General features: G+C 67.6%; 43 protein-coding genes, 1 other RNA gene and 1 pseudogene. 30 read left to right on the top strand and 15 right to left on the bottom strand.

Features of this window, described 5'->3' with window-relative positions:
- Positions 1-183 precede the first annotated feature (183 nt).
- On the bottom strand, positions 184-1,191 hold the full coding sequence (gene gap, locus FZ029_RS29750; RefSeq protein WP_149273468.1) for a type I glyceraldehyde-3-phosphate dehydrogenase: 1,008 nt from the start codon (positions 1,189-1,191) through the stop codon (positions 184-186).
- A 59-nt stretch (positions 1,192-1,250) separates the two neighbouring features.
- Positions 1,251-3,245, bottom strand: a complete 1,995-nt coding sequence (gene tkt / locus FZ029_RS29745; protein WP_149273466.1) for a transketolase — start codon at positions 3,243-3,245, stop codon at positions 1,251-1,253.
- A 397-nt stretch (positions 3,246-3,642) separates the two neighbouring features.
- On the opposite strand from tkt, the gene FZ029_RS29740 reads away from it, so the two are divergent.
- The 19 genes and pseudogenes from FZ029_RS29740 to ftsH all read left to right on the top strand — a co-directional run bounded on the left by FZ029_RS29740 (position 3,643) and on the right by ftsH (position 19,299).
- Positions 3,643-3,867, top strand: coding sequence for a hypothetical protein (locus FZ029_RS29740; RefSeq protein ID WP_149273464.1), 225 nt, complete (start codon positions 3,643-3,645; stop codon positions 3,865-3,867).
- Between the two features lie 4 nt (positions 3,868-3,871).
- Entirely contained in the window at positions 3,872-4,180 is a 309-nt protein-coding gene (locus FZ029_RS29735; protein WP_085088805.1) for a cell division protein ZapA, read from the top strand.
- A 14-nt stretch (positions 4,181-4,194) separates the two neighbouring features.
- Positions 4,195-4,358, top strand: a non-coding RNA gene (gene ssrS, locus FZ029_RS29730) — 6S RNA.
- A 31-nt stretch (positions 4,359-4,389) separates the two neighbouring features.
- Complete coding sequence (locus FZ029_RS29725) at positions 4,390-4,974, top strand: 5-formyltetrahydrofolate cyclo-ligase (protein ID WP_149273462.1); 585 nt, start codon at positions 4,390-4,392, stop codon at positions 4,972-4,974.
- An 80-nt stretch (positions 4,975-5,054) separates the two neighbouring features.
- Positions 5,055-5,879 (top strand): TIGR00282 family metallophosphoesterase, encoded by an 825-nt coding sequence (locus tag FZ029_RS29720; RefSeq protein ID WP_149273460.1) that lies wholly within the window; start codon positions 5,055-5,057, stop codon positions 5,877-5,879.
- Between the two features lie 171 nt (positions 5,880-6,050).
- Positions 6,051-6,803 (top strand): YebC/PmpR family DNA-binding transcriptional regulator, encoded by a 753-nt coding sequence (locus FZ029_RS29715; protein WP_149197323.1) that lies wholly within the window; start codon positions 6,051-6,053, stop codon positions 6,801-6,803.
- 69 nt (positions 6,804-6,872) lie between these two features.
- Positions 6,873-7,352, top strand: a pseudogene (gene ruvC / locus FZ029_RS33780) (crossover junction endodeoxyribonuclease RuvC); the annotation flags it as partial.
- A gap of 6 nt (positions 7,353-7,358) precedes the next feature.
- Positions 7,359-7,943, top strand: coding sequence for an endonuclease domain-containing protein (locus FZ029_RS33775; RefSeq protein ID WP_348771141.1), 585 nt, complete (start codon positions 7,359-7,361; stop codon positions 7,941-7,943).
- A complete protein-coding gene (gene ruvA, locus FZ029_RS29705; protein ID WP_149197322.1) occupies positions 7,940-8,566 on the top strand; it encodes a Holliday junction branch migration protein RuvA in 627 nt (208 codons plus the stop codon). Before FZ029_RS33775 ends, ruvA begins: the two co-directional genes overlap by 4 nt.
- Complete coding sequence (gene ruvB / locus FZ029_RS29700) at positions 8,563-9,636, top strand: Holliday junction branch migration DNA helicase RuvB (RefSeq protein ID WP_149273458.1); 1,074 nt, start codon at positions 8,563-8,565, stop codon at positions 9,634-9,636. The genes ruvA and ruvB overlap by 4 nt, the downstream gene beginning before the upstream one ends.
- On the top strand, positions 9,629-10,111 hold the full coding sequence (gene ybgC / locus FZ029_RS29695; RefSeq protein ID WP_149273456.1) for a tol-pal system-associated acyl-CoA thioesterase: 483 nt from the start codon (positions 9,629-9,631) through the stop codon (positions 10,109-10,111). The genes ruvB and ybgC overlap by 8 nt, the downstream gene beginning before the upstream one ends.
- 63 nt (positions 10,112-10,174) lie before the next feature.
- A complete protein-coding gene (gene tolQ, locus FZ029_RS29690; protein WP_149273454.1) occupies positions 10,175-10,906 on the top strand; it encodes a protein TolQ in 732 nt (243 codons plus the stop codon).
- A 3-nt stretch (positions 10,907-10,909) separates the two neighbouring features.
- On the top strand, positions 10,910-11,392 hold the full coding sequence (locus tag FZ029_RS29685; RefSeq protein WP_109074590.1) for a biopolymer transporter ExbD: 483 nt from the start codon (positions 10,910-10,912) through the stop codon (positions 11,390-11,392).
- A 16-nt stretch (positions 11,393-11,408) separates the two neighbouring features.
- On the top strand, positions 11,409-12,623 hold the full coding sequence (locus FZ029_RS29680) for a hypothetical protein (RefSeq protein ID WP_149273452.1): 1,215 nt from the start codon (positions 11,409-11,411) through the stop codon (positions 12,621-12,623).
- Between the two features lie 2 nt (positions 12,624-12,625).
- Positions 12,626-13,978: a Tol-Pal system beta propeller repeat protein TolB gene (tolB, locus tag FZ029_RS29675; RefSeq protein WP_149197317.1), complete on the top strand. Its 1,353-nt coding sequence runs from the start codon at positions 12,626-12,628 to the stop codon at positions 13,976-13,978.
- Between the two features lie 148 nt (positions 13,979-14,126).
- Positions 14,127-14,597, top strand: coding sequence for a peptidoglycan-associated lipoprotein Pal (gene pal / locus FZ029_RS29670; protein WP_109074611.1), 471 nt, complete (start codon positions 14,127-14,129; stop codon positions 14,595-14,597).
- 466 nt (positions 14,598-15,063) lie between these two features.
- On the top strand, positions 15,064-15,927 hold the full coding sequence (gene ybgF, locus FZ029_RS29665) for a tol-pal system protein YbgF (RefSeq protein WP_188052115.1): 864 nt from the start codon (positions 15,064-15,066) through the stop codon (positions 15,925-15,927).
- Positions 15,915-17,279 (top strand): tRNA lysidine(34) synthetase TilS, encoded by a 1,365-nt coding sequence (tilS, locus tag FZ029_RS29660; protein WP_247892559.1) that lies wholly within the window; start codon positions 15,915-15,917, stop codon positions 17,277-17,279. Before ybgF ends, tilS begins: the two co-directional genes overlap by 13 nt.
- An 82-nt stretch (positions 17,280-17,361) precedes the next feature.
- The gene (ftsH, locus tag FZ029_RS29655; protein ID WP_149197313.1) at positions 17,362-19,299 is read left to right on the top strand and encodes an ATP-dependent zinc metalloprotease FtsH; all 1,938 of its coding nucleotides are present in this window, start codon (positions 17,362-17,364) and stop codon (positions 19,297-19,299) included.
- 83 nt (positions 19,300-19,382) lie between these two features.
- Here ftsH and FZ029_RS29650 read toward each other — a convergent pair whose 3' ends face one another.
- The gene (locus FZ029_RS29650; protein ID WP_246798990.1) at positions 19,383-20,528 is read right to left on the bottom strand and encodes a hypothetical protein; all 1,146 of its coding nucleotides are present in this window, start codon (positions 20,526-20,528) and stop codon (positions 19,383-19,385) included.
- A 153-nt stretch (positions 20,529-20,681) separates the two neighbouring features.
- Positions 20,682-21,530, bottom strand: a complete 849-nt coding sequence (fabI, locus tag FZ029_RS29645; protein WP_149273449.1) for an enoyl-ACP reductase FabI — start codon at positions 21,528-21,530, stop codon at positions 20,682-20,684.
- Positions 21,531-21,648: 118 nt separating this feature from the next.
- Here fabI and FZ029_RS29640 point away from each other — a divergent pair, with 118 nt between their 5' ends.
- Positions 21,649-23,025, top strand: a complete 1,377-nt coding sequence (locus FZ029_RS29640) for a YihY family inner membrane protein (RefSeq protein ID WP_247892558.1) — start codon at positions 21,649-21,651, stop codon at positions 23,023-23,025.
- A 152-nt stretch (positions 23,026-23,177) separates the two neighbouring features.
- Here the strand turns inward: FZ029_RS29640 and FZ029_RS29635 are convergent, their stop codons facing one another.
- The gene (locus FZ029_RS29635; RefSeq protein WP_149273445.1) at positions 23,178-24,146 is read right to left on the bottom strand and encodes a J domain-containing protein; all 969 of its coding nucleotides are present in this window, start codon (positions 24,144-24,146) and stop codon (positions 23,178-23,180) included.
- 64 nt (positions 24,147-24,210) lie between these two features.
- Positions 24,211-24,684, bottom strand: coding sequence for an RT0821/Lpp0805 family surface protein (locus FZ029_RS29630; protein ID WP_109074578.1), 474 nt, complete (start codon positions 24,682-24,684; stop codon positions 24,211-24,213).
- Between the two features lie 198 nt (positions 24,685-24,882).
- On the opposite strand from FZ029_RS29630, the gene pdxH reads away from it, so the two are divergent.
- The 5 genes from pdxH to FZ029_RS29605 all read left to right on the top strand — a co-directional run bounded on the left by pdxH (position 24,883) and on the right by FZ029_RS29605 (position 30,505).
- Positions 24,883-25,506 (top strand): pyridoxamine 5'-phosphate oxidase, encoded by a 624-nt coding sequence (pdxH, locus tag FZ029_RS29625; RefSeq protein WP_149273443.1) that lies wholly within the window; start codon positions 24,883-24,885, stop codon positions 25,504-25,506.
- A 118-nt stretch (positions 25,507-25,624) separates the two neighbouring features.
- Positions 25,625-26,548 (top strand): cation diffusion facilitator family transporter, encoded by a 924-nt coding sequence (locus tag FZ029_RS29620; protein ID WP_149273441.1) that lies wholly within the window; start codon positions 25,625-25,627, stop codon positions 26,546-26,548.
- 299 nt (positions 26,549-26,847) lie between these two features.
- Complete coding sequence (locus FZ029_RS29615; protein ID WP_247892557.1) at positions 26,848-28,242, top strand: methyl-accepting chemotaxis protein; 1,395 nt, start codon at positions 26,848-26,850, stop codon at positions 28,240-28,242.
- 147 nt (positions 28,243-28,389) lie between these two features.
- Positions 28,390-29,502 (top strand): hydrogenase formation protein HypD, encoded by a 1,113-nt coding sequence (gene hypD / locus FZ029_RS29610; RefSeq protein WP_149273439.1) that lies wholly within the window; start codon positions 28,390-28,392, stop codon positions 29,500-29,502.
- A 181-nt stretch (positions 29,503-29,683) separates the two neighbouring features.
- Positions 29,684-30,505, top strand: coding sequence for a universal stress protein (locus tag FZ029_RS29605; RefSeq protein ID WP_149273437.1), 822 nt, complete (start codon positions 29,684-29,686; stop codon positions 30,503-30,505).
- A gap of 161 nt (positions 30,506-30,666) precedes the next feature.
- On the opposite strand, the gene FZ029_RS29600 is transcribed toward FZ029_RS29605, so the two are convergent.
- From FZ029_RS29600 to FZ029_RS29580, 5 genes are all read right to left on the bottom strand, one after another.
- A complete protein-coding gene (locus FZ029_RS29600) occupies positions 30,667-32,352 on the bottom strand; it encodes a CHASE3 domain-containing protein (protein ID WP_149273435.1) in 1,686 nt (561 codons plus the stop codon).
- Positions 32,353-32,678: 326 nt separating this feature from the next.
- Positions 32,679-33,155, bottom strand: a complete 477-nt coding sequence (locus tag FZ029_RS29595; RefSeq protein ID WP_149273433.1) for a GNAT family N-acetyltransferase — start codon at positions 33,153-33,155, stop codon at positions 32,679-32,681.
- Positions 33,156-33,168: 13 nt separating this feature from the next.
- The gene (locus tag FZ029_RS29590) at positions 33,169-33,579 is read right to left on the bottom strand and encodes a hypothetical protein (RefSeq protein WP_149273431.1); all 411 of its coding nucleotides are present in this window, start codon (positions 33,577-33,579) and stop codon (positions 33,169-33,171) included.
- A 39-nt stretch (positions 33,580-33,618) separates the two neighbouring features.
- Positions 33,619-34,038 carry a hypothetical protein gene (locus tag FZ029_RS29585; protein WP_149273429.1) on the bottom strand — a complete coding sequence of 140 codons (420 nt, stop codon included), beginning with the start codon at positions 34,036-34,038 and terminating at the stop codon, positions 33,619-33,621.
- A gap of 116 nt (positions 34,039-34,154) precedes the next feature.
- On the bottom strand, positions 34,155-34,667 hold the full coding sequence (locus tag FZ029_RS29580; RefSeq protein WP_149197298.1) for a ferritin-like domain-containing protein: 513 nt from the start codon (positions 34,665-34,667) through the stop codon (positions 34,155-34,157).
- A gap of 139 nt (positions 34,668-34,806) precedes the next feature.
- On the opposite strand from FZ029_RS29580, the gene FZ029_RS29575 reads away from it, so the two are divergent.
- Positions 34,807-35,091 (top strand): hypothetical protein, encoded by a 285-nt coding sequence (locus FZ029_RS29575; RefSeq protein ID WP_149273428.1) that lies wholly within the window; start codon positions 34,807-34,809, stop codon positions 35,089-35,091.
- Between the two features lie 415 nt (positions 35,092-35,506).
- Complete coding sequence (locus FZ029_RS29570; protein WP_247892556.1) at positions 35,507-35,965, top strand: hypothetical protein; 459 nt, start codon at positions 35,507-35,509, stop codon at positions 35,963-35,965.
- Positions 35,966-36,208: 243 nt separating this feature from the next.
- Here the strand turns inward: FZ029_RS29570 and FZ029_RS29565 are convergent, their stop codons facing one another.
- Positions 36,209-36,652 carry a MucR family transcriptional regulator gene (locus FZ029_RS29565; protein ID WP_042701716.1) on the bottom strand — a complete coding sequence of 148 codons (444 nt, stop codon included), beginning with the start codon at positions 36,650-36,652 and terminating at the stop codon, positions 36,209-36,211.
- A 559-nt stretch (positions 36,653-37,211) separates the two neighbouring features.
- Between FZ029_RS29565 and rpiB the strand changes: the two genes are divergently transcribed.
- The 3 genes from rpiB (at position 37,212) to nrdR (ending at position 39,602) form a co-directional block, all read left to right on the top strand.
- A complete protein-coding gene (gene rpiB, locus FZ029_RS29560) occupies positions 37,212-37,649 on the top strand; it encodes a ribose 5-phosphate isomerase B (protein WP_085088868.1) in 438 nt (145 codons plus the stop codon).
- A 148-nt stretch (positions 37,650-37,797) separates the two neighbouring features.
- Entirely contained in the window at positions 37,798-39,099 is a 1,302-nt protein-coding gene (gene glyA, locus FZ029_RS29555; protein ID WP_149197295.1) for a serine hydroxymethyltransferase, read from the top strand.
- A 35-nt stretch (positions 39,100-39,134) separates the two neighbouring features.
- Positions 39,135-39,602 carry a transcriptional regulator NrdR gene (gene nrdR, locus FZ029_RS29550; RefSeq protein ID WP_014247245.1) on the top strand — a complete coding sequence of 156 codons (468 nt, stop codon included), beginning with the start codon at positions 39,135-39,137 and terminating at the stop codon, positions 39,600-39,602.
- Positions 39,603-39,759: 157 nt separating this feature from the next.
- Here nrdR and FZ029_RS29545 read toward each other — a convergent pair whose 3' ends face one another.
- The 3 genes from FZ029_RS29545 to thiL form a co-directional block, all read right to left on the bottom strand.
- Positions 39,760-41,862, bottom strand: coding sequence for a sodium-translocating pyrophosphatase (locus FZ029_RS29545; protein WP_149273424.1), 2,103 nt, complete (start codon positions 41,860-41,862; stop codon positions 39,760-39,762).
- 244 nt (positions 41,863-42,106) lie between these two features.
- Complete coding sequence (locus FZ029_RS29540) at positions 42,107-42,562, bottom strand: hypothetical protein (RefSeq protein ID WP_149197293.1); 456 nt, start codon at positions 42,560-42,562, stop codon at positions 42,107-42,109.
- Between the two features lie 91 nt (positions 42,563-42,653).
- Complete coding sequence (thiL, locus tag FZ029_RS29535; RefSeq protein ID WP_149273422.1) at positions 42,654-43,685, bottom strand: thiamine-phosphate kinase; 1,032 nt, start codon at positions 43,683-43,685, stop codon at positions 42,654-42,656.
- Positions 43,686-43,822 lie beyond the last annotated feature (137 nt).

Raw genomic sequence — 43,822 nt, 5'->3', positions numbered from 1 at the left:
GAAAAACACAGCCCAGCGCAATTCGTCACGCCCGACCCGTCTATCGCTTCCCTCTCATGTTAGCGCCTATGGGAGGGAAGGGGCCCATGCGCAGCATGGGAGGGGAGGGGGCAGTCGAACCCTCCACAACAAAAAAAGGGCGCCTCCCTTGCGGAAGGCGCCCTTTTCTTGCCTAAGCGAGGCTTACTTGGCGTTCGCCATGGCGACGGCGGTGTCGCTCATGCGGTTGGAGAAGCCCCACTCGTTGTCGTACCAGGTCATGATGCGGACGAAGTTGCCGTCGATGACCTTGGTCTCGTTCAGCGCGAAGATCGAGCTGTTCGGGTCATGGTTGAAGTCGGTCGAAACCAGATCTTCGGTGTAGGCGGCCAGCACCCCCTTCAGCGGGCCGTTGGCGGCGTCGGAGATCGCCTTGGTGATCTCCTCGACCGAGGTGGCGCGCTTGGCGGTGAACTTGAAGTCGACGACCGACACGTTCGGGGTCGGAACGCGCATGGCGGTGCCGTCCAGCTTGCCCTTCAGTTCCGGCAGCACCTTGCCGACGGCCTTGGCGGCGCCGGTGGAGGTCGGGATCATGTTCAGGGCCGCGGCGCGGGCGCGGTGCAGGTCCTTGTGGTTGGTGTCGACGATCCGCTGGTCACCCGTGTAGGAGTGGATCGTGGTCATGAAGCCCTTCTCGATGCCCACCAGGTTGTGGAGGACATGCGCGACCGGGGCCAGGCAGTTGGTGGTGCAGGAGGCGTTCGAGACGATCTTGTGCTCGGCGGTCAGCTTGTCGTGGTTGACGCCGTAGACGACGGTGATGTCCTCGTCGGTGGCCGGGGCCGAGATCAGCACCTTCTGCGCACCGGCTTCCAGATGCTTGGCGGCGTCGGCACGCTTGGTGAAGATGCCCGAGCATTCCATGGCGATCTCGATGCCGAGATCCTTCCACGGCAGCTTGGCCGGGTCACGCTCCTGCACGACCTTGATGGAGTGGCCGTTGACGATGAGGACACCGTCGCCGGTCTCGATGGTGCCGGGGAAGCGGCCGTGGACGCTGTCGTACTTCAGCAGGTGCGCGTTGGCCTTCAGATCGGCGAGGTCGTTGATCGCCACGACCTCCACGTCCTTGCGGCCGCTCTCGTAGATGGCGCGCAGAACCAGACGGCCGATGCGGCCAAAACCGTTGATCGCTACCCGTACAGCCATGACTTCCTCCAGTTGGATATGGGGCGCCCGAATTCTGCTGGACGCCCCTTCGGCTTCTCTCAGAGACGCGCCTTAACGGCGTCCACGACCGCTTCGGCGGTGATGCCGAAGTGCTTGTACAGTTCCTGGTACGGGGCCGATTCGCCGAAGCCGGCCATGCCGACGAAGGCGCCGTTCGCGCCCAGCCAGCGGTCCCAGCCCAGACGGATCGCCGCCTCGACGCCGACGCGCACGCCGGTGCCGAGCACCGACGCCTTGTACGCATCGTCCTGGCGCTCGAACAGTTCCCAACTCGGCATAGACACAACGGCGGTGCCGATGCCCTGGGCCTGCAGGGCCTTGCGGGCCTCCATCGCCAGCGACACTTCCGAACCGGTGGCGAGGATGGTCGCCTTGCGCTCGCCCTCGGCCTCGGCCAGGACATAGGCGCCGCGGGCGGACAGGTTGTCGGCGGTGTGCTCGGTGCGCAGCGTCGGCACGTTCTGGCGGGTCAGCGCCAGGACCGACGGGCTGCCGGTGGCCTCAAGCGCGATCTGCCAGCACTCGGCCGTCTCGACCGCGTCGGCCGGGCGCAGGACCAGCAGGTTGGGGATGGCGCGCAGAGCGGCCAGATGCTCCACCGGCTGGTGGGTCGGGCCGTCTTCGCCGAGACCGATCGAGTCGTGGGTCATAACGAAGATCGTGCGCTGCTTCATCAGCGCGGCCAGACGGATCGACGGACGGCAATAGTCGGCGAACTGCATGAAGGTGCCGCCGTAGGGGATGATGCCGCCATGCAGCGTCATGCCGTTCATCAGCGTCGCCATGCCGTGCTCGCGCACGCCGTAGCGGACGTAACGGCCGGCGAACTCGCCCTTGCCCTTCACGTCGGCGGTGTTCTTGACCTTGGTGTTGTTCGACGGCGTCAGGTCAGCGGAGCCGCCGATCAGCTCGTGGATCGCCGGGACCAGGACCTCCAGCGTGTTGCCGGAAGCGACGCGGGTCGCCCAGCTCGGCTTCTCGGCGCTGACCTTCTGCTTGAAGGCGACGATGGTGTCGGCCAGGGCGGAGGGAACGCCGCGGCCGAAGGCCTCGTCGAACGCCTTGCCGGCACCATCGGTCAGGGTGGCGCGGCGGCCGGCCCAGGCGGCATAGGCGTCGGCGCTGCGGGAACCGGCGGCGCGCCAGGCGGACAGAACCTCGTCGGGAACGACGAAGGGCTCATGGGTCCAGCCGATGGCGGTGCGGGTCGCGGCGACCTCGTCGGCGCCCAGCGGCGAGCCGTGGCAGCCGTGGGTGTTGGCCTTGTTCGGCGCACCCTTGCCGATGATGGTGCGGCAGGCGATCAGCGTCGGCTTGTCGGTGGAGGTCCGGGCCTGGGCGATGGCCTTCGACACGGCGTCGGTGTCGTGGCCGTCGACGGCGATGGTGTTCCAGCCGTAGGAGCGGAAGCGCGCCTGGGTGTCGTCGGTGAAGCTGAGGTCGGTCGAACCGTCGATGGAGATGTGGTTGTCGTCCCACAGCACGATCAGGCGGTTCAGCCCGAGATGGCCGGCCAGCGAGCAAGCTTCGTGGCTGACGCCCTCCATCAGGTCGCCGTCCGAGGCGATGACGTAGGTGTAGTGGTCGATCAGCTCGTCGCCGAAGCGGGCGTTGGTGATCCGCTCCGCCAGCGCCATGCCGACCGCGGTGGAGACGCCCTGGCCGAGCGGGCCGGTGGTCATCTCGATGCCCAGGCTGGGGTCGACTTCCGGGTGGCCGGGCGTCAGGCTGCCCAGCTGGCGGAAGCGCTTGATCTCGTCGATGGTCATCCGCTCGTAGCCGGTCAGGTAGGCCAGCGAGTAGATCAGCATCGACCCGTGGCCGGCCGACAGCACGAAGCGGTCGCGGTCGGGCCAGGACGGGTTCTTCGGATCGAACTTCAGGAACTGGGTGAACAGGACCGTGGCGACGTCGGCCATGCCCATCGGCATGCCCGGGTGGCCGGACTTCGCGGCCTCGACCGCGTCCATGGAGAGCGCGCGGATCGCGCTGGCCATCGTGTGGAGGGAGGGCTGGGCGGAGGCAGCGGACATCTGGCGTTTCCTGCGGAGTCGGGCGCGGTTGCGGCGTCGGCAACGGACGTTGCGCGGTCGCCTTGGAAGGCGCCGCGAAACGGGCGCACCATGCAGAACCGCCGTCCGCAGGTCAACATGGGAATGGGGTAGGAAATGGTATGGCAGAGGCCCCTCTTCCGTGTGGGATGCGCTCCGTCCGGCATTGTTTCGTCACTGTCGCATCCGCTGCGGCCTTCCGTCACGCCCCGGTATTCCGTATGGGCATTCGGTGGAACAAGCCGTCGTGACGGTTGACGCGGTCGGTGTGCCGGCCCAACTCTAGGCGCTGCGATAAGGCAGCGGTTCGGCTTGGCGCAGCGCCGATCGAGCTTCTACGCCTAGAACATGACGTGCCCACAGGTCGAGGTTGACGTCCATGGATTCCCTGAAAGCCGCTCTCGACCGTCTCGGCCGCGCTGTGGACCGGCTGGAACATGCCGCGACGGCCCGTGATGAGCGGGTGGTCCGGCGCGAACAGGACTTGTCGCAGGCGCTGGAAACCGCGCGGGCGGACCGGGCGACCGCCCAGGCCACCGCCGAGGCGGTATCCCAGCGGCTGGAGGTCGCCATCACCCGACTGCAACAAGTGCTGGAGAGCTGACGCCATGGCCCAGGTCGACATCGAAGTGAACGGCCGCTTCTATCGCATGCTGTGCGAGGACGGCCAGGAAGCGCGGCTGCGGGAACTGGCGGCCTACGTCGACGAGCGTCTGCGCCGGCTGACCGGCGGCGGCCGCAGCGGGTCGGAGGCGCAGATGATGCTGATGACCTGTCTGGTGCTGGCCGACGAACTGCAGGACGTGATGTCCGGCAAGGGCATCGCCCCTGCCGTGGACGAGGGCGCGGTGGTCGGCGAACTCGATCGTGTGGCAAAACGCATCGAAGAGGTTGCCGCGCGGCTCGAGCGCGCCTAGATTGGTACACGGAAGGACCGCTGCCTGGTTCGACAGGCTGCAATAATCCCCAGGGCCGATAACCTTGATCTCTAGGGAGCTGTCCCTGTCCGGCCCATAGGGCCGGGTATATGGCGCCCACCTGCTCATGCAGGCCATGGAGGATAGGCATATGGCCACCGGCCGAGGCGGCACCTTCCACCCTTTTCTCCCTTGCCGTGCAGTCCGCGATGACCGACCCGCAAGCCAAGGACGCCGCCCGACGCGAGGCGCGCGTCCGGCGCGACGCCATCGCCGACTCCGACCGCCCCGCCGCATCCGCCACCGTGCGCGACCGCATCGCCGAATTGGCGTCGGACGGGCATCTGCCGCGCGGCGACGCCGGGGGATATTGGCCGCTCGGCTCCGAACTCGACGCGCGGCCGGCTTTGCTCCATCTTAAAGAACTCGGTCATACGGTCGGGCTGCCGGTCTCGGGGCCGCGCGGGACCGCGCTGGTCTTCCGCGACTGGGATCCCGAGGCGCCCATGGCGGCCGGCCGTTACGGCATCCAGGAACCGGCGGAGGGGCGTGCTGTGCTGCGGCCGTTGCTGCTGCTGGTGCCGCTGCTGGCCTTCGACCGCTCGGGGCATCGGCTGGGCTATGGTGCCGGCTATTACGACCGGACGCTGGATAGCTTGCGCGATGGCGGGGCGGTGGTCGCGGTCGGCGTTGCCTTCGCGGCGCAGGAAATACCGGCGGTGCCGGTGGACGGCCATGACGAGCGGCTGGATTGGATCGTGACGGAGCGCGAGACGCTCCGCATTCGTAAGTGAGCTTTATGTTTGACGATCGGATTCACGCTTCAAATCGATACCGATTTTACGCGATCCGATCTTATCGGGAAGGTTGGGCGATGCGGATTCTGTTCTTCGGCGATGTGGTGGGCCGGGCCGGGCGCGAGGCGGTGCTGGCGCACATGCCGATGCTGCGCGAACGGCTGGACCCCGACCTGACCGTGGTCAACGGCGAGAATTCGGCCGGCGGCTATGGCGTCACCGTCAAGATCGCCGAGGAGTTCTTCGAGGCCGGCATCGACGTGGTGACGCTCGGCAACCACACCTGGGACCAGAAGGAACTGGTCGGCACCATCGAGCAGCAGCCGCGCATCATCCGCCCGCTGAACTACCCGGAAGGCACGCCCGGCCGCGGATTCGTCCTGTTGCAGGCGCGCGGCGGGCGCAAGGTGCTGGTCGTCAACGTGCTGCTGCGGCTGTTCATGGAACCGATGGACGACCCGTTCGCCGCGGTGGACCGGGTGCTGAAGGCGCACCGGCTGGGACCGGGCGGCGTCGATGCCGTGCTGGTCGACATGCATGGCGAGGCCACCAGCGAGAAGATGATCATGGGCCATTTCTGCGACGGCCGCGCCTCGCTGGTGGTGGGCACCCACAGCCATGTGCCGACCGCCGACCACATGGTCCTGCCGAAGGGCACCGCCTATCAGTCGGACGCCGGCATGTGCGGCGATTACGACAGCGCCATCGGCATGAAGAAGGAGGTGGCGCTGGCCAAGATGGTGCGGAAGCTGCCGACCGAACGGCTGTCCCCGGCGGAAGGGGAGGGCACCGTCTGCGGCTGCTATGTGGAGACCGACGACCGCACCGGGCTGGCGGTCCGCATCGAGCCTCTGCGTATCGGCGGGCGGCTGAGCCAGACTTTGCCGGAACGGATGCAGTAGGGCGTTCACGGCTTCGGCCCGGTCGCGCCGCAATCTCGCCATATTGACTTTCTAATCCCGTGGGTGTCGTCTCCCGCGCCGAAAAGGTGCGGTGGGGCGGCAGACCTGTTACATGTGTCGTGCGCTCACCCCGCCCGATTGACCAATTCCGTTTCGAGGCTCGTTCGACCCATGGCCGGTCATTCCCAGTTCAAGAACATCATGCACCGCAAGGGCGCGCAGGACGCCAAGCGGTCCAAGATCTTCAACAAGCTCGCCCGCGAGATCACCGTGGCCGCCAAGAGCGGCCTGCCGGACCCGGCGGCCAACCCGCGCCTGCGCGCCGCCATTCTCGCTGCGCGCGTGCAGAACATGCCGCGCGACCGCATCGACCGCGCCATCAAGCAGGGCACGCCCGGCGGCGGCGACGACGCGAACTATGAAGAGGTGCGGTACGAGGGCTACGGCCCCGGCGGCGTCGCGCTGATCGTCGAGGCGCTGACCGACAACCGCAACCGCACGGCGGCGGAAGTGCGCTCCAGCTTCACCAAGTATGGCGGCAGCCTGGGCGAGACCAATTCGGTCAGCTTCATGTTCAACCGCATCGGCGCGATCTTCTACCCGGCCGCCGCCGCGGATGCCGACGCCGTGTTCGAGGTGGCGCTGGAGGCCGGTGCCGACAACGTCGAATCCGACGAGAACGGCCATGAGGTCACCACCACGGTCGAGAATTTCGGCGCCGTGCGCGATGCGCTGGAGGCCAAGTTCGGCGGTGCGGAGAGCGCCCGGCTGACCTGGCGTCCGCTGAACACCGTCGCACCAAGCGAGGATGCCGCGGCCAGCCTGCTGAAACTGCTGGACGTGCTGGAGGACAACGACGACGTCCAGGTGGTCGAAGGCAACTTCGACATCTCCGACGAGCTGATGCAGAAGCTGACCGCGTAAGCTGAACGCGGGTCTTGCAGGCGGAGTGCGGGTGCCGTGTTTGCGCGGGCAGGACGAACTGATGCGGCGATGCCTTCGCCGGTGCGGCTGCTGGGGATCGACCCCGGCCTGCGCCACACCGGCTGGGGCATCATCGACGTGGCGGGCAACCGCCTGAGCCACGTCGCCGACGGCGCCGTGCATTCCGACGACTCCTGCCCGCTGGCCGAACGGCTGGTGCAGCTCCACGACGCCCTGTCGGCGGTGGTGGAGCGCTACCGCCCCGACGAGGCGGCGGTGGAGGAGACCTTCGTCAACAGCAACGCGGTCTCGACGCTGAAGCTGGGTCAGGCCCGCGCCGTCGCGTTGCTGGTGCCGGCCCAGGCCGGGCTGGCGGTGGCGGAATACGCCAACAACATGGTCAAGAAGGCGGTCGTCGGGCAGGGCCGCGCCGAAAAGGCGCAGGTCCAGACGATGGTGCGCCTGCTGTTGCCCGGCTGCGAGATCGGCTCGCCGGACGCCGCCGACGCGCTGGCCGTGGCGATCTGCCACGCGCACCATCGCGCAAGTTGGACGATGTGGCGGCGGGGGGATGCACGAACCCAGACGAGCAATCCCCTCTCCCCCCCGGGGAGAGGGCAGGGTGAGGGGGACGCGCGGCGTGCCTCGCCCAAGACTCCACGCGGTGCTTCCCCCTCACCCCGACCCTCTCCCCGGGGGGGAGAGGGGGACGGTCCCCTTGGGCGAGTGGGAGATATGGCGAGCATCGCAAAGGCGAAGCCCACTGAATACATAACGGACCGGGCGCGCGATCTGCGGATGAACGCCACGGACGTGGAAAAGATCGTCTGGCAGAAGCTGCGCAATGCCCAGCTCGGCGCGAAATTCCGACGGCAGGAGCCGATCCTGGGCTTCGTCGCAGATTTCGTCGCCCATGACCATCGCCTGATCATCGAATTGGACGGCGGCCAGCATGCCGAGCAGCGCGCTGCCCACGACGAGAGGCGGTCGCGCATGCTGGAGCAGGCCGGCTTCCGCATCCTGCGCTTCTGGAACACCGACGTGATCGACAATCTGGACGGCGTGCTGGAGACCATCCGCGCGCGTCTCGAAGAGACCCCCATTCTTCGCAGCCAGCCCTCGGGCCGGGAGTTCCCATGATCGCCAAGCTGACCGGCATCGTCGATTCCACCGGCACCGACTGGGTCGTGCTCGACGTGAACGGCGTCGGTTACCTGCTGTCCTGCTCCAACCGCACGCTGTCGCGCATGGCGGTGGGCGAGCGGGCGTCGCTGGTGGTCGAGACCTTCATCCGCGAGGAACGCATCGTCCTGCACGGCTTCGGCGAGCAGGCCGAGCGCGAGTGGTTCAAGCTGCTGACCACCATCCAGGGCGTCGGCGCCCGGCTGGCGCTGTCGATCCTGGGCGTGCTCGATCCCGACCAGCTGACCCGCGCCATCGCCTCGCAGGACAAGACCGCGCTGGTGCGGGCCGACGGTGTCGGGCCAAAGGTGGCGGCGCGCATCCTCAACGAATTGAAGGACAAGGTCGGAAATCTGGCGCTCGGCCCCGCGGCCACCGCCGGCGCGCCGGCCGGCAAGGGCGCCCCCGCCGCCGTGCCGGGCGCCAGCCCGGCGCTGGCCGACGCGGTGTCGGCGCTGGTCAATCTCGGCTATGGCCGGTCGGAGGCCTTCGGCGCGGTCGTCGCCGCCGGGCGGGTGCTGGGCGATGACGCCGGCGTGTCCGATCTGATCCGCCAGGGCCTCAAGGAACTGAGCCAATGAGCGACCCCCAAAACGATCGTCTGGTCCAGCCGGGCCAGGGCCACGGCGATTCGGCCGAGGCATCGATCCGCCCGCTGTCGCTCGCCGAGTTCATCGGCCAGCGCCAGGCGCGCGAGAACCTGTCGATCTTCATCCAGGCCGCCCGCTCCCGCAACGAGGCGCTGGACCATGTGCTGCTGTTCGGGCCCCCCGGCCTGGGCAAGACCACGCTGGCGCAGATCGTGGCGCGCGAGCTGGGGGTGGGGTTCCGCGCCACTTCCGGCCCGGTCATCGCGCGGGCCGGCGATCTGGCGGCGCTGCTGACCAATTTGCAGCCGCACGACGTCCTCTTCATCGACGAGATTCATCGCCTTAATCCCGCCGTGGAAGAGGTGCTCTATCCCGCCATGGAGGATTTCCAGCTCGACCTCATCATCGGCGAAGGCCCGTCGGCGCGGTCCATCCGGATCGACCTGCCGCCCTTCACGCTTGTCGGCGCCACGACGCGCAGCGGCCTGATCACGCGCCCCTTGCGCGAACGCTTCGGCATTCCCGTGCGCCTGCAGTTCTACGAGCCGGATGAGCTGGAACTGATCGTGCGCCGCGCCGCCGGCGTGCTGGGCATGGGCATCACGCCGGAGGGCGCCCGCGAGATCGCCAACCGGTCGCGGGGCACGCCACGTGTGTCGGGCCGGCTGCTGCGCCGGGTGCGCGATTTCGCCGCGGTCGCCGGGGTGGAGGAGGTCGACAAGCGAGTCGCCGATGCCGCCCTGACCCGGCTGGAGGTCGACCGGCTGGGGCTGGACAGCATGGACCGCCGCTATCTCGGGCTGGTCGCCAACAACTATGGCGGCGGGCCGGTGGGCGTCGAGACGCTGGGCGCCGCTCTGGGTGAACAGCGCGACGTGTTGGAGGAGGTGGTCGAACCCTACCTGATCCAGCAGGGCTTCCTGCAGCGCACGCCGCGCGGGCGCATGCTGACCGACCAGGGCTTCCGATATCTCGGCCTCAACCCGCCGAACGCGCCGATCCGTCAGCTCGACCTGCTGGACCGGGTTCCCAACCCGACAGACGAGGGTGACGATGAGTGAGGCGACGACCTCCCTCTCGGGCTGGTTCGCGGATGACGGCACGCACCGCTATCCGCTGCGGGTCTATTACGAGGATACCGACGCCGGCGGCATCGTCTATCACGCCAATTACCTGCGATTCGCGGAGCGGGCGCGGACGGAGATGCTGTACCTGATGGGCTTCCGTCAGAAGGAAATGGCGGAGGGTTTGGGCGATGTCACAGGTGTGTCATTTGCGGTACGGCGCCTGACCATCGATTTTGACGCCCCTGCCAAGCTGGAGGACACGCTTGAAGTGGAAACCCGAATCGTCGATATCCGCGGAGCCTCCTTCGCAGTTGCACAAGTCATCCGCCGCGACGGTCGCGTGCTGGCGCGCGCCGACCTGCAGCTGGTGACGATAAACCGGGCCGGGCGGGCCGTGCGCCTTCCCGAACCGGTGAAAGCGGCGATGGAGTCGCTGCATGCAAAGCAAAGCTCTTCGATGCCTGCCTGACCTCGAACGACCGTTTCCCTTCCACACCCCCGTGCCAACAGCGCAACCGCGAGACTGACTGCGATGGACGCCCTGCAAACCGCCCAACTGGCCGGCAACGCCGCCACGACGGCACATGAAATCACGATCCTCGGCCTGTTCTGGCAGGCCGACGCGGTCGTCAAGATCGTGATGATGATGCTCGTCGTCGCCTCGATCTGGTGCTGGGCGATCATCATCGAAAAGCTGATGCGGATCCGCCGCCTGAACGCCCAGGCCGACGCCTTCGAAGAAGCCTTCTGGTCGGGCGGGTCGCTCGACGCGCTGTACGACCGCATCGGCCAGACCCCGGCCGACCCGATGGCCGCGACCTTCTCCGCCGGCATGCGCGAGTGGCGCCACGCCGCCGACCGCGGCATCGGCGGCACCATGAAAAGCTCGCTGCAGCAGAGGGTCGAGCGGGTGATGGCGGTGACCATCGGCCGCGAGATGGCGCGGGCCGAACGCTACATGACCTTCCTGGCCTCGGTCGGCTCGACGGCTCCCTTCATCGGCCTGTTCGGCACGGTGTGGGGCATCATGAACTCCTTCACCTCGATCGCCGGCTCGGGCAACACCAGCCTCGCCGTGGTGGCGCCGGGCATCGCCGAGGCGCTGTTCGCCACCGCCATGGGCCTGCTGGCCGCCATCCCGGCGGTGCTGTCCTACAACAAGTTCTCCACCGATCTCGGCCGCTACGCCGACCGGCTGGACACCTTCTCGGGCGAGTTCTCGGCGATCCTGTCCCGCCACCTCGAGGAGCGGGGAGCCGCCTGAACCATGGCCGGACAACTCGCAGGCAAATCCCACGGACGCGGCAAGCGCCGGGGCTATCGCGCGATGGCCGAGATCAACATGACGCCGTTCATCGACGTCATGCTGGTCCTGCTGATCGTCTTCATGGTCGCCGCCCCGATGCTGACCGTCGGCGTGCCGGTCGACCTGCCCAAGACCAACGCCGCTCCGCTGGAGCAGCAGAAGGACCCGCTGTTCGTCACCGTGCAGACCGACGGCCGCGTCTTCGTCCAGGAGACGCCGGTCGAACTGGGCAACATGGTGCCGCTGCTGATCGCGGTGACCAACAACAACCCGGAGGCCCGCATCCTGGTCCGCGGCGACGCCAAGATCGCCTATGGCAAGATGCTGGAGGTGATGGGCACCATGAGCGCCGCCGGCTTCAAGAAGGTCGGCCTGGTCGCCGAGATGCCGAACGGTCCGACCGCGTCCAGCGCGCGGGTCGGCGCCCCCAAACCGGCGCGTTGAGGCGGGCGGAACTCCCATGCGCAAGCCCCTGATCGCCTCGGCGGTGCTGCACGTCGCGCTGGTCGCGCTGTTCGTGCTTGGCCTGCCGCCCAGCGATCGCAAGCTCGAAATCGCTTCCTCGATCCCGATCGAGATCGTCGACATCGGCGAGGTCACCCAGGCCGCCCGGGTCGAGAAGGGCGAGCCCAAGCCGGCCAACGCCGCGCCGCGCCCGCCGATGCCCGAGGCCAAGCCGTCCCCGCCGGCGCCCGAGCCGCCGGACGAGGAGGACGAACCGCCGCCGCCGCCCCCGCCGCCTGCCAAGACGCCGGAGCCGCCGAAGGTCGCCCAGGTGCCGCCGCCCCCGCGCGAGCCGACGCCGCCGCCCAAGCCTGCCCCGACTCCGCCTCCTCCTCCGCCGCCACCCCCGCCGCCTCCGCCCCCGGATCCGGCGCCGTCGCCGACTCCGAAGCCGCCGGAGCCTCCCAAGCCCGAGCCGCCGAAGCCGGAACCGCCCAAACCGGAACCGCCGAAGCACGAGCCCAAGCCTGAGCCTCCGAAACCGGAGCCGCCCAAGCCTGAGCCGCCCAAGCCGGAGCCGAAGAAGCCCGAGCCGCCCAAGCACGAGCCGAAGCCGGAACCGCCCAAGGCGGAACCGAAGAAGCCGGAGCCTGCGAAGGAGGTCGCCAAGGCCGAGCCGAAGAAGGCGGAGACGCCGGCCAAGCAGCCGGAGAAGCCGTCGGCCAAGACCGACCCGCTGTCCGACCTGCTGTCGAACGTCGGGAAGATCAAGCCGTCGGACAACCCGAAGGCGGACGGCAAGGCATCGGCCAGCGCCAACAGCGACGCCAAGCCCAGCCAGAAGACCGCCTCGGCGGCGCCGGCCGGTGCGGCGAAGGCGACCAACGGCCCCGACAAGCCGTTCAAGCCGTCGGGCCGCGCGCTGGACGCCATCCGCGGCCAGTTGAGCAAGAACTGGAACTTCGACAGCGGCCGCAAGGACGCGGGTTCGATGCAGATCGAGATCCACGTCGAGGTCGGCCGCGACCACAGCGTGATCCGCGCCTGGATCGACGAGAAGTACAAGTCGCGCTATCTGTCGGATGCCGCCTTCCGGGCGTCGGCCGACGCGGCGGTGCGCGCGGTCAAGCGGTCCAGCCCCCTGGACCTGCTGCCGAGCGAGTTCACGTCGCAGACTTATGAAGACTGGCGCTTCATCGTGTTCAATTTCGACCCGAGGGACATGTTCTGACCATGACGACGAAGACGAGGCTTCTGTTGAAGCTGGCCGGGGCCACCGGCGCGCTTCTCCTCTCCCTCGGCGTTGCCGCTCCGCAGGAGGCGCGCGCCGAGTTGCGCATCGACATCACGCGGGGCGTGTCCGAGCCGTTGCCCATCGCGATCACCAGCTTCGCCGGTGCGGGCGGACGCGATGCACAGCTGGGCGCCGACATCTCCAAGGTCATCTCCGCCGACCTGGAGCGCTCCGGCCTGTTCAAGCCGCTGGACCCGCGCGGCTTCCTGCAGACGCCGGAGCAGCTGCGCAGCGGCGAGCCGCGCTACCCGGACTGGAAGGCGCTTGGCGCCCAGGCGCTGGTCGCCGGCAACACCACGACGGGCGGCGACGGCCGCATGAAGGTGGATTTCCGCCTGTGGGACGTCGCCGCCGGCCAGTACATGCAGGGGCTGAGCTACAGCGCCTCGCCGCAGGAATGGCGCCGCATCGCCCACATCGTGGCCGATGCCATCTATAAGCGCCTGACCGGCGAGGACGGCTATTTCGACACGCGCATCGTCTATGTCGCCGAATCCGGCCCGGCGAACGCGCGCAAGAAGCAGCTGGCCATCATGGACCAGGACAGCGCCAACCATCAGTTCCTGACCGACGGCCAGTCCCTGGTCCTGACGCCGCGCTTCTCGCCGACGTCCCAGGAAATCACGTACATGTCGTACTTCAACAAGAAGCCGCGCGTGTACCTGTTCAACATCGACACCGGCCGCCAGGAGGTCCTGGGCGACTTCCCCGGCATGACCTTCGCCCCGCGCTTCTCGCCGGACGGCAACAAGGTCATCATGTCGATGGCCCAGAACGGCAACACCGACATCTACACGCTGGACCTGCGCACCCGCCGCCAGACCCAGCTGACCGACGCGCCGGGCATCGACACCGGTCCCAGCTATTCCCCGGACGGCCAGAAGATCGTCTTCGAGTCGGACCGCGGCGGCACGCAGCAGCTCTATGTCATGGGCGCCGACGGGTCGGGCGTGAAGCGGCTGACCTTCGGCGAGGGCCGTTACGGCACGCCGGTGTGGTCGCCGCGCGGCGATCTGATCGCCTTCACGCGCCAGCGTGGTAGCAGCTTTGCAATCGGCGTAATCCGTCCGGATGGGACGGGGGAACGAATCCTGACCGAAGCCTTCCACGTCGAGGGTCCGACCTGGGCGCCGAATGGCCGTGTTCTTATGTTCTTCAAGGACTTGCCGACGGGCGACGGTCGTGGCCGCAACGCGCAGCTGTACAGCATCGACATCACCGGCGCGAACGAGCGTCGCGTGAGCACCCCGGTCGGCGCGTCGGACCCCGCGTGGTCGCCCTTGATTCCCTAGTGGAGTAGCCCTATTTTGCGGCGGCGCGGGAGCAATGCTCAAGACAAAGGTCGGACGTCGTCTTTTCGTCGGGGATTGGCGAAAAGAAGCGGCTCTCGTGCTGACCAGTCCGGCCACTCAACAATTGTCGTTCAAGGGGTCCCTGAACATGCGTATGAAGTTCCTCGCCCTCGCCGCGGTCGCCCTGCTCGCCGCTTGCGAATCCACGCCGAACGACGCCGCCAACGGCGCCAACACCGGTGCCCAGCAGACCTCGGTCCGTCCGGGCTCGGCTGAAGATTTCGTCGTCAACGTCGGCGACCGCGTCTTCTTCGGCCTCGACCGCTTCGACCTGTCGCCGGAGGCTCGCGCCACCCTCGACCGTCAGGCCAAGTGGCTGCAGACCTACGGTTCGGTCACCGTGACCGTCGAGGGCCATGCCGACGAGCGCGGCACCCGCGAGTACAACCTGGCCCTGGGCGAGCGTCGCGCCAACTCGGTGAAGAACTACCTGGCCGCCAAGGGCATCCCGGCCGGCCGCGTCAACGTCGTCTCCTACGGCAAGGAGCGTCCGGCCGTGGTTGGTTCGAACGAGGCCGCCTGGTCGCAGAACCGCCGTGGCGTGACCGTCGTCAACTGATGACGCCGGTCCCCGCCTGACGGGGAATTGGGAAAAGGCGCCGCCGCCGGGCAACCGGGGCGGCGCCTTTTTCTTTTCGGCGGGCGGTACCTCACCTCATCCCCACGAAGGCGCTATGGCATTCACACAAATCCAGACATTGGTAAACTTCTGGAACAAAAGGAACTTTGCGTCATCCCCGCGAAGGCGGGGAGCCAGGAAACTCCGCAAATCAGCGGCGGATATGGCTGGATTCCTGCCTTCGCGGGAATGACGGCCGAGGAAACAGCTCTCTCCAGTTGCAAGGGCAGAGGGGCTTGTTCGATCAATCGACAGCGCTCCTGCCGACCCTCATCCTGCGTCCGCCGGGTTCTTTGCGCCGATGCACAAGTTCTGCTAAACAGCGGCCATCGCGTCGCCTTTTTCGTTCGCCATGGTCGCCGTGGGTGATTCCCCCGGCATCAGATCTCCTCAGGATCCCACGCGCATGACCAACATCCGTCCCGTCGCCGCCCTGCTGCTGGGTGGCATGCTCGCGGCAAGCCCCGCCCTGGCCCAGTCGAAGGGGCAGATCGAGCGGCTGCAATCGCTGGAAACCCAGGTTGCGGCGCTGGGCGGTCCGGTGGAGGTGGCGCAGCTGTCGCCCTCCGTCGCCGCCGATTTCGAGATCCGGCTGCAGAACCTGGAACGCGCCATCCAGGACCTGACCGGCAAGTACGAGGAATCGACCTATCAGGTCACCCAGCTGCGCGAGCGCCTGGAGAAGGTGAACGCCGACGTGGATTTCCGCCTGAAGGAGTTGGAGAAGGGCGGCGGCGCCACCGGAGGGGCCATGGGCGGCGCAATGGGCGGCGCCATGTCCGACGCCGCGCCGTCCAAGCCGTCGAAGGCCGCCGACGAGAAGAAGCCCGCCGACAAGCCGGCGCAGACCGCCGCGGCCAATCCGCCCTCGACCGCCGGCCTGACGCCGGAAAAGCAGTATGAGCAGGCGTTCGAACTGCTGCGCAACTCCGACTATGACCGGGCGGAAAAGGCCCTGCAGGAGTTCATCGCCAAGAACAAGTCCCACGCCTATGCCGGCAACGCGCAATATTGGCTGGGCGAGAGCTATTACGTCCGCAACCGCTTCCCGGAGGCGGCCCAGGCCTTCGCCGAGGTGCTGTCCAAGTACCGCACCAACCCGAAGGCGGCGGACAGCCTGCTGAAACTGGGCATGACCCTGCAGCAGATGAACAAGAAGTCGGATGCCTGCACCGCCTTCGGCCAGTTGCTGACCAAGTTCCCCGAAGCCTCGGCCAGCGTGAAGCGCCGCGCCGATACGGAGCGCAAGCGCATCAATTGCCCGGCCTGATGGGCGGTTCCGACGACTCCGCAACGGTTTCGGCGGAGGAGTTCGCCCGTGCGATGGCGGCGCTGGGCGGATTCGAACCAGCGCCGGCCGTCGCCGTCGGGATTTCCGGCGGCGGCGACAGCATGGCGCTGGTTCTGCTGCTGCGGCATTGGGTCGCAGAGCGGGGCGGACGTCTGCTGGCGCTGACCGTCGACCACGGCTTGCGGCCCGAATCGGCCGACGAAGCGGCGGCGGTCGGGGCGGCGATGGCCCGACTCGGTATTCCTCACCGCATCCTGCGCTGGGAGGGGAAGAAGCCCTCGGCGGGATTGCAGGCGGCGGCCAGGGCGGCGCGGCACCGGTTGCTGGCCGCGGCCTGTGACGAGTCTGGCATTCTGCATCTGGCGTTGGCCCACCATTGCGACGATCAGGCGGAGACGGTGCTGCTGCGGCTGGCCCGTGGCTCCGGCATCGACGGTCTGGCCGGAATGGCGGCGGTGCGCGCCGATGGGGCGGTGCGGGTGATCCGGCCGCTGCTGGGCTTTTCCCATGACCGGCTGCTGGCGACCTGCCGCGCCGAGGGTGTCGACTGGATCGAGGACCCGTCCAACCACAATCCGCGCTTCGCCCGCGCCCGGCTGCGCGCTGCAGTCGATCTGCTGGGGGGGGAGGGGCTGGACGCCACCCGGTTGGGCGAGGTCGCCCGCCGGGCCGGACGGGCGCGCGCCGCGCTGGAACAGGCGACCGCCGGGTTGCTTGCCGAGGCCGCGACCATACATCCGGAAGGCTGGATCACGCTGCACCCCGCGCCGCTGCTGGCCGCCCCGGCGGAGATCGCGCTGCGGGGGCTGGCCCAGGTGCTGGCCGCAGTCGGCGGGCCGGCCCATCCCGTGCGCGACGAGGCGCTGGAGCGGCTGCTCGGCGCTCTGGCGGAGGGGCAGGGTACGACCTTGGGTGGCTGCGTGGTGCGGCTGCGGCGGGGCGCGGTCATGGTGGCGCGCGAGCCGGTTGCAGCAATGGAGCGGCTGAGCGTGCCGCCGGGCGGGCGGGTGCTGTGGGATGGCCGCTTCGACCTGCGGGTGTCTCCGCGACATGGCAAGCCCATCACGGTCGCGGCGCTGGGGGCGGCGGGCTGGCGCGAATGGGTGGCGCGGATGGCGCCGGAAAAGGCGCCCGATCTGCCGGTACCGGTGCGGGAAACGCTGCCAAGCCTTTGGTCGGCAACGGAATTGCTTGGCGTACCAATGGTTGGTGGGCGATACGGATTCGACGCGGATGGACAGGACCCGATGGACCGCGCGATCTTCCGTCCGCCTTCGTCGTTGGGAAGACCAGCTTTTACGGTTGTTTCGGACCGGCGCGGCATTATTTAATCAGGGAACGTGCCCGTAGGAGTCCGGGGTGCGGCCTTGTCGGCGCACCGCATGGCGATGGGTTCGCAGAAAGGCGTGTGACGTGAACAATTTCGGCAAGAACCTCGCGCTCTGGATCATCATAGGGCTGCTGCTCGTGGCCCTGTTCAATCTGTTCCAGAGTTCTTCCACCCGCAGCCCGCAAACGACCGTTCCGTTCAGCGAGCTTCTCGCCGAAGTGGACCGGGGCCAGGTTGCAGACGTGACGATCAAGGGCAACCAGGTTTCGGGCCATTTCTCGGACGGCCGCTCCTTCAGCACCTATGTCCCGCCCGAAGCGGGTCTGGTGGAGCGCCTGACCAACAAGAACGTCCGGATCAACGCGGTCCCCGACGACAGCAACGTGCCGTCGCTGTTCTCGGTGCTGCTGTCCTGGTTCCCGATGCTTCTGCTGATCGGCGTCTGGATCTTCTTCATGCGCCAGATGCAGTCCGGCGGCGGCAAGGCCATGGGCTTCGGCAAGTCGCGGGCGCGCCTGCTGACCGAAAAGGTCGGCCGCGTGACCTTCGACGACGTCGCCGGCATCGACGAGGCCAAGCAGGAGCTGACGGAAATCGTCGAGTTCCTGAAGGACCCGCAGAAGTTCCAGCGGCTGGGCGGCAAGATCCCGAAGGGCTGCCTGCTCGTCGGTCCTCCGGGCACCGGCAAGACGCTGACCGCCCGTGCGGTGGCCGGCGAAGCCAATGTCCCGTTCTTCACCATCTCCGGTTCGGATTTCGTCGAAATGTTCGTCGGTGTGGGTGCGTCCCGCGTCCGTGACATGTTCGAACAGGGCAAGAAGAACGCCCCCTGCATCATCTTCATCGACGAGATCGACGCGGTCGGACGCCATCGCGGCGCCGGCCTGGGCGGCGGCAACGACGAGCGTGAGCAGACCCTCAACCAGCTGCTGGTCGAGATGGACGGCTTCGAGGCGAACGAGGGCGTGATCCTGATCGCCGCGACCAACCGTCCGGACGTTCTCGATCCCGCGCTGCTGCGTCCGGGCCGCTTCGACCGTCAGGTCGTGGTGCCGAACCCCGACGTGCTGGGCCGCGAGAAGATCCTCAAGGTCCACATGCGCAAGGTCCCGCTGTCGCCGGACGTCGACGCCAAGGTCATCGCCCGCGGCACCCCCGGCTTCTCCGGCGCCGATCTGGCGAACCTCGTCAACGAGGCGGCGCTGCTGGCGGCCCGCATCGGCAAGCGCGTCGTCGGCATGTCCGAGTTCGAGGCCGCCAAGGACAAGGTCATGATGGGTGCGGAACGCCGCTCCATGGTGATGACCGAGGACGAGAAGAAGCTGACCGCCTACCATGAGGCCGGCCACGCCATCTGCGCGATCCACTGCGTCGACAGCGACCCGGTCCACAAGGCCACCATCATCCCGCGCGGCCGTGCGCTGGGCATGGTGATGCGCCTGCCGGAAGGCGACCGCATCAGCCTGTCGCAGGCCAAGCTGCTGGCCGACCTGACCGTCGCCATGGGCGGCCGCATCGCGGAAGAGCTGATCTTCGGCAAGGAGCGGGTGACCACCGGCGCCTCGGGCGACATCAAGATGGCGACCGAGATGTCGCGCCGGATGGTGACGGAGTGGGGCATGAGCGACAAGCTCGGCCCGCTGCTGTACGGCGAGCCGACGCAGGAGGTGTTCCTGGGCCACTCGGTGACCCAGCACAAGAACATGTCCGACCGCACCGCCCAGCTGGTCGACGAGGAGATCCGCCGCATCGTGGACGAGAGCTACGATCGCGCCCGGACCATCCTGACCGAGAACATCGACCAGCTGCACACCCTGGCCAAGGGCCTGCTGGAGTATGAGACGCTGAGCGGCGACGAGATCAACCGTCTGCTGCGCGGCGAGCCGATCCTGCGCGACGACGAGCGCGAGACGATGCCCGTCCCGCCGCGTCCGACCACCGGCACCGGCCGCCGGTCCTCCGTTCCGCCCAGCACCGGGCAGGAAAGCGGCGGCATCGGTCCGGAACCGCAGGGCACCTGAGTTTTCAGGGGTCTGACATGAAGAAGGCGGCGCTGCGAGGCGCCGCCTTCTTCTTTATTAGCTTTCGACAGGGCAGGAACCGCTCAGAGCGAGCCCTTCTGCTCGCGGCGGCGGTCCAGTGCGACGTCGAACTGGCGCAGCAGCTTCTGCATGCCTTCGAAGTACAGCTTGCGCGACGGCGTGTTCTTCATGCAGCGGGCGTCCAGATGGGCGACGCTGGTCAGCGCCGAGACGCAGTAGCCGAGCAGCCAGTAGCGCGAGCGGATGCTGCGCAGGTAGTCGCGGAAAGGCTCCGGCTGGCCGTTCATGAAGCTGCTGAACGACGTCTCGTAGTCCGACAGGATGGTGCGGATGTCGAGCAGCGTCGTCTCCAGCAGCTTGCCCACCCGTTCGATGTGCATCAGCAGCTGGGTCTCGTAGGGCTTGTGCATGCGGATGTCGACCGGGATGCACTCGCGCGACTTCAGCCAGGTCAGGATGGTGCGGGCGCGCGGGGCGATGCGGCGCAGCTGGTATTCGTAGAAGGTCGTGCCCTTCCACGCACTGAAGATGGTGTCGGCCTCCGACCGCTCGATGCCGAAGGCGGAGACGAACAGGCCGGCCTCTTCCAGATTGGGGTTCCAGATCGCCTCCAGGAAGCGCTCGATGCTTCCGGCGCTGCCCTGGCTGCCGGACAGCGCCTTGCGGACGATCGGCTCGATGCGGGCGCGGATCAGGCGGCGGAGCTGGTGGTCCTCCTCGTTGGAGATCAGCCAGTGGCGCGGATCGACGTTGACCTTCTCCGCTTCGAAGCAGGTCTTCAGCAGGAAGGCGTCGAGCGACGGCACGTCGTCGATCATCGACAGCATCTTCATGTCGCCGATGATGCCGTTCTCCTGCGGCCCGTGCTTCAGCCCGAACTGCTCTTCCAGCAGGGTCGCGCTGTTGCGGCCGCGCAGATAGATGGCGATGCCGCCGGCCTCCGGCGCACGGGCGTTGTGCGGCACATAGATGCCGGTTTCCACCGGCCGCTCGCCGCCCTCCAGTTCCTCGTCCTCGGCGATCGGATCGCCGCCGTCGTCTTCGCGGTCGTCGAAGTTCGGGTATTTGAACAGGATGCAGTTGTTCAGGCCCTGGGCCTTGAACATGCGCTGCTCTTCCGGAATCTCGCGCGTGATGGCGATGAGATTCATCGACACGCTGGAGCCGCCATAGAGGATCTGCTCAAGGATCGGAGAAACCGAGTCCATTTTCTTGCGAGCGCGCATGAATATTACCCAAATCCGCGAATATTGCGCAAATCATAAACGCCGTTTTTGCAAACGCAAAGAGGGATCGGCGTACCGATCCCTCTCTTCGTCATGCGATTGCAGGCGTCGGTCTCCGGCTCGACCGACCGGCTTTCAGCCGGCCTTCGGCGTGCCGCCCAGCGAGCCCAGCAGGTTGGCGACCTCGGCCGCCTCGTCCACCGCGACCATGCCGACGGTGTGATAGCCGCTGTCGACATGCATCACCTCGCCGGTGACGCCGCTGCCCAGATCCGACATCAGGAACAGGCCGGCGCCGCCGACCTCCTGGATGGTGACGTTGCGCTTCAGCGGGGCGTTCAGCTCGTTCCACTTCAGGATATAGCGGAAGTCGCCGATACCGCTGGCGGCCAGAGTCTTGATCGGACCGGCGGAGATGGCGTTGACACGGATGTTGCGGCCACCCAGATCGACGGCCAGGTAGCGCACGCTGGCTTCCAGCGCGGCCTTGGCGACGCCCATCACGTTGTAATGGGGCATGACGCGTTCGGCGCCGTAATAGGATAGAGTGAGCAGGCTGCCGCCGTCCTTCATCAGCGGCACGGCGCGCTGCGCCACCGCGGTGAAGGAGTAGCAGGAGATGTCCATGGTGCGCAGGAAGTTGGCCCGCGTGGTATCCAGATACAGCCCGTCCAGCTCGCTCTTGTCGGAAAAGGCGATGGCATGAACCACGAAGTCCAGCCCGCCCCATTCCTTCTCGATGGCGGCGAAGGTCGCGTCGATGCTGCCCTCGTCCGTCACGTCGCAGGGCAGGACGAGCTTGGCGCCGACCTGTTCGGCCAGCGGCTTCACCCGCTTCAGCAGCGCATCGCCCTGATAGGTGAAGGCAAGCTCCGCCCCGTGCTGGGCCAGGGTGGAGGCGATCCCCCAGGCGATCGAACGATCGTTGGCCACGCCCATGATCAGGCCACGCTTGCCGGCCATGAGCGGCATCGGATTGGACATCGGAACCTCGTGAACGACGGATGTGCTGCGGGACGAGCCGCGAAAAGTGGGGCGCATCCTACACGAAAGCGCCCACCGGTCAAACCGACGCGGGTGGTCCCGCCGCAGGAGGCGTCGCATGGCTCACCCTAAGCACGGCGACGGGCGCGAGGAGGAGGAACGCAGCCGCATCCTGACCGGTCTGAGGGAGCTGAGCGGCTTCTTCGGCCATTCGATGCTGCGCTTCTACAACGACAACTGTTTCCAGACCGCGGCGGCGCTGACCTACACCTCGCTGCTGGCCATCGTGCCGATGATGACCATCGGCTTCGCCATCTTCTCCGCCTTTCCGGCGTTCAGCGCGCTGCAGCTGCGGATCCAGACGGCGCTGGTCAAGAATCTGGTGCCGGAGATCGGCGACGCGATCCTGGAATATCTCGGCCGCTTCATGGCGAATGCCGGGCAGATGCCGATCTTCGGCGTGATCGGGCTGGCGGTGTCGGCGGTGCTACTGATCTGGACGATAGAGGGGTCCTTCGCCACCGTCTGGCGCGTGCGCGAGCCGCGATCCTACGTCACCCGCATCCTGTCCTTCTGGGCGGTGGTGTCGCTGACCCCGCTGTTCGCCGGCGCCAGCCTGTCGCTGTCCAGCACGCTGTGGACCGCGCTGGAGGTTGCGCATCTGGAGGGCGTGGTCCATCCGCTGGCGGGAATCGGCATGCTGCTGCCGTTCGGGCTGCAGCTGCTGGGATGCACGCTGCTGTATCTGGTGATCCCGAATCGCGACGTTTTCTGGCTGGACGCGCTGTGCGGCGGCGCCATCGGCTCGATCCTGCTGGAAGGGTCGAAGGCGATCTTCGGCTGGTACATGCGCGAATACCCGGCCTACCAGACCATCTACGGCGCCCTGTCGGTGGTGCCGATCTTCCTGTTCTGGCTCTACATCGCCTGGTCGACGGTGCTGTTCGGCGCGGTGGTCGCGGCGTCATTGCCGGAATGGCGCGCCGGCAAGGTCACCCGCGGCGGCATGGAGGGGCTGTTGCCGGCCCAGCGGCTGGCGCTGGCGCTGGCCGTGCTTCACGAGTTGATGGAGGCGAGCCGGCTGGGCGTCGGCATGCGCCGCCGCACGCTGGTCGGCCGGGTGCCCGTCGGCACGCTGCTGATCGACGGCATCCTGGAACAGCTGCGCGACGCCCATTGGGCGGCCCACACCACCCGCGACGCCTGGGTGGTCACCCGCGACATGGGCGAGGCGACTTTGCTGGAGCTGATGAAGGCGCTGGGCATCGGCATGCGCGGCTCCGTCCACGGGCTGGGCGGGCTGGACCTGCCCTGGCAGGAACGCACCGCCCGCCTGCTGGACGCCGCCGAAGCGCGGCAAAGCGACCTGCTGAACGTGCCGCTGAAGACCCTGCTGAACGACGACCTGCCGCCGGAAGGGCAACCGATGGGGCAGGGTGCCGGGCAAGGGGGCGCCGGGCCGGTGCCGTTGCCATTGCGGGCGGTGAAGAAGTGACGCTGCGGGGTGCCCCCTCCCTAACCCTCCCCCTCTTCGAGGGAGAGGGGACTGCCGCCGCTTCGGCAACTACGTCACGCTGACAAGCAACCTCCCCCCTCCACCGCCGCAGGCGGGGGAGGGATGGGGAGGGGGCCGACAGTCGAGGGCTCTTACTCCAGCCCGGCCTTCTTGCGGACGTCGTAACTGCGGGTCTTGGCCCACTGTTCGACGAACTTGACCAGTTCGGCGTCGGGCGGGTCGGGCAGGACCACCTTCAGCTTCACATACTGGTCGCCCGGCTGCTTGGTGGCCTGGTTCACCACGCCCCTGCCGCGCAGGCGCAGGACCGAACCGGTGTTGGCGCCGGGCGGCACCTTCACCGCCACCTTGCCGCTGATGGTCGGGACATTGACGGTGGCGCCCAGAACCGCTTCGTTCAGGGTGATCGGCACCTCGACATGGATGTCGCTGTCCTGCCGGGTGAAGAAGGGGTGCGATTCGACATGCACCTCGACGATGGCGTCGCCGTTGGGCATGCCGCCCATGCCGGGCAGGCCCTGGCCCTTCAGGCGCAGCTTCGTCTCGTTCTCCGTCCCCGGCGGGATGGCGACGTCGATGCTCTTGCCGTTGGACAGGTTGATCCGGCGCTTCGACCCGTTCGCCGCCTCGACGAAGGGGACGGTGACCGAATAGGAGATGTCGCTGCCCCGCACCCGCGGCCCGGCGGAGCCGCCGGCCCCCGCACCCGCACCGGCCCCTGCACCCGGCCCTCCGGGGCGGCGACGGCCGCCGCCGAACAGGTCGGAGAACCAGTCGTCGCCGCCGCCGAAGAACGTGTCGTCGGCGGTGCTGCTGTAGGCCCGGCCGCGGCTGCCGGAGCGGCCGCGCGAGCCGAAGCCCGCGTGCCGTTCCTGCCCCGACGGGTCGATCTCGCCACGGTCGTAGCGGGCGCGCTTCTCGGCATCCGACAGCAGCGTGTAGGCGGCCGAGATTTCCTTGAACCGCTCCTCGTTGGCGCCGTCGCCCGGCTTCAGGTCCGGGTGATGCTGCTTGGCGAGCTTGCGGTATGCCTTCTTGATGTCGTCGGCACTGGCGGACCGGCTGACGCCGAGAACGCTGTAGGGATCGCGCGTAGCCACGGGCAGAGGGTTCCCGCCCCAGGGGGGCTTAGAGGTTGCGAGTGCGGGGTGCTGGTCGGCGAAGTTACGAGTTACCGATGATCTTCCACGTACCGTCGGCCTGTTTGCAAGCGGTTCCGTACGCCTGCTCCGTCCGGCCCTTCACGACGATGGTCTGCTGGAACTCGCGGCAATAGGTGCCGGCGCTGCTGTAGCCGTCGCGGGTGGTGACGATCGTGCCGGAATTGCCCGACTGCGGGTTGTTCCAGTTGATGCGGTCGCCGACCGGGGCGGCGTAGGCCTGACGGGCCGCGGTCTCGGCATAGCCGGCATCGGCCTTGTCGAGCGAGCTGCCGACCTCCCTGCCGATGAAGGCGCCGAGCAGCGTGCCGACGCCGGTCGCCACCAGCTTGCCGGTTCCGCCGCCGATCTGCGACCCGATCAGGCCGCCGGCGACCGCGCCGCCCGCCGTGCCGATCGTTTCCTTCTGGCCACCCAGCTGGCAGCCGGCCAGCAGGCCGGCGACGATCATGGCCGGAACGACTTTCTTCACGAACATCCTTGCGCCTCGAAAAGGTTGGTTGCCGCGGCACCTTATCGGTGGCTTCGCGGTGGACAGTGATATAAGCGACCCTATGCTTGCTGTGAATTGTGATGAGGCTGTGACCCTTACGCTTTTGCACGGAAGCCCGCCCGCTCCCCTGGCCGCGCACCGCCCGGCCGGCGGCACGGGACCCATCGATACAGGACCACAGGCATGACGGACAGCACCGACCGCGACCCTTACGAACTCTTCGCCGAATGGATGAAGGAGGCGGAGCAGAGCGAACCGAACGATCCCAACGCCATGGCGCTTGCCACCGCCGACGCCAACGGCATCCCGTCGGTGCGGATGGTTCTGCTGAAGGGGATCGATCCGCGCGGTTTCGTCTTCTACACCAACACCGAAAGCCGGAAAGGCACCCAGCTGCTGGCGAATCGGAACGCCGCCCTGTGCTTCCATTGGAAGAGCCTGCGCCGTCAGGTGCGGGTGGAGGGGCCGGTGGAGGTCGTCACCGACGCCGAGGCCGACGCCTATTTCGAAAGCCGGCCGCGCGAAAGCCGCATCGGCGCCTGGGCCTCGCTGCAGTCGCGCCCGCTGGAAGGGCGGTGGGAGCTGGAGAAGCGCGTGGCGCAGTTCGCCGCCAGATACGCCATCGGCACCGTGCCGCGCCCGCCGCACTGGACCGGTTTCCGCGTGCTGCCCTCGCGGATCGAATTCTGGCGCGACCGCCCGTTCCGCCTGCACGACCGGCTGGTTTTCCAGCGCGCCGAGGGCCATCGCGCCGAGGGGACCGACGGCACGCAGACGGGTTGGACCACCGAGCATCTTTATCCCTGATCGGGGCACTGCAGGCGGAAGCCGGCTGTAAGCGACCCGTAAGGATGGGCCGCTACGGTCGCGCGCCGGCCAGCGCGGTCGCGCAAGCGGACGGGGACCCAAGCGGATGGGGGGAGCAGTGAGCGACAGTGCGCAAAACGCGGCATCGGCGGACCGGCTGCGCCGCTATGCCACCTATGCCAGCGTCTCGGTGGCCTCCACCCTGATCGCGGCGAAGCTGGCCGCCTATCTGTTGACCGAATCGGTCAGCATCCTGTCGTCGCTGATCGATTCCTGCACCGACCTGATGGCGTCGGTGGTGACTCTGCTGGGGGTGCGCCATGCCCTGCGCCCGGCCGACGCCCACCACCGCTTCGGGCATGGCAAGGCGGAGGCGCTGGCGGCGCTCGCCCAGGCCGCCTTCATCGGCGGATCGGCCGTGCTGCTGAGCGTCGAGGCGGTGCGGCGAATTATCCGGCCGGAGCCGATCACCGAGGGCACGATGGGCATCGCCGTGATGCTTTTTTCGATCCTGCTGACCGCCGGGCTCATCACCTTCCAGCGCCGGGTGCAGGCGGCCACCGGCTCCGTCGCCATCGGGGCGGACCGGCTGCACTACTCCGGCGACCTGCTGATGAACAGCGCGGTCATCGTCGCCATCCTGCTGACCGAGGCGACCGGGCTGACCGTGGTCGACCCGCTGTTCGGCATCGGCATTTCCCTGTTCCTGCTGAACGGCGCCCGCGGCGTGGCACGCGACGCATTGGACGTGCTGATGGACCGCGAACTGGCCGAGGAGGAGCGCGAGCGCATCGCCGCGCTGGCGCGGGCCGAGCCGGGGGTGCGCGGTCTGCACGACCTGCGCACGCGCAATGCCGGCACCGGCTGTTTCATCGAACTGCATCTGGAGCTGGACGGCGGCATCAGCCTGACCGCCGCGCACGAGGTCGCCGACCGGGTGGAGCGGCGATTGCGCGAGGCCTTCGTCAACGCCGAGGTGATGGTTCACCAGGAGCCGGCCGGGCTGGCCGATGAACGGCTGGATCACCGGATCGCCGGCTGAAAGCTGGGGTTGCGGGGCCGTGGCCCGGAAACCGATGCCCGCAAATCGAGTCCTGGCGATTGACGGTTGTGGGCGGTGCAGCCGGTGATACGGGTCCGTATTGCGGGATAACCCGCATTTCGCATCGAACGAGGGGTATCGCACAATCGCCGGGCGTGCCCTCCCCTTAAGGTATCCTACCAAAGGACAGGGGGGCCGGGCGCTGCCCTGGCACCCCCTTCATTGCGAATCTGTATCAAAAGCGCAATAATAGTACTCGGGAGAAAGCGCTCGGTTATAATTCAGCAAGAATGGTGGATATGATGGATGGTGGCTTTGGGCTTCGTCCGAATCTGATTGCGGACATCGCGCAGGAAGCAGGCAATCTCGGCATCGAGATCGCGGATATCGCCGGCCATATCGAGGATGTGAACGCCCGCGTCACCCACCAGTCGGAGGTGTTCACGCAGCTGCGGGATACCGGTGCCAAGATGTCGCGCAGCACGCAGCGCATCTCGGAGGCGTCGGCAGTCGCACGCTCGGTCACCGAACAGGCGCGGCAGGAGGTCGACAGCTCCCACGACCGGGTGCAGCAGTCGCTGTCCGACATCCATGCGCTGGTGTCGTCGGTGACGGGGATCGAGGGGCAGATCGCCGGGCTGCGCGAGGCGCTGGAGCGCGTCGGCAAGGTCGCCAAGGAGATCTTCACCATCGCCAAGCAGACCAACCTGCTGGCGCTGAACGCCACCATCGAGGCCGCCCGCGCCGGCGAGGCCGGGCGCGGCTTCGCCGTGGTGGCGAACGAGGTGAAGTCGCTGTCCACCAAGACCAGCGAGGCGACGACGGAAATCGACGCGACGCTGAAGGTGCTGAACGAGCAGGCCCAGCGCCTGATGACGGAGAGCGCCGCCAGCGCCGCCAAGGCCCGCGCGGTCAGCGAGGGCACCACCGCCATCGGTACGGTGATCGAGACGGTCGGCCGCGCCATGCGCGAACTGAACGGCGAAACCGACAAGATCGACGCCGCCTCCGCCGAGATCGGCGGCAACTGCGGCGAGCTGGAGCACGAGATCGCTGATCTGGCGGCGGGCGTAAAGCTGTCCAGCGACAATCTGGCGCAGGCGCGCGACCGGGTGAACAATCTGGTCGGCATGAGCGAGCGTCTGATCGGCATCACCGCCGAACTGAACATCGAAACGGTCGACACCCCCTTCATCGCCGCGGTCAAGGACGCCGCCACCAAGGTGTCCGCCGCCTTCGAGGACGCGCTGGCCCGTGGCGACATCAGCGAATCCGACCTGTTCGACCGCAATTACCAACCGGTCGCCGGATCGGACCCGCAGCAGGTGCTGACCCGCTATACCCAGCTGTGCGACCGCGTGCTGCCCGGAATCCAGGAGCCGGTGCTGGCGGCCAACAGCCGCATCGTCTTCTGCGTGGCGATCGACGAGAACGGCTATCTGCCCACCCACAACCGCCAGTTCAGCCAGCCGCAGGGCCGTGACCCGGTCTGGAACGCCGCCAACTGCCGCAACCGCCGCATCTTCAACGACCGCGTCGGCCTGGCCGCCGGGCGCAACACCAAGCCCTTCCTGCTGCAGACCTACCGGCGCGACATGGGCGGCGGGAAATACACCCTGATGAAGGACGTCTCCGCCCCCGTCATGGTCCGCGGCCGCCATTGGGGCGGGCTGCGGCTGGCCTACAAGGTGTGAGGTAGCGGCAAGCGCGGGGCCAAGCGCGGGGCCAAGCACATGGCCGAGCGCATGGCCGAGCGCATGGATTGTCGAACTTCCCTCTTGATCCGTATCAACGCATACGATCAGCCTTGCAGGTGAAATGGCGGGGCAGAGGGAGCGACCATGAAATATGTCGATGAGTTCCGCGATCCGGTGCTTGCCCGCAACGTCGCCGCCGCCATCGCGCGGGAGGTGCGGTCAGACCGCTCCTATCACCTGATGGAGTTCTGCGGCGGCCATACCCACGCCATCTCCCGCTATGGCATTCCCGACCTGCTTCCCGACAATGTGCGCATGATCCATGGGCCGGGCTGCCCGGTCTGCGTGCTGCCGGTCGGGCGGATCGACGACGCCATCGCGCTGGCCCGCCGGCCGGAGGTGACGCTGTGCACCTATGGCGACGTCATGCGGGTGCCGGGGTCCGGGCGGCTCAGCCTGCTGAAGGCCAAGGCGCAGGGCGCCGACGTGCGCATGGTGGTGTCGGCCGACGCCGCGGTCCGCATCGCCGCGGAGAATCCGGACCGGCAGGTGGTGTTCTTCGCCATCGGCTTCGAGACGACGACCCCGCCCACCGCGCTGGCGGTGCGGGCGGCGGCGGCACAGGGGCTGTCCAACTTCTCCGTCTTCTGCAACCATGTGCTCACCCCCTCGGCCATCCAGGGCATCATGGCGGGAGCGAACGAGGGGCTGTCGCTGGACGGGTTCGTCGGGCCGGCCCATGTCTCCGTCGTCATCGGGTCGGACTCCTATGCCCCGGCTGCAACGGATTACGGCAAGCCGGTGGTGATCTCCGGATTCGAGCCGCTGGACGTGCTGCAGTCGATCCTGATGCTTGTCCGCCAGATCAACGACGGGCGGGCGGAGGTCGAGAACCAGTATACCCGCGCCGTCACCGCCGACGGCAACCGCAAGGCCCAGGCGCTGGTGCTGGAGATCTTCGAGACCCGGCCGTCTTTCGAATGGCGCGGCCTGGGCAGCATCCCGCACAGCGGGCTGAAGCTGCGCGAGGCCTATGCCGCCTTCGATGCCGAGCGGCGCTTTCCCATCGCCGGGGCCAGCGTGCCCGACCACAAGGGCTGCGATTGCGGCGCCATCCTGCGCGGCGTGAAGCGGCCGATCGACTGCAAGCTGTTCGACACCGTCTGCACCCCGGAAAACCCGATGGGGTCCTGCATGGTCTCGGCCGAAGGCGCCTGCGCGGCGCACTACACCTATGGACGGTTCCGCGACGCCTGACCCGCTCCGGGCGGTGCGTCTCAGCCATTGCGACCTTTCACCGCAGGCTGGACGAAGGCTGCTGGACGAACGCCGCCCGGTTAAACATGATGCATATGAAACAATCCGTTGGGCCGGCCAGTGGCTCCGCGGAAAACGGCAGACGTCGCAAGACTTCGCATTACATACCGGGAGGACCCGCATGACCTACAAGCACATCCTCGTCCATCTCGACAGCAGCCCGCATGTCGAGGCGCGACTCGACGCCGCCATCGCACTGGCCCAGAGCCACGGCGCCTTCCTGCGCGGCCTGTTCGCTCAGGGCGACCGCAACGCCTCCAGCGTCATCGCCCGCCGGTCCAGCGACCATCTGGTCGACGCGGCGGCGCGCAGCGAGGCGCTGTTCAACGAAAAGCTCGCCGCGTCCGGCCTGCAGGGCCATTGGCACGGGCTGACCCACGGCGAATACAACCACGTGATCCGCGAGGTCATCATCTGGTCGCGCTTCGCCGACCTGACGGTGCTGGGCCAGTATGACCGCGAGGCCGGATCGCAGGCCGCGCCGGAGGAACTGAACGAGCAGGTGGTGCTGAACTCCGGCCGCCCGGTGCTGGTCGTGCCGTATGCCGGCCGCTTCCCGGTGATCGGCAAGCGCGTCGCCGTCGCCTGGAATGCCGAGCGCGAGGCCGCCCGCGCCCTGTCCGACGCCATGCCGATGCTGGAGAAGGCCGCCGAGGTGACGGTCATCACCGTGCTGACCCAGGCCTCGAACGCGGCGCCGGAAGCGCCGCGGGTCGGGCTGCTCGACCATCTCGCCTTCCACGGCGTGAAGGCGGAGCAGACCCACTTCACGGTCAACGACATCGGCGCGATGGACGCCCTGCTGGCCCGTGCCATGGACACCGGCGCCGACCTGCTGGTGATGGGCGCCCATGGCCATTACGGCTTCCCGTTCCTGCATCGCGGCAGCGGGACGCGCCACGTGCTGCGCACCTGCCCGGTGCCGCTGCTGCTGTCGCACTGAGCGGGAGTGGGGGAGTTTTGCCCCCTCCCTAACCCTCCCCCGCTTCGCGGGAGAGGGGACTTCCGCCGCTCCGCTGTGAAACTCCCGCGAGCGTCCTGCCCCCTCTCCCGCGCAGCGGGGGAGGGATGGGGAGGGGGCAACACGGCGCCCCCAAACACCACTCACGCCGACTTCACCCCGCTCAGGAAGCTCTCCACCTCCTGACGCAGGCGGGTCGATTCGGTGCTGAGGTGGTCGGCGACGTTGCGGACCTCGCCGGCGGCGCGGCCGGTGTCGCCGGCGGCGCGGGTGACGCCGACGATGTTGCTGGTCACCTGTTGCGTGCCCTGGGCCGCTTCCTGGACGTTGCGGCTGATCTCCTGGGTCGCCGCACTCTGCTGTTCCACCGCCGAGGCGATGGTCGCGGAAATCTGGCTGATCTCCGTGATGATGCGGCCGATCTCCTCGATGGCGGAAACCGCCTCGCGGGTCGCGCCCTGGATGGTGGCGATCTGGCCGGTGATGTCCTCCGTGGCCTTCGCCGTCTGGTTGGCCAGGCTCTTCACCTCGCTCGCCACCACCGCGAAGCCCTTGCCCGCCTCCCCGGCGCGGGCCGCCTCGATCGTGGCGTTGAGCGCCAGCAGGTTGGTCTGCGCCGCGATGTTGTTGATGAGGTCCACCACCTCGCCGATCTTCTGCGCGCCGTCGGCAAGGCCGGAGACGACGCCGTTGGCCCGGCTGGCGCCGCTGACCGCCTGTTCGGCAACGCGGGTCGACTGAGAGACCTGACGGCCGATCTCGGCGATCGAGGAGGAGAGTTCCTCGGCCGCGGCAGCGACGGTCTGGACGTTGGCGGAGGCCTGCTCGGCGGCCGAGGCCACCGTGGTGCTCTGGCGGTTGGTCTCGTCGGCGGTGCCGGTCAGCATGCCGGCCGACTGCTGCATCTGGGTCGCCGCTCCCGACAGGCTCTGCACCACCGCGGTCACATTGCCCTCGAAGGCGCGCATCAACTCCTCCAGCCGGGCGGTGCGGCGGGCCTTGGCCTCTTCCTCGGCGCGCTGGGCGGAGGCGAGGCGGTCGGCCTCGATGGCGTTGCGCTTGAAGACGTCCACCGCTTCGGCCATGGCGCCGACCTCGTCCTTGCGGCCGACGCCGGGCACCTCGACCGCCCGCTCACCGCCGGCCAGACGGCCCATGGCGGCGGTCATGGCGACGATGGGCGAGGCGATGGCCCCGCGCAGCACCATCCCGGCGGCCACCGCGACCAGGACGGAAGCCAGCGCGCCGACGATGGCGGTGAGATAGCCGGTGGAGAAGGCGGCCTTCTGCTCGTCCTTGCGCAGGGTCAGAAGCGCGCGCTCCGCGTCCTCGATCTGCGCGACCAACGCGCGGACATGGTCCATCGAGGCCTTGCCCAGCGCCTTCGCCTCCATCGCGCGGGCTTCCTCGCGCGATTCGGCCTTTGACATCAGGGCGATTTCCTTTTCGGCCACGGTCTGGCGCCAGGTGGCGGCATGTTTGCGCAGTTCCTCCAACCGGGCCTGCTGCTGCGGATTGTCGGCGGTCAGCGACCTCACCTCCGCCAGGGCGCGGTCGAACGCCTGCTCACCCCGACGGTAGGGCTCCAGGAAAGCCTGATCACCGCTGACCAGATAGCCGCGCACTCCGGTCTCCTGGTCGACCATCGCCGCCAGCGCCGCGTCGGTGGTCTGGATCACGCGGTAGGTGTGGATCGTCCAGTCGATGGAGGATTGGATGGACGACAGCGTGGCATAATTGGCAAAGCTGATCGCGCCGATGATGACGATCAGCGCGGCGAACGCCGTCAGCAGCTTTCCGCCGATTCGGAGATTGGTGAACCAGGACATTTCTTGCGCCTCATGTGACCGGACGGGCTTGTGATTCGGGCGGACAGTCGCCTTGCCTCGCGGAGTCGCATCCGATTGGGTGAGCGTCTAACCCGTTCGAACGCGCCACCTGATACGGCAGGAAAAACGATTCCGATCATCGAAAATTTTACGTATGACGAAATCTTCTGTCTGTCACATAAGGCCTATACCCGCCTTGCAAACAAAGCGTTAACGCCCCGGCGATGTTCTACCGAAGGTAACTGTCCTGCGCGCCGTCATTGCCGCCGCGCGCATGCGGCAGGGTGACGCACCAACCTATGGGGATCGGATGGCCGATTTGGCGGTCAGCGACGAAGCCGCATGTCGATGTGGGGAATGCCGAAGTCGTCGTAGGGTTCGGTGACGGGCACGAAGCCGAAGCTGCCGTAAAAGCGTTCCAGATAAAGCTGTGCGCCGATCAGCACATCGCGGCCGGGCCAGCGTTCCGCCAGCACCGCCAGAGATTCCGCGACCAATGCCCGCCCCAGCCCGGTGGAGCGTTGCGACCGGTCGACCGCCAGCCGGCCGAAGGAGACCGTCGCTTCCGGACCTTCGGAATCGGGACCCTCGCGGTCCGGGCCGAGGCAGCGGGCACAGCCGACGATGGCGCCGGCGCCGTCCGCCGCGATCAGATGAAGCGCTCCGGGGTCGCGGCCGTCGATGTCGGGATAGGGGCAGGACTGCTCGACGACGAACACACGGCTGCGCAGCGCCAGCAGGTCGTGCAGTTCGGTCAGCGACAGGGCGTCGAAGGCGACGCGGCGGATCGATGGGGCGGACATTCCGGCGGACTGCTCAGGCAATCGCGTTGCGGATCATGTAGTCGGCGATGTCCTTGGGCTTGACCTTGACCTCGGTCAGCGGCTCGTCGGCGGTCATCGCCTTGGCGACCAGCAGGCTGTTCTGCACGTTGGTCAGGGTGATGCGGTAGACGCCGGCCGCCCCCTTCAGGCGCGGGTAATAGGTGGGGTCGATCACCTTCTCGCGCCGGCCGAGCCGGGCCAGCGCGCTGTCCTCGTCCAGATCGTCGACCTGTTTGGAATGGACGAGCTTCCAGTCGGATTCGCCACCCCAGCCGGCGGCGACGGCGGCCTTCACCGCGGCTTCGTCCTCCGCAATGCCCAGCTTGTAGATGTGCTTACCCTGTCCGACGTCGGACGCCCATTTGGTCAGGGCGGCGCTGCGCGCGACATAGACGACGGGCATGACGATTCGATCCTCCCGGCACAGGCTGTTGGAGTTGCGTTATTGCAGCGACGATTGGCGCGCGATGGGCGTGATCAGGATGCGGCTGACGACGTCCTTGCCGAACATGGCGATGACCGATTCGTCGATCCGGCGGCGCAGGGCGGGGACGTTCGCGATGTTGCCGCGGACGATCCATCCCTCGTCCACGCCCTTGTAGATGGCGGTCAGGATGGCGTCGTGCAGGCGGGGGATGCTCAACTGCACCTCGCCCAGCCTCAGCGCGTCGCCGATTTCCAGGTTCACTTCGACCTGGGTGTATTTCTCGATCCGGCCGGCATTCACCACCGGGACCATCAGCGGCTTGATCCGCACCGACGGGGGCAGGGCGCCCGGCGCACCTTCGTTCGCGGCGGCCGGCAGTGCCGACGTCAAGGTCAGGACCAGGGCAAGGCAGAGGGCAGGCAGAAAGCCGCGCATGGCAGAACACCGCGAAGGACCGGATGGCAGGGATGCTACCGGTCCGACGCGGCGGTTGCAACCGCAGCCCGGGTCTTTTGCCGACCCGGGGGCGATTGGTCACGGTTCGGCTGGGATCAGGCGGCCTTCTTGCCGCTGGCGGCGATCGCCTTCTTGTTCACGTCGCCGATGGCCAGCTTGTTGAGCAGCATGTCGGTGTCCTTTTCCTCCTGCAGCGTCTCGTTCAGCAGTTGCGCGACCTTGTCGAGGCCGCAGGCGGTGGCATAGGCGTGGAGCGTGCCGTAGCTGGCGATCTCGTAATGCTCCACCTTCTGGGCGGCGGCGATCAGGGCGGCGTCCTGAACCTCCGGCGCCAGACCCATTTCGAGGATCTCCTGTGCCTCGCTGATCAGCCCCTCCATCGCGTCGCAATGCTTGCCGCGGGGACGGGTGTCCATTTCCTCGAACACCTGCTGCAGCCGTTCGATCTGGCCGTTGGTCTGTTCCAGATGGGTCTCGAAGGCCTTGCGCAGCTGGTCGGAGCTGGCGGCCCTCGCCATCTTGGGCAGGGCCTTCGCGATCTGCTTCTCGGCGTGGTAGATGTCGCGAAGATCCTCGATCAGGAGATCCTGCATCGTCTTGGCGGCCATTATGATGGTCCTTCCTCGCTGTGGGTTTTGGCGGAGCGGGGCTCCTGCGCGCCGAATGGCAGCGGGAACAACAGCGGCGGCCACCGGGCGTTGCGGTCTCGAACGGGGATTGGCTTTCGGATAGGGGAGGGGACGGATCATGACGGCAGCGGGCGGCGACGGCGAGGTGCTGTTCGAATTCCAGCGGGTCGGCAGCTATCTGAGGGTCACCGCCATCGACGCGAAGACCGGCGTCGAGGTGACCGTGGCCGGCCCGGCGACCGGCAGCCAGGAATTGCTGAAGCGGACGGCGATCAACAAGCTGCGCTTCGTCCAGACCAAGAGCGCGGACAACAGAGGTGCTTCCGGGGGCGGTCCTTCGGGGAGCGGTTCGGGCGGGGGACCGGCGAAGCCGGCGCCGAAGGGGCGTGGCGGCCTTTACTGACCGGCCGCCATCGGCCGGTCGCCGGGGCCTGCCAAAGAAAACGCGCCGCCGGACGGGGCCGGGCGGCGCGGATCGAAGTCTGGCTTTTGCTGATGGTGAGCGCCGGCATGCCTCCGCCGGCAACCCCGCATGGGACATGGTCGCAATGGACATGGCCGCAATCCGGATCGCCGGTCGTAGAGCGAACCGCTCGACCCAGACAGTAGACCTATGCCTGCCCGTTGGCACTGGCGCAGGGGGTGTAACGCTTGTAGAACCGCGCATCTCTGAACGAATGGCGCATAGAAAAGGCCCTTCTTCCACGCCGTCCGGGCGGGTAAGCGGAGAAAGGGTCCGGCCGTTGTCCGGCCGGCTTTCGCACAGAGGAACGAAACACCAGGGGAACGAGGCAATGGTTGGTGTGAGGGCGGTTCGTGTGACGGCTTTCCTGCGCGTGTCGGTGATGTCGGCGCTTCTGACGGCAACCGCCCTGGCGGCGGCCCTGCCGGTGCTGACCATGGCGCGGACGGCAACCGCCGCGACCTCGCAGAAGCCGGGCCACGGGACGCAGGAACATGGCGGCCGGTCTGCCGCCCCCGCTGCACCGTCACCGGGCGCTCAGGCCGGCGGAGCGGCAACGACGGTGCCCCAGCCCACCACTCCGGCGGCGGGCTGTCTGAAGCCGGGCGTGCCGATGTGCATGGACGACCAGTCCACCTTCCTCAGCGCCGACAAGATGTCGTCCTGCCAGGGCGAGGTGAAGGAGTATGTCGACAAGTCGATGGCCTATCTGACCTGCCTGAACGAAGAGAATGTGGCGACAGGGCGGGAACTGAGCCGCAATGTCGACCGGTTCAACTGCCGCCTGTCGGGCCGGAAGGGCTGCGCCAACTGAGGCTGCGCCAATCGGGCTATGGCCGCCGGGAGGCGGCTGGGCCGTCGCGATGCCGGCGGTGGCCGGTTCGCCGTAACTGGCCCGCCGTAACTGACCCGCCGCAACTGGCGGGGGCGACCGGCTTGCGTCTCGTCAACCAATCCGACGGCTTCGCCGTCATTCCGACCGCTTTGCCATCGTTCTGACATGCACACGGGCCGGATCCCATGGGACCGGCCCGCGTTGCATACGGACTTTACACGATCAACCGGCCTTGCGGCGGGTCTGGCGGCCGGAGCTGCGGCCGAGGCCGATGCGCTTGGCGAATTCCGAACGCTGCGCCGCGTAGTTCGGCGCGACCATCGGATAGTCGGGCGGAAGTCCCCAACGGGACCGATACTCGTCCGGCGACATGTTGTAGGTCGAGCGAAGGTGCCGCTTCAGCATCTTCAGCTTCTTCCCGTCTTCCAGGCAGACGATGTATTCGGGCGTCACCGATTTGCGAATCGGAACGGCAGGCTTCAGCGGTTCCGCCGCGACCTCGCGAGGCTGACCATTCAGGCCAGTCAGCGACGAGTAGACCGTATTGATCACATCGGGGATTTGCTGAGCAGGCAACACGTTCTTGCTGACATACGCCGATACGATGTCGGCGGTCATCCGCAGCAGCGCATTGTCCGGTACATCGGCGCGAAGCTGGTCGCTCATTGCACTGTGTCCTGGTTTTTCATTTGTCCGTACGAACCAAGTTGCATACCGTGATTTGGGTGTCAATATAATTTCGGCAAGCTCCAAATTAGTTGCTCTTGGCTGCCAGAACAAAGGAGCGCGGTGCAAATCAGCCTTCGCTGAAAATCGTTGCGCGGTTGTGGCTGTGCGGCGGCTTTAGCGGCGGTCTAGTAAGCAGGGGCTTGTGATTTTCCGCCGAGTCCGCCGCGGCAATTGGGCGTTTTCCCGCTCCTATAACGAATCGGCTATCTCCCTTGTTTCGGCTTCTCGGCAACGCAGAGGTGAAAACCGTCTCCAAACCTTCGCGGTGTCGGGGTGCCCCGGTTCGGTGCAGGCGGGGAACCGCGAAGGAGGGTCTTCAGGCAAGGCGTCGCCAGCCGAGGACGGGCCGGCCCCGGGTTTAGCTATGCATCCACGTCATGGTGTGGCAGTGGCGGTCTGCACCGACATCTGGTAGGGTGCGGGCGTCTTTCGCCGCATTGCCGGCGCTGTCGTCGCTTGTGCATCCGTTACCGCACGCACCGGAGTTTCCGCCGTCATGACCGTCCGCACCGTGGCACTCGCTTCCGATCACGCCGGCTATGAGCTGAAGGCCCAGATCGCCCGGCAACTCGAGGACGCCGGCTACACCGTCCTCGACCTCGGTACCGACGGGCCGGCCTCGGTCGATTACCCGGATTTCGCCGCGGCGCTCGCCGCCGCCGTCACCGACGGCCGGGCGCAGCGCGGCGTGCTGATCTGCGGCAGCGGCATCGGCATCAGCATCGCCGCCAACCGCCACCCCGGCATCCGTGCCGCCCTGGTCCATGACGTCACCACCGCGCGCCTGTCGCGCGAGCACAACGACGCCAACGTGATCGCGCTCGGCGCCCGCGTCATCGGCCCGGAGATCGCCAAGGATTGCGTCGACGTCTTCCTGAAGACCGGTTTCGAGGGTGGGGAGCGTCACAGCCGCCGCATCGCCAAGATGGGCTGAGCGCGCCGTCGCGCCGCCTTTTCCAGGCCCCTTATTTGGCCGCCAAGGCCCGCAACCGGGACGCGACAGAACCCGGAAAGACCCAACGGAAGCCGCCTGACCGGGCGTCCGGCCGGCTTCGCGCCCTTCGATCGAGGAACCTTCCGCCATGACCAGCAGCAACACCGCCGAGATCGGCCGCTTCTTCGCCGCCTCGCTCGCCGAGACCGATCCCGAACTGGCCCGCGCGGTGCGCGACGAGCTGGTCCGCCAGCAGGAGCAGATCGAACTGATCGCGTCCGAGAACATCGTCTCGCAGGCGGTGCTGGAGGCGCAGGGCTCGGTCCTGACCAACAAGTATGCCGAAGGCTATCCGGGCAAGCGTTACTATGGCGGCTGCGAGTTCGTAGACATCGCCGAGAACCTGGCGATCGAGCGCGCCTGCAAGCTGTTCGGCTGCGATTTCGCCAACGTGCAGCCCAACTCCGGCTCCCAGGCCAACCAGGCGGTGATGCTGGCCCTGCTGCAGCCCGGCGACTGCGTGCTGGGCATGTCGCTGGCCGCCGGCGGCCACCTGACCCATGGCGCCGCCCCCAACATGTCGGGCAAGTGGTTCAAGGCCGTGCAGTACGGCGTTCGCAAGGACGACCACCTGATCGACTTCGATCAGGTCGAGGCGCTGGCCCGCGAACACAAGCCGAAGCTGATCATCGCCGGCGGCTCGGCCTATCCACGCGTTCTGGATTACCAGCGCTTCCGCGCCATCGCGGACGAGGTCGGCGCCTACCTGATGGTGGACATCGCCCACTATGCCGGCCTGATCGCCGGCGGCGTCTATCCGAACCCGTTCCCTTATGCCGACGTGGCGACCACCACCACCCACAAGACCCTGCGCGGCCCGCGCGGCGGCATGGTGCTGACCAACAGCGAAGAGATCGCCAAGAAGATCAACTCGGCGGTGTTCCCCGGCCTGCAGGGCGGCCCGCTGATGCATGTCATCGCCGCCAAGGCCGTCGCCTTCGCCGAGGCGCTGCGTCCGGAGTTCAAGACCTACGCCCAGGCGGTGGTCGACAACGCCCAGGTGCTGGCCAAGACGCTGATTGGCGGCGGGCTGGACATCGTGTCGGGCGGCACCGACAGCCACATCGTGCTGGTCGACCTGCGTCCGAAGAACCTGACCGGCAAGGCGGCGGAAGCCAGCCTGGAGCATGCCGGCATGACCTGCAACAAGAACGGCGTGCCGTTCGACCCGCAGAAGCCGATGATCACCTCCGGCGTCCGTCTGGGCAGCCCGGCGGCGACCACCCGCGGCTTCGGCACCGCCGAGTTCAAACAGGTCGGCGAGATGATCGTCGAGACGCTGGACGGGCTGGCCGCCAGCAACTCCGGCGACAACACGGCGGTCGAGGCCGCGATGCGCGAACGGGTGCGCGGCCTGTGCCGTCAGTTCCCGATCTATCCCACTCTCTAAGGCCCGACTCTCTGATCCGATAAGGTGATCGACAGATGCGCTGCCCGTTCTGCGGAAACGAGGATACCCAGGTCAAGGACTCGCGCCCGACCGAAGACAACTCGGCAATCCGCCGGCGGCGCTTCTGTCCCAGTTGCAGCGCCCGCTTCACCACCTTCGAACGCGTCCAGCTGCGCGAGTTGACGGTGGTGAAGAGCAACGGCCAGCGCGAACCCTTCGACCGCGAGAAGCTGTTGCGGTCGATGAAGATCGCGCTGCGCAAGCGCCCGATCGACGCCGACCGCATCGACCGGGTGGTGAACAGCATGGTCCGCCAGCTGGAATCCTCCGGCGAGAGCGAAATTCCGTCGAAGCAGATCGGCGAGAAGATCATGGAGGCGCTGCAGACGATGGATCAGGTGGCGTACATCCGCTACGCCTCGGTCTACAAGGACTTCCGCGAAGCGTCAGACTTCAACGAGTTCGTGGAGCAGCTGGCTCCGGAAGCGTCGCCGGGAATGTGAGGTGTGGAGAGGGGACGTGCCGGTGCCCCCTCCCTAACCCTCCCCCGCTTCGCGGGAGAGGGGACTGCCGCTATTCCGACACTTAACCCCCTCTCCCGCGAAGCGGGGGAGGGTCGGGGAGGGGGCAAACGACGATGCCCACATCCGCACCGACCCTTCACCCGAACTGCGCCAGGATGGCCAGCAGCAGGATCGCCACGATGTTGGTGATCTTGATCATCGGGTTCACCGCCGGGCCGGCGGTGTCCTTGTAGGGATCACCGACGGTATCGCCGGTCACCGCCGCCTTGTGGGCGTCGGAGCCTTTGCCGCCGTGGTTGCCCTCCTCGATGTATTTCTTGGCGTTGTCCCAGGCGCCGCCGCCCGACGTCATCGAAATGGCGACGAAGATGCCGGTGACGATGGTGCCAAGCAGCATGGCGCCCAGCGCCGCGAAGCCGGCCGCCTGACCGCCGATGGCGGAAATGACGAAATACAGAACCACCGGGGCCAACACCGGCAACAGCGAGGGGATCACCATCTCCTTGATCGCCGCCTTGGTCAGCATGTCCACCGCACGGCCGTAATCGGGCTTGGCGGTGCCCTCCATGATGCCGGGGATTTCGCGGAACTGGCGCCGCACCTCCACCACCACCGATCCGGCGGCGCGGCCGACGGCGGTCATGCCCATGGCGCCGAACAGGTAGGGCAGCAGACCGCCCACCAGCAGCCCGACGACGACATAGGGGTCGTTCAGCCGGAACTCCACCGGGATGTTCGGGAAGTAATGGCCAAGGTCCTGGACATAGGCGGCGAAGAGGACCAGGGCGGCCAGACCGGCGGAGCCGATGGCATAGCCCTTGGTCACCGCCTTGGTGGTGTTGCCGACGGCGTCCAGCGCGTCGGTGGTGACGCGGATGTTGGCGGGCATGTCCGACATCTCGGCGATGCCGCCGGCATTGTCGGTGACCGGCCCGTAGGCGTCGAGCGCCACCACCATGCCGGCCAGCGCCAGCATCGTCGTCGCGGCGACGCCGATGCCGAAGACGCCGGCCTGCCCATGGGCGATCAGGATGCCGGCGCAGATGACGATCACCGGCAGGGCGGTCGATTCCATCGACACGGCAAGTCCCTGGATGACGTTGGTGCCGTGCCCGGTCTCCGACGCCTTGGCGACGCTGCGCACCGGGCGGTAGGCGGTCGAGGTGTAGTACTCGGTGATCCAGACCAAGAGGCCGGTGACGCCCAGCCCGACCAGGGCCGAGACGAACAGGTTGAAGCCGGTGATCGTCATGCCGTCGGTCATCGGGATGGCGCGGGTGAAGCCGAACAGGATCGCGGTGACGATCAGGATCAGCACCAGCGACAGCCCCGCCGCGACGGCCAGCCCCTTGTAGAGCGCCTTCATGATGGCGTTGTCGGCGCCGAGCTTCACCGCGAAGGTGCCGGCGACCGAGGCCAGGATGCACACCGCGCCGATCAGCAGCGGATAGACCAGCATCAGCCGCAACACGCCGCCGGTAAAGAAAATCGCCGCCAACAGCATGGTGGCGACGATGGTGACGGCGTAGGTTTCGAACAGGTCGGCGGCCATACCGGCACAGTCGCCGACATTGTCGCCGACATTGTCCGCGATGACCGCCGGGTTGCGCGGGTCGTCCTCCGGAATGCCGGCCTCCACCTTGCCGACCAGATCGGCGCCGACATCGGCCCCCTTGGTGAAGATGCCGCCGCCCAGCCGGGCGAAGATGGAGATCAGCGACGCGCCGAAGCTGAGCGCCACCAGCGCCTCCAGCACGGTGCGGACCTCGACCGGGTCGTTGACGTGGTAGACCAGCGTCAGGATGCCGAAATAGCCGCCGACGCCCAGCAGCCCCAATCCGACCACCAGCATGCCGGTGATCGCCCCCGATTTGAAGGCGATGTCGAGCGCGGGAGCCAGCCCGCGAGTCGCCGCCTCCGCCGTGCGGACATTGGCACGGACCGAGACGTTCATGCCGATATAGCCGGCGCTGCCCGACAGGACGGCGCCGATCAGGAATCCCAGGGCCACCGGAAAGCCCAGCGTCACCCACAAAATCAGCAGCAGGACGACGCCGGCGATGGCGATGGTGGTGTATTGGCGGTTCAGATAGGCGCGCGCCCCTTCCTGCACCGCGGCGGCGATGGCCTGCATCCGGTCGGACCCCGGCGAGGCGGCCATGACTTCTTTTCCGGTACGAAAACCGTAGGCCAGCGCGAGCAGGCCGGCGGCGATGATGACGATGAACGCTAGAGCCATCGCATCCCCCGATTGCTTTTAAGGACGCGCCCCGGAAAGGCTGGTCCCACCACGCGGATAAGTGGGGGAGAAGTCGGGCGCAAGTATTTTCACGAAAAGCATGCGCCCGGTCCCGCCGCTTTGCAACCGCCGCACGGGTCGACGCGACGCGGCGAAATGGCCGAGGGTGATCCTGACCTTTATGGGTAGTACAGGGCTTCTGCACCGCAAAATGGGTGCAAATGGCGGGTGTTGTGCGGTGCGGTCAGAGATTGCGTTGCGTAACCGCCTGAACCAGCACGTCATAGACCGCGTCCTTGCCCACCACTTTGACGGCGGCCTCCTTCAATTTCGCCTTTACGGCAGGAATATTGACCAAAGCACCGTTCAGGATCGACTTGTCGGCGACGCCGCCGTAGAGCGCGGTGAGGAATGCGTCGGTCAGGCGTGGCTGGTTGGCCTGGACCATCGGCTGCTGTTCAAGAATCACCTCGACCGCCACCACCACGGTGACGAATTGCTCGACTCGGGACGGGCCGATCATCGGCACCACCAGCGGGGGCAAGCGGACGAAGGCGGTGGGCGGCTTGGGCGGCGGCTCGACCTTCTTCGGTTCTTCCGGGTGCGGGGTGAAGTACTTCTGATAGACGAACCAGCCGCCGAAGCTGGCGCCGCCCAGCAGCACGATGCCGAGAACGAGGACGATCAAAGCCTTGACCACGGCAGCACACCTTACGCAGACGAAAGTTCGCCGAACCCTGCGCCGGGGATGCTTTCGATTGTCTTAAATGCGGGAAATCTGATGCGGCGGGTCAGAAATGGTCCCAGCCCCGCCGGGCCAGCGGCAGGGGCGCGCTGGAGGCATCCAGCACGGCGACCTCACCGGGAGTGCCGGGGCGGAGTTCGCCGATTTCGGTGATTGCGACGCCGCGCGCGGCCGCCAGGGAAGCCAGGGCGTCGCGGGCCGAGGACGGGGCGGTGAACAGAAGCTCGTAATCGTCGCCGCCGGTGATGGCCAGCGCCAGCCGGACCGGATCGCCGTCGATGGCGCCGCGCGCCGCATCCGACAGCGGCACCGCATCGGCCCGCAGCAGGGCGGCGCAGCCGGATTCCTCGCTGAGATGGCCGAGATCGGCGACGAGACCGTCCGACACGTCCATCGCACCGCTCGCCAGCCCGATCAACCGCGGCCCGACGCTCATGCGCGGGTCCGGCCGGCGCATCCGGCGCAGCAGATGGGCGCGGGTCTCCTCGTCCGGGACATCAAGGCGGCCGTAAGCGATCTCCAGCCCCAGGGCCGCATCGCCGATGCTGCCGGTGACGAAGACGCGGTCGCCCGGCTGTCCGCCCCAGCGCGGCAGGGCGCGGCCGGTGGGGACCAGCCCGAAGGCGGTCACCGACAGGGTGATCGGGCCGCTGGTGGAGACCGAATCGCCGCCGGCCAGCGCGATGCCGAACAGGTGCTGCTCCTCGCCCAAGCCGGCGGCGAAGCCCTCCAGCCAGGATTCGTCCAGGCCGCGGGGCAGGGCGGTCACCAGCGTATAGGCCAGCGGCTCCGCCCCCATGGCGGCGAGGTCGGACAGGTTGCTGCGCATCAGCTTTGCGGCGACGTCGGCCGGCGCGTCGTCGGGGAAGAAATGCACCCCGGCCACCATGGCGTCGGTGGTGACCACCAGTTCCCGCCCCTCCGGCACCCCGAACACGGCGGCATCGTCGCGCAGACCACGGGCGCCGGGGAACCCGGCGGCCAGCGGCTTGAAGTAGCGGGCGATGCGGCCGAACTCGCCGAGGGGGGGATTCCCCCTCTCCCCCCCGGGGAGAGGGTCGGGGTGAGGGGGATGCAAAGGGTGGATTCTTGTAACAGTCACGCGGTGCACCGCCCCCCCCCCCCCCCCCCCCCCCCCCCGGGGGGGGGGGGGCTGGGGGACAGCCTTCTCCACCCCCGCACGGGCAGCACGGCGGGCACCCTGGGGCGGGCCCA

This window comes from Azospirillum sp. Sh1, assembly GCF_008365135.1.
Classification (GTDB): domain Bacteria; phylum Pseudomonadota; class Alphaproteobacteria; order Azospirillales; family Azospirillaceae; genus Azospirillum; species Azospirillum oryzae.
This window is presented reverse-complemented; position numbering and strand designations above follow the sequence as displayed.

Coding starts and splice junctions, on each gene's coding strand:
- gap (WP_149273468.1), bottom strand. CDS start 1,191: ATGGCTGTACGGGTAGCGATCAACGGTTTTGGCCGCATCGGCCGTCTG.
- tkt (WP_149273466.1), bottom strand. CDS start 3,245: ATGTCCGCTGCCTCCGCCCAGCCCTCCCTCCACACGATGGCCAGCGCG.
- FZ029_RS29740 (WP_149273464.1), top strand. CDS start 3,643: ATGGATTCCCTGAAAGCCGCTCTCGACCGTCTCGGCCGCGCTGTGGAC.
- FZ029_RS29735 (WP_085088805.1), top strand. CDS start 3,872: ATGGCCCAGGTCGACATCGAAGTGAACGGCCGCTTCTATCGCATGCTG.
- FZ029_RS29725 (WP_149273462.1), top strand. CDS start 4,390: ATGACCGACCCGCAAGCCAAGGACGCCGCCCGACGCGAGGCGCGCGTC.
- FZ029_RS29720 (WP_149273460.1), top strand. CDS start 5,055: ATGCGGATTCTGTTCTTCGGCGATGTGGTGGGCCGGGCCGGGCGCGAG.
- FZ029_RS29715 (WP_149197323.1), top strand. CDS start 6,051: ATGGCCGGTCATTCCCAGTTCAAGAACATCATGCACCGCAAGGGCGCG.
- FZ029_RS33775 (WP_348771141.1), top strand. CDS start 7,359: ATGTGGCGGCGGGGGGATGCACGAACCCAGACGAGCAATCCCCTCTCC.
- ruvA (WP_149197322.1), top strand. CDS start 7,940: ATGATCGCCAAGCTGACCGGCATCGTCGATTCCACCGGCACCGACTGG.
- ruvB (WP_149273458.1), top strand. CDS start 8,563: ATGAGCGACCCCCAAAACGATCGTCTGGTCCAGCCGGGCCAGGGCCAC.
- ybgC (WP_149273456.1), top strand. CDS start 9,629: ATGAGTGAGGCGACGACCTCCCTCTCGGGCTGGTTCGCGGATGACGGC.
- tolQ (WP_149273454.1), top strand. CDS start 10,175: ATGGACGCCCTGCAAACCGCCCAACTGGCCGGCAACGCCGCCACGACG.
- FZ029_RS29685 (WP_109074590.1), top strand. CDS start 10,910: ATGGCCGGACAACTCGCAGGCAAATCCCACGGACGCGGCAAGCGCCGG.
- FZ029_RS29680 (WP_149273452.1), top strand. CDS start 11,409: ATGCGCAAGCCCCTGATCGCCTCGGCGGTGCTGCACGTCGCGCTGGTC.
- tolB (WP_149197317.1), top strand. CDS start 12,626: ATGACGACGAAGACGAGGCTTCTGTTGAAGCTGGCCGGGGCCACCGGC.
- pal (WP_109074611.1), top strand. CDS start 14,127: ATGCGTATGAAGTTCCTCGCCCTCGCCGCGGTCGCCCTGCTCGCCGCT.
- ybgF (WP_188052115.1), top strand. CDS start 15,064: ATGACCAACATCCGTCCCGTCGCCGCCCTGCTGCTGGGTGGCATGCTC.
- FZ029_RS29650 (WP_246798990.1), bottom strand. CDS start 20,528: ATGGACTCGGTTTCTCCGATCCTTGAGCAGATCCTCTATGGCGGCTCC.
- fabI (WP_149273449.1), bottom strand. CDS start 21,530: ATGTCCAATCCGATGCCGCTCATGGCCGGCAAGCGTGGCCTGATCATG.
- FZ029_RS29640 (WP_247892558.1), top strand. CDS start 21,649: ATGGCTCACCCTAAGCACGGCGACGGGCGCGAGGAGGAGGAACGCAGC.
- FZ029_RS29630 (WP_109074578.1), bottom strand. CDS start 24,684: ATGTTCGTGAAGAAAGTCGTTCCGGCCATGATCGTCGCCGGCCTGCTG.
- pdxH (WP_149273443.1), top strand. CDS start 24,883: ATGACGGACAGCACCGACCGCGACCCTTACGAACTCTTCGCCGAATGG.
- FZ029_RS29615 (WP_247892557.1), top strand. CDS start 26,848: ATGATGGATGGTGGCTTTGGGCTTCGTCCGAATCTGATTGCGGACATC.
- hypD (WP_149273439.1), top strand. CDS start 28,390: ATGAAATATGTCGATGAGTTCCGCGATCCGGTGCTTGCCCGCAACGTC.
- FZ029_RS29605 (WP_149273437.1), top strand. CDS start 29,684: ATGACCTACAAGCACATCCTCGTCCATCTCGACAGCAGCCCGCATGTC.
- FZ029_RS29600 (WP_149273435.1), bottom strand. CDS start 32,352: ATGTCCTGGTTCACCAATCTCCGAATCGGCGGAAAGCTGCTGACGGCG.
- FZ029_RS29595 (WP_149273433.1), bottom strand. CDS start 33,155: ATGTCCGCCCCATCGATCCGCCGCGTCGCCTTCGACGCCCTGTCGCTG.
- FZ029_RS29590 (WP_149273431.1), bottom strand. CDS start 33,579: ATGCCCGTCGTCTATGTCGCGCGCAGCGCCGCCCTGACCAAATGGGCG.
- FZ029_RS29585 (WP_149273429.1), bottom strand. CDS start 34,038: ATGCGCGGCTTTCTGCCTGCCCTCTGCCTTGCCCTGGTCCTGACCTTG.
- FZ029_RS29580 (WP_149197298.1), bottom strand. CDS start 34,667: ATGGCCGCCAAGACGATGCAGGATCTCCTGATCGAGGATCTTCGCGAC.
- FZ029_RS29575 (WP_149273428.1), top strand. CDS start 34,807: ATGACGGCAGCGGGCGGCGACGGCGAGGTGCTGTTCGAATTCCAGCGG.
- FZ029_RS29565 (WP_042701716.1), bottom strand. CDS start 36,652: ATGAGCGACCAGCTTCGCGCCGATGTACCGGACAATGCGCTGCTGCGG.
- rpiB (WP_085088868.1), top strand. CDS start 37,212: ATGACCGTCCGCACCGTGGCACTCGCTTCCGATCACGCCGGCTATGAG.
- glyA (WP_149197295.1), top strand. CDS start 37,798: ATGACCAGCAGCAACACCGCCGAGATCGGCCGCTTCTTCGCCGCCTCG.
- nrdR (WP_014247245.1), top strand. CDS start 39,135: ATGCGCTGCCCGTTCTGCGGAAACGAGGATACCCAGGTCAAGGACTCG.
- FZ029_RS29545 (WP_149273424.1), bottom strand. CDS start 41,862: ATGGCTCTAGCGTTCATCGTCATCATCGCCGCCGGCCTGCTCGCGCTG.